The following is a 52324-nucleotide window of genomic DNA, read 5'->3' on the forward strand; positions in this document are numbered from 1 at the left end:
AATGATTGGTGCGGTTTTTTTCAACTATCGCTTTTATTCAGCGTGTCCTTAGAATGAAAAGCAATAAGACCGATATGATACTTCAGTTCTCTGAATGAGGTTTCAATACCCCAGCGCAGCTTGTAGATGTGTTTGATATCCTCAGCAGAAAATTCATCATCCCAGGGATTAGTAACAAGAGTTTCATAATTACCTTCGGAAATTTTTATTTTAACAATTCTGAATTTAAGGGGATATGTGTCTTTTGAACCCTTAGAAAGAAAGTCGAAAACAACGCTTGAGTTCAGAAATCTATAAAGATCGGAATTAGACTTAACTTCGTTAGTTTGTCTTCGCGTAAGCAAAATATCAGCAGTAAAGTCCGCTTCTTCATCAGGAGGAATATTGAATTTCTGCGCGATTCCTGCATTCGTCTTGATGCGTATCACATATTTTAAGTCGTTGTTTTCAAGTTGAGCAATAGTGTTGTATGCTTCGTAACCTCTGTCAGCAACGATAATCGAATCATATCCAACATTTTTTGCCATACTTATGAGAGCGGAATGCTCATTTTCTCCATTTTGTGAATAATCTCAATAAGCTTGTTCTTGACAGTATTACAATAATTCTGCATGATAAAGTCCTCCAATCAGATGTGTATATCTGATTGGCTGCGCCGCACATTTTTTGATTTTTGTCAATACCTTTTTCGAAAAATTATAGTATATTCATAAAAACAGTCACAAGATCATTTCTGATCCTGATGTGACTGTTTTGTTTTTTCTTAGCTTAATGACATTACGGCCTTGCCGGGGATGTTTATTTTTTCGATCTATTTACAGTGCTGTATCTCCGGTTTCATCGGTGCGGATGCGGATACATTCATCCACCGTAGAGATAAATATTTTGCCGTCACCAACATTGCCAGTGTAGACGATTTCTTTTATGAGGTGCAAAGTATGCTCTACTTCATCATCTCTCACAACAGTCATCAGGTATACCTTTGGCAGGGTGTTCATCATTACCTCATTGCCCCGGTGATAGGCGATCCAGCCATGCTGGTTGCCGCAGCCGCTTACCTGAAAAATCGTCACGCCCTGAATTCCGGCTTCCAGTAGCTTTTCTTTCAAAGGCTCTAGCTTTTCCGGACGAAAAATTACTTCAATTTTTTTCATACAATGTCACCTCGTTAGTCCAGACCGTTAAAGGCAGGATAGGCACGCTCGCCATGTTCAATGAGATCCAATCCCTGTGCTTCTTCCATATCAGATACCCGGATGCCGCCGCATTTTTTCAGAACAAGCAGAATCAGAGATGTCATGACAACTGACACTGCAATGGAGATGGCAATGGCGCCGATCTGTGCCAGAAACAACCGGTAGTCTCCGTAGAGCAAGCCCTCGTGAGGCACTGCATCGTTTACTTCCTTTGTAGCGAAGATCCCGGTGACAATGCCGCCCCAGATGCCGCCCACACCGTGGCAGCCGAATGCATCCAGTGCATCGTCATAACCGAACTTCTTCTTGACTTTCGAAATTGCCAGATAGCAGATGGGTGCGGTAGTTGCACCGATGATCAGTGCAGACCAGAGCGGCACATAGCCTGCACCGGGGGTAATGCCCACCAGACCAACAATGCCGCCGGTCACTGCACCCATGACGGTACATTTTTTCTGTACCAGAATCTCAATTCCCATCCAGACAAGCATACTTGTGGCGGAGGAAAGGGCGGTGTTACAGAATGCAAGCAGTGCGGTTTTGTTGGCAGCACCGGCACAGCCGCAGTTGAATCCGAACCAGCCAGCCCATAGAATGGCTGCTCCCAGCAGAAACAGGGGAATATTGTGTGGATGGTAGGACATTGCACCATAGCCCTTTCGTTTGCCCAGAAACAGACATGCCACCAGACCAGAAACGCCGGTGCTGATATGGATAACGTTTCCGCCTGCAAAATCAATGGAGTCGATCATTTCCAGCAGTCCGCCGCCCCACGCCATGTGCGCCAGGGGATAATAGACCAGAAACGACCAAATGATAACAAAAACCATCATTTTGGAAAATTTCATGCGCTCTGCCAATGCACCCAGGATGATGGCAGGTGAGATCACTGCAAACATCATATTGAACATAGCAAGCAAAATTTCCGGCGTTTCTCCGTTTTCACCGGCTTCAAAAGAGACATCCCGGAGGAACAGATGCTTCAGGTCACCAATGATACTAAGGTGATCTTCTCCGAAGCTGAGAGAATAGCCGACCAAAATCCAGAGTACCATGCCGATACCGAACATGGCAAAGCAAAACAGCATGGTATTCAGCGCATTTTTTCTGCGCACCATACCGCCGTAAAAAAATGCCAGTCCCGGTGTCATGAGAAACACCAGAATCGTGCATAAAAACATAAAAGCAATATTACCAGTCATTCAAATTACTCCTGTCTCATTATCTTGTTTTTGGATTTGTGATTGTCTCTGTTTTATCTGCATGTCGGTCTGTTTTGTCACCATTTCAAGCCTGCTTTGTGTATTGCAATATCACGTTAGCTTTATTATACAGAAAAAACGACAGATCTAAAAGATACAATTCTAAAATAAAAGTACAAGACAATTTTTTGTACTCGTTTTGATGGCGTTTTCAGAAATGCGGATGCTTCAGAGAATCTGTACAATTGGTTCTTGACTTTTTTGCCCGGACAGGATATAATATTATCATAGATGACAACCACCGCTGGAGTCCAGGCGCTGCGGCGGTTCTTTTTATGACAGATTTTCTTGATGAATAATGAGAACAAGTTCTGAAAAAGAAATGAGTGTAGAGAGGAAGAACGCTTTTATGATGGATCATATTCGCAATTTTTGTATTATTGCCCATATTGACCATGGAAAATCTACCCTTGCAGACCGGATTCTGGAGCAGACATATACTGTTGCCAAACGGGATATGGAGGATCAGATCCTGGATAATATGGATATCGAACGGGAACGAGGTATTACCATCAAGGCACGTGCCGTACGTCTGAACTATCGTGCCAAGGACGGCGAGACCTATGTCTTTAATCTGATCGATACGCCGGGTCATGTGGACTTCAACTATGAGGTTTCCCGGAGTCTTGCCGCTTGTGAAGGTGCTATTCTGGTGGTTGATGCTTCTCAGGGCATTGAGGCACAGACTCTGGCGAATACTTACCTTGCCATTGAGCATGATCTGGAAGTTGTGCCAGTTATCAATAAAATTGACCTGCCGGCAGCAGATCCTGAGCGTGTCTGTGAGGAAATCGAAACTGTCATCGGTATTCCTGCAATGGATGCACCCCGGATCTCTGCAAAGGCAGGTATCAACATTGAAGCTGTTATGGAACAGATCGTGACCGAGATCCCTGCGCCAAAGGGTGATTCGGATGCACCTTTGCAGGCATTGATCTTTGACAGCTATTACGATGCTTATAAGGGTGTTGTCATTTATGTGCGTGTGAAACAGGGAACTGTCAGAGTGGGTGATACCATCCGGCTTATGGCAACAGGTGCAGAGTTTACAGTTGTAGAAGCCGGCTATATGACTACGAATACTCTGGTCAATGACGGGCAGCTCTGTGCAGGTGAAGTTGGTTATCTGTCTGCATCCATCAAGAGCATTGGGGACACCCAAGTGGGTGATACTGTGACGCATGCTGACCGACCTTGTGCAGAACCTCTGCCGGGATACCGGAAAGTCAATCCTATGGTATTCTCCGGTATTTATCCGGCGGATGGTGCACGCTATGGGGATCTCCGGGAGGCATTGGAGAAATTACAGCTCAACGATGCGTCTCTGTCTTTTGAACCGGAAACTTCCATTGCTCTGGGCTTCGGATTTCGGTGCGGTTTCTTGGGATTGCTGCACATGGAGATCATCCAGGAACGCCTGGAACGAGAATACAACTTGGATCTCATTACCACAGCGCCGTCGGTTATTTATCGTGTCACTTTGACAAACGGCGAGGTGCAGTATATCGACAACCCGACCAATTATCCGGATCCGGCTGTGATCCAGATGGCGGAAGAACCTATGGTAAAGGCAGAGATCCTGACGCCGTCGGATTTTGTGGGCAATGTCATGGAATTGTGTCAGAACCGACGCGGTGTCTTTGAGAATATGCAGTATCTGGATGATACCCGTGTATCTTTGCACTACACACTGCCCCTGAATGAAATTGTCTATGATTTCTTTGACGTACTGAAATCTCGTACAAGAGGGTATGCGTCCTTTGACTATGAGCTGAGCGATTATATGGCATCGAAGCTGGTGAAGCTGGATGTGCTGCTGAACGGTGAGATCGTGGATGCCCTGTCCTTTATCATTCATGCAGACAAGGCATATGAGCGCGGCAGAAAGATCGTAGAGAAGCTGAAAGAGAACATACCCCGCCAACTCTTTGAAGTCCCGGTACAGGCTGCCATTGGCGGTAAGATCATCGCCAGAGAGACCATCAAGGCAATGCGCAAGGATGTACTTGCAAAGTGCTACGGCGGCGATATTACCCGAAAGAAAAAGTTGCTGGAAAAGCAGAAGGAAGGCAAAAAGCGCATGCGTCAGCTTGGTTCTGTAGAAGTGCCCCAGGAGGCATTCATGAGCGTGTTGAAGTTGGACAGCGATACGTGAGCACATTTCTAATAGCATGAAAAACCCGGTGGAAATACAATTTTGTATCTCCACCGGGTTTTTGGCTTCTGGGAATTATGCTCTACGCATATTTTTTGTGAAATTCTTGACAACTTGACTGTACCATGTTATACTAAACTAAGTATAACTTTTTCTCTGAAACCTGATCCCTTCAGGATGATCTTTGAAAAAAGATATATGAAAAGTGGATATAAAATTGCGGCTTGGCAGAGCAGCTCAAGCCGGAAAGGGATTGAGACTATGAAAATTCGAGAGATTCAAGAGGAAATTCTTCGCTTGAAAAAAGAACGTGATTTCTGTATTCTGGCGCACAGTTATCAGACCAGCGACATTCTGGAAATTGCGGACTTTACAGGAGATTCCTATGCGCTTAGCGTCAAGGCGAAGAATACGCCGCAGAAAAATATTCTCATGTGCGGTGTACGCTTTATGGCAGAGACAGTGAAGATTCTGTCGCCGGAAAAGAATGTCTATCTGTCTAGCCCAGTTGCCGGTTGTCCTATGGCGGAGCAGATGGACAAGGAACTGATCCATGCAGTAAAAATGAAGCACCCGGATTATACAGTAGTTGCTTATATCAACACAACAGCGGAACTGAAAACCATTTGCGATGTCTGCGTGACCTCTTCTTCAGCAGTGAAAATTGTGTCTCAGTTGAATAATGATAAGATTTTATTTATTCCTGATTGCAATCTTGGAGCTTATGTCCAGGCACAGTTGCCGGAAAAAAACATCAAATTGCTCCAGGGTGGATGTCCTATTCATGCAGCTGTCACTGCAAAGGATGTCCAAGCGGCAAAGAAGGCACACCCGGATGCGCTGTTGCTGGTACATCCCGAGTGCCGTCCGGCTGTCTGTGAACAGGCGGACTATATCGGCTCTACCTCCGGTATTGTTCAGTATGCAATGGAATCTTCTGCAAAGGAGTTCATCATTGGTACAGAAATCAGCATAGCGGAGACATTGCAGAATGCCTGTCCGGAAAAGCGATTCTATCCATTGGCGAAGAAGCTGATCTGTGAGAATATGAAGGCAACGACGCTCATGGACGTGTATCATATTCTGAAAGACGGTGAGGGAACGGAGATCGATCTAGACGGTCGTACGATTGCAAAAGCACGTCTTTGTATTGATCGAATGATCGCACTGGGAGGCTGAGGTATGGGCTTTGTACCAAACACCTGCACTCATATTCTGTTTGATCTGGACGGAACTCTGACGGATTCCCGAGAAGGTATCCTGCGTTGTGTACAATATGCTCTGGAACAATGCGGTATGCCGGAACCGGATGAGACGAAGCTGTATCCCTTTGTGGGACCGCCGCTGCTGACTTCCTTTCAGGAATTCTGTGGTATGTCACCAGAACAGGCGGCATTTGCGGTGGAACAGTATCGTGTGCGGTTTTCCAGGATCGGCATGTTTGAAAATGCCGTGTATAGCGGCATCCCGGAATTACTGGGCAAATTAAAGCAAGATGGTTATATCTTGGCTGTGGCAACTTCTAAGCCTGAGGTGTATACGCTGCAAATTCTGGAGCATTTTCACTTGACGGAATATTTCCAGGTCATTGCCGGAAGCGATATTCATCAGGAAGGCGAGACAAAGGAAGATATCATTCGTTTGGCACTGCGCCGCCTGGGACTCCCGGAACAAGAACCGCTTCATGTGGTTATGGTAGGCGACCGGAAACATGATCTCATCGGTGCACATGCATGCGGCATTCCCTGCATTGGCGTGGAATATGGTTATGCACCAGCGGGAGAAATGGAAGCGTATCATGCGGATGCAGTGGCGGAGAATGTACCTGCTCTGGGAAAACTTTTTGCAAAGTATTAAAAATGATAATTGTTGATAAAATATACTGTAATAGATATAAGGTAAGGTTGCAAGATATTCTTTGTGCGGTGTTGCCATAATAAAGAGGCAGAGATGGTGCGCAATGCCCATCAGGACACAATGTGATCTGCATATCAGGATAGGAGAGAATTATCAGGTGGAGACATTTTCAAGGACGGAATTGCTTTTCGGCGCAGATGCTATGAAAACCCTTGCTGCATCTCGTGTGGCGGTGTTCGGTATCGGCGGCGTGGGCGGTTATGTGGTGGAGGCATTGGCACGCAGTGGCATTGGCGCTTTGGATCTCATTGACAATGACCAGGTGTGCCTGTCCAATTTGAACCGCCAGATCATTGCCACCCATGAGACTATCGGACAATATAAAGTAGATGCGGCCAAGGAAAGGATTCGTCAGATCCATCCGGATTGTCAGGTGAAGACTTATCGCTTGTTCTATATGCCGGAAACGGCGGAACAGTTTGATTTTTACCAGTATGATTATGTGGTAGATGCCATTGACACGGTAACAGGAAAGCTGGAGTTGGCAGACCAGGCGTATCGCTGCGGTACACCTATCATCAGTTCTATGGGTGCTGGGAATAAGGTCGACCCGACCGCATTTGAGGTGACGGATATTTTTAAGACATCAGTTTGCCCTTTGGCAAAGGTCATGCGTCATGAACTGAAAAAACGTGGAATCCCAAAGTTAAAAGTGGTCTATTCTAAGGAAAAACCAATTACGCCCCAGGGATGCAATGCCCAAGATCCTCATCGCCGTCAGGTGCCCGGCAGCAATGCCTTTGTGCCATCTGTGGCAGGGCTGATCCTTGCAGGAGAGGTTATTAAGGATCTCACTGGCATCCGGGCGGAATTTTAAAGGAGAGATCAGATGTTGCTACCTGAGGAATTGCAGCGGTATTCCCGGCAGATACAAATGCCGGAGATCGGCATAAGCGGTCAGGAAAAATTGGCACAGAGCCGGGTACTGGTCATTGGGGCAGGCGGTCTCGGCAGTCCGGTTGCCTTGTATCTGGCTGCGGCAGGCGTGGGAACTATCGGCATTGCAGACGGAGACCGGGTGGAACTGTCAAATTTGCAGCGGCAGATTCTCCATAATCAAAGCCGCATCGGCAGGAAAAAGGCGGAATCTGCAGCGGAAACCTTGTCAGGACTCAATCCGCATATTCGGGTTGAGGTATATCCGTATTTTGCCGATGAAACAAATATTCTGCAATTGATAGAGCACTATGATTTTGTGGTGGATGCATCCGATCAGTTGAAAAATAAGTTTCTCATCAATGATGCTTGTGTGCTGGGGAAGAAGCCTTTTGTACACGGCGGCATTACCGGGTTCGGCGGACAGGTCATGACATACGTTCCCTTTGAAGGTCCTTGTTATCGCTGTATTTTTGACGATTTGCCGGAAGATCCGCCGCCGTCGCCTATACCGGTGATTGGTATGACTGCTGGCGTCATTGGCTCTATTCAGGCAATGGAAACGGTGAAATATCTCCTGGGAATGGATTCTTTACTTGTGAGAAAGCTGCTGGTATTCGATGGAATTTCTATGCAATTCCGTATAGTATCATTCCCCAAACGCTCGGCACATTGCCGTGTTTGTGGTATGTCTGCGAATATTCATGATCTTTCCTGGTATGCAAAAGTATAGGTGCTTTTTGAAAATGCGGTAATGTACCGCATTTTTTTATTTTACCATGATAGAATTCACATTTTTTTGTTTATTTTCAGAGAAATTTATGTTATACTAAAGCAAACTACGTTTTTTACGTGGATTATTTTGGAAAGGAGGCATATGATCCGATATTTCCAATGGGTCATATCAAAAAATTGTATGGAATCGAATCTGGTTTGTATCCTGATCACCATTGTGGCATACCTCATCATGATGGTTGCGATTGGCGTGTTCTGCTCCAAGAAGAACAATAACGTCGGTGATTTTTACCTGGGCGGCAGAAAGCTAGGGCCACTTGTCACTGCAATGAGTGCGGAGGCCTCGGACATGAGCAGTTGGCTGCTTATGGGATTGCCGGGCGTGGCATATCTGAGTGGTATTGCCGATGCCGGTTGGACTGCCATTGGTCTGGCAATCGGTACATATCTCAACTGGCTTATTGTTGCAAAGCGGCTTCGCATTTACTCTCACACTTGCCGCAATTCTATCACCATTCCGGACTTTTTCTCCAATCGCTATCGGGATGACAGGCATATCCTTATGGGAATTGCTGCTGTTATTATTTTGGTTTTCTTTGTGCCTTATACTGCATCAGGCTTTGCTGCCTGCGGAAAACTGTTTCAATCCCTTTTCGGCATTGATTATCACATTGCCATGGTTTTGAGTGCGGTAATCATTATCATTTACACTAGCATCGGAGGTTTTCTGGCGGCAAGTACTACAGATCTGATCCAGAGCATTGTCATGACGATTGCGTTGCTGCTCCTTGTTGTATTTGGTGTCAGCACTGCCGGAGGTCTGGATGCTGTTGTAGAAAACGCTAAGTCTCTTTCTGGGTATTTGTCTTTGACGAAACTGCACGATGCAGCTACCGGTTCATCTAGTAATTATGGATTCCTGTCGATCGTTTCCACGCTGGCATGGGGTCTCGGTTACTTCGGTATGCCGCACATTTTGCTGCGGTTTATGGCAATTGAGGATACTCGAAAGATCAAAACTTCCCGTCGGATCGCTTCCATCTGGGTGGTGATCTCCATGGGTGTTGCCATCCTCATTGGTCTGATCGGCAACACACTGAGTGCACACGGTGATATTGCACAGCTGGAGGGTAGTTCTCAGGCAGAGACAGTTGTCATCAAAATTGCCACTCTCATGAGCGAAAATGGCATTGTTATTGCACTTTTTGCTGGATTGATCTTTGCAGGCATTCTGGCATGTACCATGTCCACTTCTGATTCCCAGTTGCTGGCGGCTTCATCCAGTATGTCTGAGAATTTGTTGCGAGGTGTATTTCGTGTGAATCTCTCCGCAAAGGCTTCCATGCTGGCGGCACGTGTGGTATTGCTGGTCATTGCAGCTTTGTCGGTGGTTATCGCATGGAATCCGGACAGCTCCGTATTCCAGATCGTTTCCTTTGCATGGGCTGGCTTCGGCGCTACCTTTGGTCCGGTTATGCTGACAGCATTGTTCTGGAAACGTTCCAACAAATGGGGTGCACTGACTGGTCTGGTTGCCGGCGGAGTGATGGTATTTGTATGGAAGTTCCTGGTTCGTCCTTTGGGCGGTGTGTGGAATATCTATGAGCTGCTGCCTGCATTCTTAGTGGCTCTGGCAGCAATCGTGATTGTTTCTCTGCTGACTGCTGCGCCGGAACAGGAAGTGCAGGATGAATTTGAAGAAGTCAAGCAGCAGATGCGTGCATAATTTCATGAGAAATGGAGGCGTATTTCTATGATGAATCCCAAAATGATGATATAGATGAAGTCTCTGTTCGAGCGGTTTCGGCAGAATCACCCGAAAGTGCCTATGTTTTTCTCCGCAGCAGCAGGGGCAATTGATGAGGGAAGTGTGATTGAGATACAGCTCACTACTTCCGACGGCAAAAATCTTTGCACGAACATGCGTGTGACAGCCGATGACTTGGAAATGGTTCAGGCGTTGCAGGGAATGATTACAAAAAAATAACATGTCGTTATATGAAAACGCCGCTGTACGAAAATGCTTCGTACAGCGGCGTTTATATTTGCTTTATCTGTGGAAAAATCCTCGCTTTTTCTTTTTTGGCTCTCCAGTGGCACGTTCAGAAACGATTTCTGCCATTTCTCCCACATTCTTCATACTGGATACTTCCTGCATTCGGAACTTTATGCCGAATTCTTTTTCTACTGCTTCAATGAGATTGATGTGTTCCAGGCTGTCCCAATCATCAATGTCATTTGCAGTGGTTTGGTCGGTGATGACCAAAGAATCGTCATCAAAGACGTCCTGAAAAATCTCGTTCAGTTTTGCCATGATTTCTTCATGTGTCATGTTTCTTGATACTCCTTTTCATTGACCCGGATCACGTGATTCCGGATTTCATATGTGCTGATGTCCATCGTCCAGGTGCTGTCGCCGTTTTCGAACTGTTCTGTTTTCGTGAAGCCGAATGTGCCGAACAGTTCCCGTACCATGGCATTTTTTGTTGTTTGATAATAGTAGCCGTTGATCCTGCGGATGCCATGTTGTTTGCATTGTGCCACAAGCTCGTCCAGCATGGCAAGCTCCATGTCTCGTTTCAGTACCCGGCAGCTCATGAGCCATAATTCAATATGCAGGGTGTCTCCTGCAATCTCACCGATCACTACAGAAACAATGCCGTTGTCCCCGAATTTATCCCGAAGCCGTCCGTAGAGACGGATGCGGTTGGGGTCGGCGGCAACTTGTTCCATTTCACTCTGGGTATACCGTCGTGTGGTCAGATTAAATTGATTGCTTTTGTTGGTCAGCTGCACAATGCGGGGCAGAGTCACCGGCGTAAAATCCCGAATCTCTGCGTGCATTTCCAGTCCCAGCAGATAATCCGTATAGTTGGCATATGTCTGCTGCATCTGGGCACGCTGGGCATTGGCACGATACATTTCACTCCGGTTGGCATCTGTCGCTGAAAATGTGGTGGTTTCGAAATAGCCGGAACGGTCGAGAACACGGATGCACTCTGCCGGTGAATCAAATTCCGGGACAGCAATGCCCGGGATTTGTGCGGATACAATGTCCCGTTCTGCTGGGTTGTCATCCACAAAGACGAAGCTTTCCGGCAGCAGATTCAGTTCCTGTGCAGTCTGTATCAGGTTGTGGTCTTTTGGTTTCCAGTTCGCCTGAATTGCCACAAAATCCTCCTCGTGCAGAACGGAGTCAGGATGGGTGAGTCCCAGCCGGGCATTTTCTGGCTCGTTTTTGGAGCAGACGGTCAGCAATACACCTAATTGTTTTTGCGCCTTGCAGTATTCCTGTACTTCGGCATATGCCTCTGCTTCGGCAGTTTCCTGACCAATGGCAATACCCTCCTGCCCATCATCGCCGATCACGCCGCCCCATAAGGTATTATCCAGATCCAGTGCCAATACCTTTTTGTTTTTTCCGTAGATAGAACGAATAATCCGTGCCAGGCTGTAGGCAAACTCCGGGATCGCCTGTAGGGTCATGGCGTATTTGTACAGATACCAATAGGTGGCATCATGCCATGCATCCAGTCCGTAACATGCAGAAAGATAGTGGATGTCATGTATATAAAAATCGTTGTGTTCGGCTGCATATTGGGCAAAGCTGCGGTTCAGTTCATTGACAAACCACACCATGCCATGACAGTCCCAAACATCTCGATGTCCTATAAGTCGTGTGGCTGGCATCTCAAAATTGTTCTGGATAATGGGACAGTGATAGGTCTCGGTGAGATGTTTCCACATCTGAGTGAAATGACTGGTCTGCCGTTCCAGGGCATCCTTGACTTCTTGAGCAGAAGCAGACAGAGGCAGAGGTGCTTCAGTGATGTTGCGTGAAGTGGTATGAATGAAGATCAGATCTGGCTGAAATGCTTTCAGTTCCGGTGCATCAAACATGGCATCCTGCCAGTATTGGGCATATTCCGACTGGTAAAACACCGGCGCAATGCCGTTATCCAGAAGAAACAGCTCCAGCATAGCCACAATGTCATTGGTTGTAGAACCTCCCAGGACGGCGATGCGCTTTTCTATGCGCTGGGTACCGTCTTCCAGCAAGACTCTTTTGATTTTGCGCCGTTTTTTCAGCAAAAAGCTGCTGTCAAAGGGATATTGTAATTCTTTCATGAAAAAGCCTTTCGTTACTGCGTTCGGATGGTTTCCAGGCATTCGCTGTTGCCGCCGGTAGCGCTGAAAGTGTTCATCGCAAAAAGCACATCGGTTGCGCCTACCTGCTGCATAAAGGAAACAGCATTCAGATCGAAATACCGCATGTCAATGACATAGATATCAGTGAAAGATTGGGTCAGATAGGGGACAAGGGCATTGCCATAGCTGTCTTTCACAATGACAAGGGTACGGTTATTGGTGGCATCTGTCTTGACATGGGTGATCTTTTCGTCACCGCCCATGAATACCAGATACCAGCTGACCGGTTCCACATTATCCAGATTGATCATGAGATTGCCATCCCGTTCGTTGGTGAAATTTGTGTCATAGTATGTTGTAGTGTAGCGGTTCGTAGGAGTGTAATAGGTGAAATTCTCTGGATTTTCCTGTAAAACAGCACTCTTGGTAAAGGTGTACATGCTGCCAAGATAACCGGGAAGTGTTGTTTCCGTGTAGTCAGACAGGTCAGCAAAAGGCACTTTTGCCGTTTTTGCAAAGGCACTTGCCGCATAATACGCACCCAATGGCAGCCAATGATGATCTGTCCGTGCATAAATGTCTTCACTAGTGTGTTGCGCCAGTACGGAATAAGCATCGACTGGTGTGACATCCTGGAGATGCTCGTTGATGTGTTCGATATTATCCGGTTCGCTTCCGGTGTAGCCGGAATAGGAATCCGGCAGGTAAAAGGAAACTGCTGTAGGTGCAACCAGGGAATAGACATTGACATTTTCGCCCAATGCATTTTTGTATGTGTTGAGGCAGGCTGCGTAGGATTCTCCACGGGAAAAACTACCGCCATAAACACTCAGTGCCCGTTTGTCCACCAAAACAATTCCATCACCGATCTCAACAGGGTCTGCTTCGGGGAGTTTTGTGGTAACAGCTGTGGTGGTAGTCAGTTCTGTTGCATCGCTTGCCACGGGGATAGTTGTTTCTGCCGGAGTATCTATTTCCTGCGTGTCCTCTTTTGCAGAAGCATTGATTTGCTTGACATTCCCATAGAATGTTACCTGATCTTCTCCTTGCAAGCCCTTATAGCTTTCTAGCTGGCTAATGAGGTGCTTGAAGAAGCTTCTTCCCGGAACAGTATCCTCATAGTAGGTCATGATATCTGCTGTATAGGAACCGTCTTTCAAGGATTCCCAGGAAAATTCCGGAAATTCCGCAAGTTTGCGATTTTCCTCGGCAGATTCCGTGGGACGTGCACCTACCATCAGGAAAATGGAGCCGCCGAAAAGAATCGAGCCCAGAGCGAAAATTCGTACAACTGCGCCGATCCGGTTGGTAATGAGGATCTGCCGCCGCAGCTTGTGGCGTGCTTTTCGTTCCTTTGCAGATTCTTTTGTTTCCGTATCAGAAACAGATTCTGTTTCTGTTTGCTGTTCCATTTCTTCTGCGATGTCAAACTGGGGATAGGAATCGTCATCGGGTTCATCCGGTGGGACAGGCTCGGTAGATATGGGTTTCGGTTCTGTTTCCAGGACAAGCTGCGGTTCCGGTTGGATTGCAGGTTGAAGCGGTTTTTCGTTCATAGCACGAAAGCGATTCAGATCTTGCTGCACTTCCTGGAATTTTTCTTCCAGAGCGGCATCCAGATCAAAATTGTCCCCTTGAGAATCGTTCTGGGGCTTCTGTGTATTTGCCATTTCGGTGCACTCCTTTCATCAGAATTTGGTATACAGGAACGGCATATTGGTGGCGTCTACCATCAATATGCTGCTGACGATCAGCAGTCCTGCCGCCAGAATGGTTCCTGTCACAGAGAATGCTAAGTTGACACCTGGATTCTGTTTCATCCATTTTTTCGGCAGTTCCAGCAGTGGGAAACAGCAGAGCAGTGCAGCGATCAGTAGGAAGAGATTACTGCGGACAGACGTGATGAGTACAGCGTCTGTCATACCTGTTCCATTTTGTCCTGCCATTGCCAGGAACAGATCCCCCAGTCGGGTCAGGCTGCCAGTGCAGTAGAAAATACCGAATCCTACGACGATGATCAGCTTATTGCAGATGTGACGAATTACAGCAGGAATCTTTTTCATACCCTTTTTGCCAATGCCCATTTCCATCATGATAAACAGTCCGTAATAAATACCCCAGACGATGTAGTTCCAGCTTGCACCATGCCACAAGCCGGTGCAGAACCATACCAGAAGCAGACCGCCGATCTTGCGCCGTTTGCCGAAAATGGGGACATAGAGCAGATAGTCACGGAAAAACGTGCCCAGAGAGATATGCCATCTCTGCCAGAATTCGGTGATATCTTTGCACAGGAAAGGATGGCGGAAGTTTTCCTCCAGATGGAATCCAAAGATCCGGGCGATACCAATGGCAATGTCAGAATAGCCGGAGAAGTCGAAGTACATTTGCAGCGCAAAGAGAATCACACCGTACCAGACACCAAGTGTGGTCTGGGTTGTGATATTATCCCCCAGAAATTGTTCTACGATGCCAGAGAGATTGTCCGCCAGAATGACTTTTTTGCCGAGTCCAATGGCAATTCTGCCGAAACCGTTACTGAGATCATCCGCAGAAATGGTGCGGTGATGCAGGTCATTCTGCATGGTCTCATAACGGGCAATAGGTCCGGAGACAGTAATGGGGAAAAAGGATGTATAGAGCAGAAATGTAAAGAAATTGCGTTCTGCTTTTACTTTGCCCCAGGCGCAGTCAATGAGATAGGAGACGATGCGGAAGGTAAAGAAGCTGATGCCCAAAGGCAGCGGCAGATTTGGTACGGGAATGGACAAAGAGAACCATTGGTTCAAGTTTTCGATCACAAAGCCAGTGTATTTGAATCCCACCAATACGCCCAGATTGAGCACCAGTCCCAGCGCCAGAAACAGTTTTCCTTGGGTGCGGTCCTGGAAATGATCAATGGCACGTCCCAGGATGAAATTGACCAGCGCACTGAGTAATATCAGCCATAAAAAGGATGGCTCACCCCAAGCGTAAAACAGCAGGGAAAAGACAATGAGAACTGCATTGCGATAGGCTGTTTTTTTGGTGGCAAAATAGCAGAGGAAACAGATGGTGAAAAACAGATAAAGAAAGAATAATCTGGAAAATATCATGATGACACTACCTCTTCAATGACATGTTTAGACTCTGATTATCATTATACAACAAATTATGACCGAATTGCAAGAGAATCGGAATGAAGAATGATGATTCTGCAAAAATCGTTTCTTTCCACAAAAAAAGACGGCACAAAGCCGCCTTTTTTAGACAAATTGAAATTGGGTTTTTGAGATGATCATTGCTTGGGCGCAGCAGGTGTATCGCCCTCAATATCCTTTGTGGAGATGACCTCCTTCAGACCGGTTGCCAATCCTGCCAGCCCCTGGATCTCGCTGGGGATAATGATCTTCGTTGCCTTTCCGTCTGCTGCCTTTTCGAAAGCTTCCAGAGATTTCAACTTCAGTACAGCCTCGTTAGGATTTGCTTCGTTCAGCTTCACAAGGCTGTCTGCCAGTGCTTTTTGTACCAATTCGATTGCCTGGGCTTCACCCACGGCAATACGCATTTTCTGTTCCTTGATTGCCTCGCCTCGCAGGATCACGGCTTCTTTGTCAGCTTCTGCCTTGAGGATCGCAGTCTGCTTGTCAGCTTCTGCACGGAGGATCTTGGCTTCCTTTTCACCCTGAGCAACTGTAACCTGATATTCCCGTTCACCCTGTGCACGGAGGATCTTTTCACGCTTTTCACGTTCAGCCTTCATCTGTTTTTCCATGGCGTCACGGATCTCATTGGGGGGCAGGATATTTTTCAGTTCCACACGAATGACCTTGATACCCCAGCGATCTGTTGCCAGATCCAAAGTCTCCGTGATTCTGGTGTTGATCAGATCACGGGAAGTTAGTGTGGCATCCAGTTCCAGTTCACCAATGATGTTACGAAGCGTTGTAGCAGTCAAATTTTCAATGGCAGCAATGGGATGCTCCACACCGTATGCAAATTGTACAGCGTTTGTGATCTGAAAGAACACAACAGTGTCGATCTGCATGGTAACATTATCTTTTGTGATAACTGCCTGGGGTTTGAAGTCCACCACCTGTTCCTTGATAGAAACACGTTTTGCCACCCGGTCAAGAAACGGGACCAGGAAATGGATACCAGTTCCCCATGCCTTGTAGAACGCACCGAGACGTTCTACAACGTAGACGTTTGCCTGGGGCACAATACGGATTCTGGTGATAAGTACCAGAAGAATAAAGATAACCAAAATTAAGATAATGATGTAGGGCATAATATTTCTCCTTTTTCATACAATTCTGTCAAATCATGTGTGATTGGTTACGACTGCGGCAGATTCGGGCAGTTGGCTGACAAACAACTTTGTGCCTTCCACCGCTTCAATGCGGACGCTGGTCTGTTCCGGGATTACTGCACCATTTTGAGAAACTGCGATCCAGTCTACGCCGTCCAGACGGACACGCCCGGTGCCTTTGATGGGATCAATGGGCTGGATCACCACAGCAATGCGTCCGATTTCCTGAGTGTTTGTGTCCTTGATGCCAAAAGTGAAGACCTTTTTCACAATTGGGCGTGTACATACCAGAAGCAATACAGAGACGGCAACAAAGAGTACACACTGTACCACAGGGGATGCGCCAAAGCAGGCTGCCACAAATGCAGCAAGTGCGCCTGCGGCAAACCAGATGCTGATGAGCTGCTGGCTGATGATCTCTGCCACCACTGTCAAGACAAGCAATCCGCCCCAAATCAGAAACGGCATATAAGCTTCCATTTGAGAAACTCCTTTCGTATGTCCAGATGAATCAATCTATGACAATCCAATACAAAAATGTACGAGATCGTCAAAGACATTATACCATACTTCTGTCGCTTTGTAAATAGTTTTTTGCAAAATATGCAAGTATATGACGAACAAAGTCATCAGGTGTTCTTTGTGCGGTGTTGTCTTTAAATATCATCCAGGTGTATCCCCAGAGTTTCGCAGATCACACGTACCACGCCATTTTCTGTGTTGGGTGGTGCAAGGTGTTTTGCATGTGCACGCACCCGTTCTGGTGCATTTTCCATGGCATAACTGAATTCTGCGCATTTCAGCATAGAAATATCGTTGTCATAATCCCCGAAGGTCATGGTTTCCGCTGCTGTAATGCCAAACCGCTCCTGCAATGCTGTGACAGCTGCGCCTTTGGTAATGCCTTTACGCATAATGTCCATCCAGCAATCGCCGGAAATGAGTAATTCATAGTCATCTCCGAATGCGTTCTGCATGGCTGGATATGTCTCTTGCTCCGGTCCGTTCATATTGCAAAGGGCAATTTTCAGGATCGGTTCATCCACAGTATAAAGCGTTTCATAGGCAACTTTTTTGAACTGGAGATAAAACCGCTTGATCTCTTCCTGCATAGCATCATTTGCATCGGCAGGATAATAGATGTTGTGAAAGCCGCAGAGCACCGGAACTGTGCCGGGCAATGTCTGACATAAATCCAGTACACGATGTACGGTTGCGCTGGGCAAGCTGTGGAGCAGCGGTGCTTCGTGGGGATACATGACGCATGCACCATTGTCACAGATGAAAATGATTTCCTCTGCCAGTTCTCCGAACAGTGAAGTCAGTGCCATATGCGACCGTCCGCTTGCAACAGCGAAGGTGATATCCCGGTGATATAATTCTTCCAGTAACGCTGGCAGTTGTTGCGGCAGTTTCTTTTCCGGATTTAAAAGCGTGCCGTCCATGTCGGTAGCAATGAGCTGTATCATACAATTCCTCCTTATCATCTTATGCAATTATAGCATATGCACAAGAAAAGTCAAGGAATGCTCTGTGAACTTTCCGCTCACCCTTTATTGAAAGGCATGCTTAGCTGTTCTGCGTATTTCATCATTTTTTTCGTGTGACTGCCCAACCCTTTCTTTTCCAGAAACTCCAGAGCATGTGCCATATTGACAGGGCGAAGTGTGCAGTTGTGGGCGTCTGTTCCCAGGAGGTGTACTTGTTCGTTTGCGATCCATCGGAGCATACGGCGACGTTGGAACAGGTTGTCGGAAAGAAGCGCACCGCAGCTGATTTGTTTATACACTGGCAGTGCCATAACTTTTTCCCAGCATTTTGCGCCCCAGAGTTGCCGGTAGCGTTCCACGTGTGCTAGTACGATCTGCACTTCATTTTTTTGGAGAACGGCAAGGAGATCCTGCATACAGTTATAATTCATAGCTGTATAAGGTAATTCCAGAAGCAGGGTATTGGTATTTTCAATGCACAAAGGGAGCAGTGATTCGTAGCGCAGGTCTTTTGTCATAGCAACTTCAGCTCCCAGAATCAGTTCCGGCAGTTTTATGTCCGTTTTGGCATAGAGCAGCTGTCTTACCGCATTTTTACGGCGTTGCAAAAAGTTGTCGATGGTTTCATGGCTTCGGTAAAAGTGCGGTGTCAAGATCACACGTTCGACATTTTGTTCCTGTTCAGCACGCAGCATTGCCAGAGACATTTCCAGAGATTCTGAACCATCGTCCATGTGAGGTAGAATATGGCTGTGAAAATCAATGTTCAATGAACTTCCTCCATAACTTTCGCCGCTGTTTCTTTTGATTCCTTTGCATTATCATAGGAATTATAGCAGCTGTATTTTTTGTATTTCCCGGATCCATAACCGGATGACGGACATTTCACATGATTCATTACAATTCCCAATACCGATGTATCGGTCATAGAAATATTCCGCAGTGCATCACGGACATCATCTCTTGTGGTAAAGCCGTATTTCGCTATCAGGATGATGCCGCCGATCTCTGAAGAGAGTCCCAGTATGTCGCTGACCACGTTCACTGGGGGTGCATCCAGCATGACATAATCATAATCCTGTTCTGCCTGTGACAGCAGCTGCCCCATAATAGAAGAGGAAAGCAATTCCGACGGGTTCGGAGGACAGGTTCCGGCAGTGAGTACATCCAGATTTGGAGCGACATTTCGATGGATTGCTTCGTCAAAAGAACATGTCCGTGCCAGCACTTCCGATAGACCAAGGGTATTTGTTAGTTTCAAATACTGATGCTGAACAGGTCTGCGCAGATCGGCATCTATCAGCAGCACCTTTTTTTCTGTCATTGCCTGGATATATGCTAGATTTGCCAGAACGGTGCTTTTCCCCTCTGAAGCATTGGCACTTGTGACCGCAAGAATGCGATGAGATTTTGTTGCTAAGGAAAAAGTCAGATTGTTGCGAATGGCACGATAGGCTTCAACAATATGAAAGGGAAGTGTGTTATGCAGTGCGATTCGATCTGTGTCGCCTGTGATTGCTGCACGATACCGTTGCTTTTTTCTTGGGGTATCCAGGATGTTTGGAATCTCGCCCAGATAGGGAACATCAAGTTGTTGAAAGTCTGTCTCTGATCGGACATGCGTATCCAGAAAATGGAATAAAAAAATCACGATACATGTGAGGGCAAAGCCGCAGAATGCAGCGATCAGTGTGATTTTTGGAATATCCGGTGCAGACGGTGCAGCGGATATTTCAGCAGCACCAATGATTTCAACAGAGCCAGCACCAACAATGCGTATCAAAAACGATGGTGCTACTTCTGCATAGATATCGCAGATGGCAGCGGAAATTTCTGGGTCTTTTGTGGTTGCAGAAATTTTCAATACCTCTGTATTTCCGTCTGATTGCATGGTGACACAGTTTTTCAGTTCATCTGGAGAAATAGCACCATCTGTGACAGAAAAGCAGGAACTGACCTGTGTTTCGCCGTACTGTTCCATGAGATGGTTCCCAACCTCACGTACTACCACGTGATTTTGCAGAATAACAATATAGGTGTCGATCAAGGATTTGGATGCAGCCAGATCCTGCTGGTCAATGGCCTCCTTTTCCTGGTTATTATTCTTGACATACATATATGTGCTGGAAGTATATTCCTTCGGTAGAAAAAACGAAGCATATCCGAACCCTATGCTGCCGCACAATATTGCTGCTGCGAGGATCAGCGGAATGCGGTGCAGAAACACCCGGAGCAGTTCCATGATATCAATTGTAATTTCTTCATTTTCTTGCGGTTTCAAGTAATAGTTCCTCCATTCTATTTTGCATTGCAGTACAGAAAACAATGCATTCTGATGTAGTTGTAAATTTTACCGTGTTTATTATAGCATACTTGCTCCAAAATGTCAACATATGTATTCGTCAAAATGTGCATCAGAGTATATGATAACATAGGGGTGATAATTTGTACCATGGAACTTTAGATCCAGTGATTGTCGGAGAAGTCGTTGCAGAATTTCGGAAGCGCAAGGGTGTTTCCCAGGAGGTGCTTAGCGGCCTGGCAGATATTGGCCGAACGCATCTCAGTGCCATTGAGCGTGGGGAGAGAAAGCCGACGTTGGAAACACTATACCGGATTGCCACAGCATTAAATGTAAAAATGAGTGACATTATTCTGGAGGTGGAGAAAAAACTGGACGTGTAGAATAAAAAAGCGAACACATGCTGAATTTGTGGTTGGCATGTGTTCGCTTTTTTAGATAGATTTACGTTTTCTATGAAACAGGAAAAATGTGGTCAGCCCAAGCGTAACCGCCTCACAGCACGGAAACGCCAACCAGACGCCGGTCATGCCGAAGTACCAGGAAAGCAGTAGTACCAGGGGCAGAATGGCAAGGCAGCCTCTGGTCATGGAGATCCAGAAGCCGTCTGTGGGACGTTCTGAGGCGCTGAGATATGCGGCAAAAATGATATTGATACCGCCGAAAAAGAAGCCTGGAAAATATAGGCGCAGTCCATCCCGTGCGTATGGTATCAGGGCAGCATTGCCCTCTGTGTTGAAAAGGGCAATCAGGGGATCAGACCATGCAAATACTGCTGCATACAACAAAGCGGCAACAATGCACGCCAGAATCAATGCGTCCCGGCGGTATTGCTTTAATGTATGCTGTTCATCAGCACCGTGGGCACGGCTGACCAGAGGCTGTAAACCCTGGGCGATGCCATTATATATAGCGGTTTCTACCAATGCAATATTGGCGACAATTCCGTATGCGGCAACACCAGTATTGCCGGAAATACGCAGAATGACCAGGTTAAACACGGTCAGGACAATGCCAGAGGAAATTTCCGTGAGCCATGCGGAAATGCCAAGCTGGATGGAACGAAATATCTCTTTCGGACGGATGGAACAGCGAATAAAGCGCAGAGTACGGTTTTTACGGAAAAAGTGCAGGGAAAGGACACAAAGTCCTACGACAGGGGAGAAGCCTGTGGCAACTGCCGCACCCACCATGCCCATTTGCAGAGGGAACATGAATACATAGTCCAAGATAATATTGGTAAAACTGCCGGCAAGCATGGATATCATGGCGAGCTGGGGATTGCTGTCGTTCCGCACAAATGCCAGCAGGATCTGATTTGTCAGAAATGCCGGGGCGTACAGCATGAGGATTCGTAGGTAGGGGATCGTCAGGGGCAGTGTTTCTCCATTTGCACCCAGCAGTTGGGAAACGGCTGGTGCACCGAAGATACCCACTGCGGCAAACGCCAGGCTCAGGACAAGTCCAGTGCCGAGAATATTGGGGAAAACAGCGCTGGCATCTGTATCGCACTTTCGGGAGCGCAGGATGGTTGCACGTGTTGCACCGCCTACGCCCAGCAGCAGGCCGGCAGCGGTCAGTGCTGTATATGCGGGAATGGCGAAATTCAGCGCCGCAAGACCATTGCTGCCCATTGCCTTGGCGACAAAATAGGTATCCGCCAGAATATAGCAGGACAATCCGATCATCCCCAGGACATTACAGGAAATATAGCGACAGAAGGTGCGGAAGGCCTGGTTTCGTTTCATGATATCTTCTCCTTTCGTAAAAAAGCCCGGATGTATCTCTTCTCAGACCTAATGAGATACATTCGGGCAGCCATATCCTTACCCGGTGGCAAGGATATGTGAAATTATGTTGTTGTAATTGTTATTTTTCATCATCCAGCAGCTGAATCCGCACAGTTTCAAAAATCTGTGCAGGGTAAGTTTCTCCAATATTGCCAGTATGTGTGATGGAAACGGTATCGCCCACTTCCAGTTCCTCCAGAGAAATCGGCTCAGACCGCCATTCCAGAATGGTATTCGCATCAATCGTCACAGAGAATTCGCCCCTGCTGTTAATATTATTGACATCCAGTCCTTTTACCAGCAGAGATTGTCCGTTGTTTTCCTCAATTTCGGCGTAAAAAGTCTGGTAAAGTGCAGCGTCGTTGGTACTAGCGGAAGAATTATCCTCCTGATTTACGGTATTTCTGCCGATAAAAAATCCGCCGACACCGAAAGCAACAGCAATGATCAATGCTGTCAAACCATAAAAGAGCTTTTTCATTGTGCTGCCTCCTGCATCATGGCAATTTCTGCTGCATATCCTTCGTCCTCGTTCGGCGTTTCCAAAATGAAAGGCAGGTCTTTCAGCGCCGGGTGATTGACTACACGGGTGAGGGCTTCCAGCCCGATACAGCCCTGTCCCAGCTTCTGGTGGCGATCTTTATGGGACCCACAGGGGTTCATGCTGTCATTGAGATGCACAGCATACAGCCGATCCAGACCGATGACCCGGTCAAATTCCGTCAGTACGCCGTCCAGATCGTCCACAATATTGTAACCGCCGTCCCAGATATGGCAGGTGTCCAGGCAGACGCCCATTTTTTCCTGTAATGTCACTCGATCGAGGATCGCCCGGAGTTCCTCAAATTTACCGCCGATCTCGCTGCCTTTTCCAGCCATAGTCTCCAGTAGAACTATGGTATGCTGTTCTGGAGTGAGAGTCTCGTTGAGTGCAGCGGCGATCTGTTCGATGCCGGTCTCTACGCCTTGTCCTGTGTGACTGCCGGGGTGGAAGTTGTAATACTGATTGGGCGTGTACTCCATGCGTACCATATCATCTTTGAGCATATTCAGCCCGAACTGCCGGATATCCGGCTTTGCAGAGCAGAGGTTCATGGTGTACGGTGCATGTGCCACAAGGTGGTCAATGTCATGCTCCTGGGTATAAGCAAGAAATGCCTGGATATCCGATTCGTCAATGGGCTTTGCCGATCCACCCCGTGGATTCCGGGTGAAGAAAGCAAAGGTATTGGCGTTTAATTTCGTGGCATGTTTTGCCATAGCAAGATAGCCCTTGGATGAGGGCAGATGGTTTCCGATTCGCAGCATTATGATTCCTCCGTTTCTGTGGCAACAGTTGCTGTGGCTTCCGAGGTTTCCTCTGGAACAATATCTTCCGGCTCGGTGGTATTGTCCAGATCCTCCATGATCCGTTCCAGCACCTTTGCAGCGATGTCATAGGTTTCCTGCATTTCTTCTTTGCTGTCAGATGTTTTGACAGGGGTACGCAGACCAATGGAGAGGTCACGGTCTACATTGCCAGGATACCCGATTTTTGTGGCAAAATCCGTGTGGCGCAGATAATAGCCGTTTTCACGGATATTTTCATGATCCGGATAGATTTCCTCCAAATTTTCCAGAGTCTCCTCAGCCATGATGTACTCGTTTGCCTTGGCATCGGTCAGTACCATGACAGCTTCTCCCATCTGGAATTCTGCGGAGAGCTTTGTAGCATTTCCCGTGTAATAGTCCATGTCATTGATATTGTCACTGACGGGAATGGGGTAGATATCCACATGGACTTTGCCGTCGCCGTTTTCATCATCTGTGAATTGCTCGAAATATTCTTCCAGTTCATTGGTGCGGTTCTGGATCTCAGAATCGTCGGTAAGAACCATAACGATCATATCCGGGCGTTCCTTTGTGATATAGTCCACAATGAGGAAAACGAAGATGCCCACAATAAAAACGGTAATGCCCAGCCACCATTTGCTGTGATAGAAGAAGTTAGAGATCTTTTTCCAGAAAGAGAGTTTCGGCTTTTCTTCCTTTTCTTCCCGTATGGTCTCGCTTTCTTCAATAACTCCCTGTTTCAGGCGCATGAGTTCGATGCGATCCTGTTGGATTTTCTTAGCGTATTCCTCTTTCTCTTTCTTTTCCCGCTCGGCAATGATCGCCTGACGGCGTTCTTCTGCTTCTGCTTCTTTCTGGGCTTCTTTTTCATCGATCTCACGCATGGTTTCGATGAGGGTTTTGCCTTTTTTCTTCTTTTTCTTTCCGGATTCCTCCGATTGTGGTTCTGCCGGAGACTGTTCCGGCTGCATGGTGTGCTTTTCTTCCTGCATAGGGTGACCTCGCTTTTTGGGTTATATCTTCATATGTTCCACTTATTCTGGGCGATTGCCCAGATCTTTCATTTTTCCGCCGTTTGACCGGATCGCCTGCCGCCATCCCATCTGCGCTGCCATTTTGTAAAGGAATCTGGGAAAGCCCACAGAGACATAGCAATTTTTTGCTTTTTTCCGGTTCTGGATCGTATCTGCAAGAACTTGGAGCGTCTTGTCAATTGGTGCTTTCGGACCTGTTCCGGGTTTGACTTCGGACAGCATGGAAAGTGCACCGCCGCCGCCCACGCCCACGCCGCCTGCCCAGGTATAGCCGGCTTTGATGCACCAGTTCTGTAATATCTGCAATGCAAATTCTGCTTGAATGCCCTCATAGAATCCGCAGTTCGTTATGCCATAGACGAAAATTTCCGGATGATCGGAAAAATGTTTCTCCAGTTCACAGAGGACGGAAAGGAGATGAGACGGTATCCCATCAACATAGAGGGGAAACGAAAATACCCATGCGTCTGCCTGGAAGAGCAGTTCAAACTCTTTCTCCGGCAGATTTCTGGAATGCAGTGCAATTTCCACACATTCCGTTTCTTCGGGAAAGAACGTTTTCAGGTCACTCAGAAGTGTTCTGCTGGCACTTTCCTTCATTTTCGGACTGCCGTTCAGAAGTGCGATCGTCATAACACAACCTTCTCCAGTTCCTGTATGGTTTTGTAGAAGCAGATGGTTTTTACAGTTCCGTCAAAGTTATCTGCATTTGCCTGCAAAATATTTCTTGCAGTTTCCTTTTCCACATCGGAAATATTTTCTCCGTAAAAATATGCGGAAAGGGAGATCTGGTTCTTATACCTGCGCTTATGGTGCATTTCGCCGTCTCGCATGACAAAATCCGGGTGCACATAGGAGATTGCCCTGTCCTGAACTGCCTTTACTGAGGGACTGAATCCGCCATAGCAACAGTTGGAAACATAGATCAACTCAGTACATTTTCCCATGGCAATGCCGGTTTTTTCATAGCCGTCATGGATGACGCAGATGCCCGGAGTTTTTGTCCAGCATCCGAAACAGCCGATACAATGCCGGATGTTGTCATCCGGTGCAATGATATGATGTTCTCCGCTTACCGGATTGCGGAAATGCTCTAAATCTGTAATAATGAGCTTCATAGAAGTTCCTTTCTGGTTGCTCAGTTTCATATATTTTACAAAACAAAAATCCGATCTTATATCTTGGTTAAGCTTGCGCAAGTTCTATCCAATATTCCAGAATTGCTCCAAATTCATTGAAAATGATTCTTTCCGGCTCCTTTTCTTTGTAATCCAGCATAACAAAATTTTTATGTTCCTTATGAACACCGATGCAAGCAAAACCCATTCCCTCACCAATAATCAGATAAGGGGAGTGCTTTTGATAAGATGCATATAGCGCTGTATCTTGATCCTGGGTAACGATTTTTCCATCCTCCTTGACGAAAAAGGTGGGATAGCCCACATTGTTTTTCTTCGGATTATGGATTCCGAATAATTCGATTTCATCAAGAATTCGTGCGCCGTTTGACAGCTTCAAAAAATCCCGATATGATGGAGGAATCTCTATATGGTTTTCTTTTTCGAATTTGCTGATTTGTAGTTCCGTAGTTGGCTGAAAAAATTTGGAATATTGAAATGGTTTCTTATAACTCTGAAGCCATGTGCAGCATTCCTGTATTGTCATGACAATTTATCCTTTCTACAGAAAAAGGGAAACCGGCAGGCGGAACATTCCGTCTGCACCGATTCCCCCTGTCAATGCTTACGCTTCTGTATCTTCTTCGGTTTCTTCCTGTTCTTGTCCCAGCTTCGGCAGCGGCCGCATGGTGGGAAACAGCAGAACGTCACGGATGGATGCGCTGTCTGTCAGCAGCATGACCAGACGATCGACACCGAAGCCCAATCCTCCTGTAGGCGGCATACCATATTCCAGTGCGGTGACGAAATCCTCGTCCACCTCGCCAGTGGGATCACCCAGAGCACGACGTGCTTCAACTTGCTTGATAAAGCGTTCCTTCTGGTCTACCGGGTCGTTCAGCTCCGAAAAAGCGTTGCCCATTTCTCTTGCATAAATGAAATATTCAAAACGTTCTGTAAATGCTGGATCAGAGGGCTTACGCTTAGCCAGAGGAGAGTTCTCTACTGGATAATCATAGATAATGGTGGGCTGAATTAGTTGCTCCTCCACAAAGGCATCAAAAAATGCAATGAGTACGTGTCCCTTTGTAGCGTGCTCGCCTTCTTCTACTTCTACGCCCTTTTCTTTTGCGCAGGCTCTGGCATCTGCATCGGTTTCCCAATCGTTGTAATCTACCCCAGCATATTTTTTAACTGCCTCCGCCATGGTTAGACGTTCCCACGGCTCACCCATGCGGATCTCTGTACCCTGATAGGTGATAACATCCTTGCCGCAGATCTTCCGGGTCAGGGTGCGGTACAGATCTTCAATAATATCCATCATGCCGAAATAATCGGTGTAGGCCTGGTACATTTCAATGGTGGTAAATTCTGGGTTGTGGGAAGGATCCATTCCCTCGTTGCGGAAAATTCTTCCCACTTCGTAAACCCGGTCAAAGCCGCCAACAATGAGCTTTTTCAGATTCAGTTCTGTCTCAATGCGCAGGAACATATCCATATCCAAGGTGTTGTGATGGGTAGTAAAGGGCCTTGCCGCTGCTGCGATCTGAATGGGCAGCAGTACAGGTGTCTCCACTTCCAGATAGCCGATGCCGTCCAGATATGTCCGGATTTCCCGGAGGATCTGACTGCGTGTGACAAAGGTTTTCTTCACATCCGGATTCACGATCAGATCCAGATAGCGCTGACGATACCGGGTGTCCTGATCTTTCAGTCCATGCCATTTTTCCGGCAGAGGCAGGAGAGACTTGGACAGCAGTGTGATCTCCTGTGCGTGAATGGAGATCTCGCCCTTTTTTGTGCGGAATACAAAGCCTTTCACGCCGACAATATCGCCGATATCCCACTTTTTGAAGTCCTGCTTGAAGAATTCCTTGCCCACGTCGTTGGAACGGACATAGACCTGAATGCGGTCGGTGTCGTCACGGACGTCGATGAAGTTAGCACGTCCCATATCACGCCAGCTCATAATACGACCAGCAATGGAAACTGGCTGTTCCTTGAGGGTATCCAGCTTTGCCTGGAGTGCTTCTTCGTCTCCAGCAGCTTCTTCGATGAACCTTGCTTCTGTTTCTTCGTAGGAAGATTTGATAGAAGCCGCTTTTTCTGTCACATCATATTTCGTGATGGTAAACGGATCGTTGCCGTCTGCCTGTCTCTGCCGCAGCTTCTCCAGACGGATCTGCCGCAGTACGTTACGATCCTGTTCCTGCTCCTGTTCCGGAACAGCCGGGTTTGTCTGATTCGCCATTGGTTTCACATCCTCTGTATAATTACTTGCTGATTTCTAGAATTTCAAATTTCAGTTCGCCTGCCGGCGCTTCGATCATAAAAGTATCGCCGACTTTTTTCTTGAGAGCACCCTTTCCGATAGGAGATTCGTCAGAGATCTTGCCCTCGGAGAAGTTCGCCTCATTACTGCTGACGATCTGGAAAGTTTCGATTTTGCCGGTACGGAAATTTTTCAGCTTGACCGTAGAGCCCAGACCAACTTCGTCAATAGAGATGCTGTCATCATCCACTTCCTCGGAATTGTCAAGGGTGTACTGGATCTCTGCGATCTGCGCCTCCAGAATTGCCTGTTCGTTTTTGGCTTCATCGTACTCAGCATTCTCGGAGAGGTCACCCTGTGCACGTGCTTCTTTCAGCTTCTGTGCCATTTCTGCACGGCGGACGGTTACCAAAAAATCGAGTTCTTCCCGCAGCTTTGCTGCACCGGATTTAGAGATCTGTTTCTTCGCCATAATATTGATACTCCTTTGATTTTGATCATAGACAATATTCTTATTATAGTATATTTTTCCGCAGTTGTCAACTAGGAAATTGCGGAGAAAACGGGAATGGCATTACCGCATAAGGATTTATTTCTGATAATAACTCATTAGATTACACTGGATCATGCCATTATACAGCTTTCGTTTTTTATCTGCTTGTTTGCCGAAATGCAGCTCAAAGTCTGCGTCTGGTGTAATGATATAGCAGGGGTGTGCCTTGTCCGCCGGGAAAACCTCTCCCATGATCCGGTAGATGGACTGTGCGTGCTGGATGTCCAGCATTCGCTCACCATAAGGCGGATTGCAGATGGTGATAGCACCTTCCGGCGGGACAAAATCTGCGATATTACACTGAACGATCTCGATCCGGGGCTTCACACCGGCACGGCGGCAGTTCTCCTCTGTCAGAGCGATTGCCTCAGGGTCAATGTCTGAACCAAATGCAGTAAAGGCTGCGTCGTGCTTGATATGACCAACCGCTTCCCCACGTGCTTCCCGCCAGATGCTCTGTGGGATCTGATCCCATTTTTCTGCCAGGAAACGGCGGTTCAGTCCCGGTGCCATACGCATTGCCTTGAATGCAGCTTCGATTAAAATAGTGCCGCTTCCGCAGAAGGGATCGCAAACCACGCTGTCGGAATGTACCCGTGCCAGATCCACAATGCCGGCGGCAAGGGTCTCCTTGATGGGAGCAGCGTTGGCATTTTTCCGGTATCCGCGCTTGTGCAGACCGATTCCGGAGGTGTCCAGATAGATCGTAGCAATGTCCTTGCGAATGGAAAATTGGATGGGATGCGCTGTGCCGGATTCTGTAAACCAACTGATGTGGTAGACAGATTTTAGCCGCTCCACAGCGGCTTTTTTAATGATAGACTGGCAGTCTGGCACGCTGTGCAGTTTGGAATTCAGTGCATGTCCTTTTACTGGGAATGCGTCGTTCTTGCCGATCCACTGTTCCAGCGGCAGTGACTTCACACCTTGGAACAGTTCTTCGAAGGTATATGCTTTAAACTGTCCAAGCTGGATCAGGACACGTTCCGCTGTGGAAAGACAGAGATTCGCTTTGGCAATAACGGAAGCATCTCCCCGGAACAGAACTCTTCCGTCCTGTGCTGTAATATCTGTACCGCCGATTTTTGAAATTTCAAACCGCAATGTACGCTCCAACCCGAAGTGACACGGGCAGCAGAGTAAATAAGTTTCCTGCATGATTTACACATCCTTATCATTTAGTACAAAACCGCCGAAAGAATCAGCGGTCTTGTTTTTCATCGTTTGTCCATAAAATACTTATTGCGCCGGGGCTGTTTCCTGCGCAGCTGGTGCAGTTGTGGCTGCATTGTTTTCTTGAGCATGCGCAGCGGTGGTTTCTGTGGCGGAACCGCTGTTTTCATTTTTTGACTTGGTGGTATAGGACTTCTTGCATTCATCACAAACCGGTGCATTGCTGGATTTCCAGTAGCCGGTAGTGGTGGAACTGCAATTAGGTCCTGCAATCTTACCGGATTTTGTGCAGACTTTTCCTTCAATTACATTGCTGTTTGTGGGATATTCTGCGTCAGTGTCCAGACTGTTTGCATACTCGCCGATGATATTGTACCAGATCTCTGCGGACTTGATCTTGTGGTCCTCGATTTCAGAACGTTCTGTATAGCCGAGCCATACACCGCTGACAAAATCCTCTGTGAGTCCCACAAAGGTCATGTCGTTCCAGTCCTGGGTAGTACCGGTTTTACCTGCTACATGTTTGTTTTCCAGTTTTGCTTTCTGACCAGTACCGTTATTGACAACGTCTTGGAGTAGTTTGTTCATGACATACGCCGTCTCGCTGCTAACCGCCTCGTGGGGAGTACCGTCGTTTTCATAGATCACATCGCCTGCCCCCTGGACAACCTTGCTGACCAGATGTGCTTCATACTGGGTACCACCGTTGCCATAGGGGATATAGCCGTTTACGAGATTTTTCAGTGTCAGACCATAGGTCAATGCACCAACGGTCAGCGGAGAATATGCAATATCGGTATGTCCGTCGCCGGAGTCCTCACAGAGATCAAGGCCTATACGTGTTGTTGCAAATTCAAATACTTTCTGAGGAGTTAATGCATCGCATAGCTGTGCCGGAACGGTGTTGTAGGATTTTTCCAGTGCCTCATAGATCTTCAGATCCTTATGGCTGATGGACATGGCGGAACTGTCTTCACTGTAGTTTGTAGGCCATTTCTTGCCTTCCACTTCAATCGGTTCATCCTTATAAATAGAGCCCCAGTGGATCAGATCGTTTTCCAGTGCCAGTCCATAGGTGGTCAGAGGCTTGATTGTTGAACCCGGTTGACGTGGTTCCATAGTGGCGTAGTTCCAGCAAAGGGGTACGGTCTTTTCACCGGTAGCACCAGCCACTGAAAGGATTTCTCCCTTGTAATTCATGGCAATAAACGCAGATTCGGGGTAGACGATTTCTTCAGTAGTATATTCACCGTCACCATTTGTATCCTGCCACTTTGCGACCCGATCTTTTTCCACTAAATTGTTCAGATCCAAATATTTGTCTTCTACATATTTCTGCATATCCAGATTGACTGTCGTATAGATCTGATAGCCGCCGTGATTAATACGGGTAATTGCCTGCTCTGTAGTCAGGTTAAATTTATCACTGAGATAATCAGCCACTTCATACATGGCAGCATCAATAATCCATGATGTTGTATTATTTGTATCTTTTTCTTCTTCCTTTTCTATCTCTGGATGTGCCGACTTGTATTCTTCGGAATCTGTAAAAATCAGTTTTTCATGCAGTGCCGCCTGGTACTCGTCATAGGTCAGGGCACCATTGTCATACATCTGCCACAGAACATATTCCTGACGTTCCTTGTTCTTCGCACGCCCGGTGTTGACCCATTCGCCCGTGACATCATCGGTATACCCAGCAAAGGGGTTGAGCGTTTCCGGGCTTTTAGGAATTGCTGCCAGGCATGCTGCTTCTGCCACATCCAGATCTGCGGCGCTCTTGCCGAAATATTTCTGTGCAGCGTGCTCAATACCGTTGGAAGTGCCGCCGAAACCGATATAATTCAGATATGTCTCCAGGATCTTGTCCTTGGAATAAGCACGCTCCAGCTCCATAGCACGGAAGATCTCACGGATCTTACGGGAAGGAGACTGTTCGCTGTCGCCAGTAATATTTTTGATGAGCTGTTGTGTAATGGTCGAACCGCCCTGGTTGGTATCATAAATATGAACAAACATATTGACAAATGCAGAAAGGGTACGCTTATAATCGACACCATCGTGGGTGTAGAAACGTTCATCTTCAGCACAGACAAAAGCGTCCCGGACATGCTGGGAGATATTGTCGATGTTGATGGGGATACGCTGAGAGGCATTGCTGACTTCATAGATCTCTACCCACTCGCCGGATTCATCCTGGGCATAGATATTGGTGTTATAGGACAATTCCATTTCTTCAATGGTAACATTTGAAACATCATCCCGGAAATTCATGACATAGACCACAAGGGCGGTGGTAACAATTGTACATGTAATGATGAGGATCAAAAACAGCGCTGCCAGGGTAGAACCGAGAATGGAGAGCGTCTGCCGCAGAATGGGAAATCGCTTGATCTTTACAGTCGGCTCGTCCAGTTCCGGACTGTGATAGGGATATTCCGGGGTACCGGTGGGGCCGTAATATTGCCGTTGGGGTGCACCAGAGCGTGCCTTTGCTGTCCGCTTGGAATTTGCCTCGGAGTTGTTGGCTTTTTTCTTTTTGTTATTTTCCATAATCATGGATCCTTTCGAAGTATCTGCACAAAATGCCGTGCAGGAAAGTGATACAAATGCAGCGAAACAATGCTGCAAAAGAAGCGAAAATCAATACACAACTATTATAACACATTTTTTTGCGGATGTTAAGAGGTGCAGCAGATTTTCTTCGAAAAATATGCAGAATGTATAAACTTACGAATTCTGGCAAGAATATTTCTGGTACTTATAGAAAGAAAGGAAGGCGTTTTATGGAAAAACGAAAGATCGCATGGATGATACTCACCGCCATCACTATCTCTCTGGTGATCGTTGCCGGGTCGCTGACAGTGAGTATGCGGCAGGAGCGCAGTGCTGCTCAAGGGGTAACCACGGAGGAGACAACGACAGAACCAGGATATCTGCTGAAAATCGCTGACGGACAGATCGGGCTGTTCCGGATGGGGAACAGTGTGCCCTATCAGCGACTGGACATGCCGTTGAATCTGCTGTCAGACTATGACCGGGAACAGCTGGAGGAAGGAATCCCGGCGGCAACGGAAACAGAGCTGCGGCAGTTGGTGGAGGATCTGACATCCTGATATGGCTATGAGAAACTCGGAGAACAAAAGGGGCTGTTGCAGGGGCAGAAAAATCCTGATTCACGGGTCGATTTGGGCATCGCACCGTTTTTCTGTTGGATTTTGACTGCTTGCAACAGTCCCTTTTTCAAAAATCAGATTAATATTTCAGCAGGCGGATATAATGATTTGCCTCACGCAGCACATGGTCTGCCAGAAGAGGCAAGATAACAGAGCGGATCTTGCACTGTATGATTCTTTCTGTGCCAGCGGATTTAAAATCCTGTAAGCGAATGGCTTTTTCCAGCGAATCTGACGTTAATGTCTGATTGTGGGCATTGCGGCAGCTCTTCAGCAGTCCGGCAAATTCTTTGGCGAATCCGTCGGCTGTATCGAACAGTTCCGTTTCAGACGGATCCAGAAGTCCCCGGATAAACATGGCGTGTTCCATCATGATCTGATTCCAGAAGCATTCGATCTCTTTCATAGACTGGCAGGGCAGTTCGCCGTCCTGTTCCAGAGTCTGTACATAATTTCTGTACAGCTTTGCTTCACGGATAATATGTTCCAGTAGCAGGGGATAGTTCATGGTAAACATATGACAGCGGAGAACACGCTCCAGAATGCGTTCTTTTAGTCCGATGAGTCTATCCAGAAGTTTCAGAGCATGTCGGTTTAGCCGCTGCACCTGGCATTCTTTCTCCATGCCGCACTGTCTTCGGCAATTGTCGCAGGTCAGAGCCAGTTCCTGCTGGGTAATGTCTTGGCGGATGGGAATTCCGGTAAAACGCTGGGTCTGCTGTTCTGCCAGGGTTGTGTATTCGGTGACAAGCTCGCCGGAATCCAGCACATCGCAACTGATAAGACCGCTGGTGAGCTGGAGCGCCTGCCGGAGTAGGTTTTCAAATTCTCGCTGGTACATCTCTGCCTGTTTGGAAAATGCCGCACCGGCCGGGGTAAACCCTGCCCGGAGAAACAGGGAGTGTTCTTTCATGATACGTCCGAAAAATAAGTGCAGTTCCAGAGACTGCATGACATAATTCTCTGTGTGCATATGTCCCTCCAAAATGATTTCAGTATGACATAGTATATGCACGTGAGGAGGATTTGGTTCAATCCGAACTACTTCTTTATATGTGCCAGAAAGGCAGCCTGCTGATCCAATTTAGGGCAAATAATATTTACCGATAAAGTTTTGCAGATTACATTTTACAGAAAAATCGTAAAGTTTTCATTTTCTATTGTATTTTTCCGGAGATTATGCTAAAATAAAGAAAAACAGCCCCGGATATTCAAAAAATATTTACAATAAAAACCGCAATTTTTTCCTTTTCATCCGTCTAACACTATGAAGGGAGGTAATCGGGGAATCCATGGATCTAAAAGAACAATACAAAAAAATATTTCAATACTGCTATTTTCGCATTCCGAATAGTGAAACTGCCGAGGATCTGACCCAGGAGACCTTCCTTCGATTCCTGGAGCACCCGGAATATCAGGAAAATGGCTGCGAATTGCAGTATTTATACACCATTGCACGGAATCTGTGCATTGACGAATACCGTAAGACATTCCCGGAGGAACTGTCGGAGGAGCTTCCGGACGAGTCGGATCTGGAGACAGAATTGACCGATAGCCTCACGCTTCGCAGCATTATGGAGGCTCTGCCGGAGGAAGAACGGGAAATTATTATGCTGCGGTACATCAATAAGATATCTGTTGCGGATATCAGTAAAATATATCACATATCTTGGTTCGCAATGAACCGTAGGATCAAGAAGATCCTTGTAAAAATGCGGCATGAATTTGAAAAGGAGGGGTTGGAATGCGCCGAAAATTCAGACGAGCACTGAAAAATCTGAACAAAGCCTATGATTTTCCGAATCCGACCCGTGAAGATGCTTTTTTTCGGAATCTGGAAGAAAAAACGAAAAAAAAATCGCTGTTTTTTCTGATCCTGGAACATAGGGCAATAGTTTGTCAGGCAGCAGCTTTGTGCACAGTCGTAATCGTTATGGCTGGAGGATATGGTATTTATCAGAATTATAGAAATGGCAGCGGCAGCATTCCCATAGCGGATATTGAGGATTCTGTCGGTGAGACTGATATGTCTAGTGAGGTGGAAGAACAGACTTCCTCTGCGGATACGCAGGAAACTTTCTCTGCTGTGGATGAAACAACAACAGAAGCTGTCGTTTCCGCAACAACAGATCTGCCCGTTGTTCCGCAAAGCGAAACAATAGTACATACTACCGAAATACGTCAGAACAGTCAACAGCAGGCGACAACGATTGTTATCCGAAAGACACAGAACCAGAAAACCACGAAAGCTACTGCTATGACAAGAAAAGAAACCAAAGAAACTACCCGGACATCCCAGGCAACGACTACGACAAAGCGGACAACCAAAACAACTGCGGCTGCAACAACGACAGCAAAGCCTGCATCGACGCAGACGACAGCATCCAGTACAGTTACTACAATGGTTTCGTCCGGCGGTCAGGCACCGCCCTCAAATGAGGTAAACAATGGTGCAACAACTGTTCCCCCTACCGGCGATGAAGAAACAGAAGTGACTGCAGATTATCGTGTGACACCGGCATATCGCTATGAGAAAACAGATACCATTATAAATATAAAAAGTGAGCCGGTAGGGCCGTCGGATGATGTGAAACCAATTTCCCCATGGATGATTCAAGCAGATTGTTCGGATCAGATCGTCTCTGGAACAGTAATCGGACTGACTTATACTCGGATCGGGAACGAACTCTGGACGCAGGTGGATCTTGTGATCACGGATGTTTATGATGGGACACTGCGGCAGGGAGATAAGATATCTGTCTATGAAAAGGGCGGCTATATTCCACTATCAGAATATCTGGCACTGTATCCAGAATTGTCTTCTATGTTTCCGATAACTGATGAGGAGATTCAGAATATGACCTGTTTTGATCCGTATATGCAGGAAACTTCCTCAGCACTGGGCGAAACTTGTCTGTATTTTTTGCAGGAGGGTTTCAGCGCTGTTCCGGCAGGCGCATATCAGTATGTAAGCAATGCGGATGTATCCCGGTATCAATGGAACGGCAGTAGCTTTGTCAATGTGCTGTATCGCTCTAATACGTTTCAAGAAGAGGAACTTGTGGAATATTTGCGGCGCTGAGAGCCTGTTTCGTATCTTTGCACCACATCCTATTCGTGAATAACAAATAACTTAAAAAATCGTTATGATTCAGAAAGGACGATAAATTTGAGTAAACATAAAAAGGTCAAAAAATATTGTCGGGGATTACTCAGCGTTGCAATGGGAAATCTTGTTCTAATATCTTCCTTTCCCATTTTTGCTTCGGCGAATTCCAGTGATTATGAATATGAATTAAACTTAACCTGCAGTTCAACACATTACCTTGATGATGAGGATACAACAACATACTTCTACGCAGAAACTGACTACGAGGGTGAGAGTGTTACCCTTGTCAACGCTGACGATTTGACAGAGTATACAATGCTTGACGATGGAAAATTTTCCGTAAGCGGTGACGACCTCCCACATGACGGAGTATACTCCGCCAAAATTGAACTAGATACAAGCGGTGCAACTTATGAAGATCCGAAAGTCTTATCGTTTTATGCGATTACGGAAGACGGTGTTAAATCTAAAACAATCACTATAAAGATTGTAAAAAGGATTACAACACTTCAAATTTCAGAAATGGCTGCTGTTAATGAAATGATCGATGCTTTGATTGCGTCAGAAAGCTACACATCATCAAGCTTTGAAGAAAAAAATTCTATGATTTATGAACTTTTGATTAGTCTTGCCGAGCATGGAACGGAAGAATATCCGTATAGCCTGATTTTCCCTGATTCTATCAACTTCACAGGAAAGATGTATGCATTCAAACATTCATGTGGTGCATTGGGGTGCGTTTCTATTACTGACCCATTTACTGACCCACTCCAGCCTGAAACAACAACGACCGCTGCTGTCACCACAGAAAAAACAGAGACAACTACTACCGCAACCAACACAACAACTTCAACGAATACTGTCACATCGACTGATACAGAAGTCACAACAACCACTACTACTACAGCTGCAACCGAAGCAACAACTATCTCTACTAGTTTTTTGCCTGGAGATTGCAATGATGATGGTGTTTTTAACATATCTGATGTGATACTTTTTCAAAAATGGTTGTTAGCTGTACCAGATACGACGCTTACCAATTGGAAGACGGTGGATTTATACGAAGACGACAAATTAAATGCGTTTGACCTTTGTGTGATGCGGAATTTGCTGTTGGATAGCACGACAGATTAAACAATATGGATAAATAAACTTCATCACCAATGGCAATGCAGAAAGGAGAACCCCATATGAAAAAAACAATTGCAGTACTGACAATCTTTGCACTATTGACAAGTGCAGTACAATTTCCCGTTCTTGCGGCAGAGTCGGAAAGTGAAGCAATTCCTTTTGACGTGCCGGATACTTATGAGGAAACAGTGGATTTTCTGAACAATTACGGCAATATCTACGTGCAGGGAGAATATATCTGCTTCTGCGGAGATTTTACAGAATTTCCTGGCGTAGAGAACAGCTTTTTGTCTGAAAATTCTACTGCGGCGTTTGAGATCATGTCGGAGGAATCCTATAAAGTCTATGGTATGGCAGACGGCTGGCACCATAGTGTGATGATATTCCAGGTGAAATCTGCCGGTACGCTGGACTTCACCTGGACAGAGGATACTTCAATCATGCAGAATGAACCTGTTGGCACCTATGCCAAGGAGGTTTACCATTTTACCTTTTCCGTAGATGACCAGCTTCAGATCACGGAGACAGATTTGTTTGCTTTCGTTCCTGACAGCATTGAAGAAGCGGTATCGTTTGAAGCAAAAACCGGCGGTATTTCCGTGGAGAATGGCTATGTGATCTACTGCAAAAGCTGTTGTATGGACGGCGGCTATCAGGTATTTCTGGATACGGCACTTTGTTCTGTAGGCTATGAAATGGTGTACGAGAATACGATTTCCCAGAGATATGATGAGTCGATGATGTATGATATTGATGAAGGGTATGTGCCGCCTGCCGGAGGAACTGTCTATGTTGTTCAGGTGCTGAAACCGACAGCCACCGGCTATCTGAAAGTTGCTTGGCGGCAGCAACGGGATTGGGAAGAAGAACCGATTGAAAACATTGAAAAAACATTTTTGGTGTATCCGACGGTTTCGGACATTACGGATATTACAGAAACCGGGCTGACCACACGTGTCAGAGCGGTGGACTATTACACCGGAGAAAATATGCCGGATGTGACACTGGGTCTATTCAGCGGTTCTGCGGGTGGTCTTACTACTGATGATGAGTGTATTCCACCGCTTCTGACTTGGAATAGCAGTGATGAACCGGAATATATGGTTGATTATTTCAATTCGGAGCTTATTCCCGAGAAGTACTACATTGAAATTGTCTCCATGCCAGATAACTACAATATTATGGTGAATCAGACGAGATGGTCTTTAAACGGGCAGGAACAGATTCTGATCGAGCTTGCTACAGATGAGGAAATCGAAGTTGGTTTCACTTTGGGCGATGTAAACGACGACGGTGAGCTTACCACTGCCGATGTGGTAACGCTGCAAAAATGGCTGCTTGGGACTGGCAAACTGCCAAAGTGGAGAGCCGCAGATATGAATGATGATAAAACCATCAATGGCTTTGACCTTGCTCTGTTGAAAGCGGCATTGCTGGAAAAGACCGTGCCAGCTGAAATTGATGTGAACAGTCTGACAGAAGAGGATATCCTCAGTCTTACGGATGGTGAGGTGACGGCGCTTTACGATATGCTGGAGGCAGGGAAACTGCAAAATACAACATACAGCTATCCATTCCCGGAGGGATTTGACCCCAATGGTTCGGACTTTGTGGCATATCGCTATCGTACTGATGATGGAAACTTTTTGTATGCTTCTGCGGAAACAGACGAGGAAGCGGAGGCTTTTGCGCAGGAATTCTTCGTTCCAGAAAATGATAGCTATTCCTTTCAAGGCTGCGAAAAGGTTTATTCCGATGAAAATTTCTGGATCTATCGTTCCTATTACAGCAATCCGAAGGTGCTGAATAAGCCCTATTATGTCATCATCTATAACAAGAACTACTATGATATGACTACTGGACAGCTGCACTTTGCGCTGAATGAAGAAAATCTTCTGGAGTTTCTGTCCATACGGGGGATTAGCTATAATCTGAAATCATTCTGTACAGAAACAGAGGAACAGATCACATTGAGTTTCTATAGTGTTGGCTACGTAATTGCAGGTGACTGGGGCATCAATGATGGTATTGTGATCCAGAAAACCAGCATTACAGTGGATAAAGCCACCGGAACTTTCAAAAAGTCCACGAATGAAACAGTAAAAGCTGTGGAACTTCCTGGTACGGCTAAGGATATAGATAACTGGGGAATTGCAGAAGAAACAACCTGAGCATTCCATAAATTGTTCATAAGGCGTCAGTAATGTTCCAACTGTGCGCTTTAGATATGTGACAAATTATTGTGTAATGTAAGTATGTCGAAATCTCGTTCCAATGATGATATGTCACAAAAAACCACCTGAGGGATCAAAATTATCTCTCAGGTGGTTCTTCTTTGAAAAATATCTGTTAATAAGCTCCTCGCCGTTCAAAATTGTTGTGCTATCTGTTATGAAATACCAATAAAATCGACTTTAAATGAAAAAACCGCATAATGATGCGGTTTTGAAGTGGAACATCTTTTTTGATCCACGAATATGGTACGCCTGATGCGATTCGAACGCACGACCTTCAGAGTCGGAGTCTGACACTCTATCCAGCTGAGCTACAGGCGCATATTTGATATCAGATGAAAACTGCACAAAAAACTTGATACATTCATGTGAGACGCTGATTTTTTGGAAAATCACCTGATGACTATATTATTATAGCATATCCTCTTGAAAAATGCAAGGGGTTGTGCTATAATAAATCAGGAAATTCGAAAAAAATTTTCAGAGGTGAAAAAAATGCAAGAATATTTGTTCGTAATTCTAAGCCAGACCGGTACAAATGTTGCTCGATTTATTAAAAATTTCACAAAAAAGCCATACAACCATGCTTCGGTTGCCGTGGATCTGACATTAGAAGAGATCTACAGTTTCTGCCGTACCTATCGTCGATTTCCTTTGCCAGCGACATTCAATCGAGAAATTATTGGAGAGGGGACATTCGGAAGGTTTTTGATGATTCCCTGCGAGATCTATGCCATTCCGGTCTCCTCTGATTCAAAACAAGAGTTTTTGCAATATTTAGAGCACTTCAAGTTTTATCGTTCCAGGTACTCCTATAATCTGTTGGGTTTGTGTACCACATTTCTGCATATTCGCTGGACAAGACATAATAAGCTGCATTGTGCTGAATTTGTAGCCAGACTGCTTCAGCATACCGGTGTGGAACTAGAAAAACAACCTTCGCTTTATACGCCAGACGATCTGCGATATATTCCCAACGCCATGCTGGTTTATCGTGGTGAGTTGAATTGCTTTTATGCCATGCGTGAGCAGAACCTGTTTCTGCGTCGTCTGGATACAGTGGTTTAGCTTGAAAACAATAGCTGCCACAAACTGATGGCGCAGTTTCCGGCAATGCCCGGCAGTGTGCTGACCCAGAGATACAGGTCTTCGTTCCATTCCGGAAGTTCCCATTCGAGCGATGTATCTGCCAGGGAGAGCGAAACGGTATTGTCTGGCTGCATGGACAACTGTGCCATGACTACCTGTTCATGGGAAAGTCGGTTGTAAGAGCGTGTGCTTACCAGCAAAAAACCCCAGAGAAATCCACACAGCAATAAATACAATAAAACCGAAATGCAGAGATATTTCCAGTTTTTTTTCGTTTGGGCCTTCATGAAATGTGTCCTTTCTTTTGATAGGGATTGCTGCAATCAGTCAAAATGAAACAGAAAAACGGTGTGATGCGGACATCGCTCCGTTAATTGGATTTTTGCTGTTCTTGCAACAGCTTTTTTGTCTATTTTTGCAGCTTTAACAGCGCCTGCGCTAGAGCTTTTCCTACAAGTTCTCCAGCGTATTGGGCTTGTTCCAGTGTATTTCCGTGAGTGCCAATTTCCAGCAGGAGGCTTCCAGTGGTCAGATCCTGGTTGTACTTGCGATAGTCAAAGAGAATCGGACGTGTCAGTCCTGGATACATGCCCTCCATACTACTCTGAAGCTGACAGGCGAAGTGAAAATTCTCCAGATATTTGGGCATATCCATTGTCCCGTCGTCACAACCGGAGATGATCATGACCTGTGCAGATTCCTTTCCGTCGATTTCCACTACAGGCTGTGCCAGTGTATTACCGTCCTGGATGGCATCCCGGTGGATATCCAGCACCACGCAGATCGTGGGATGCTCTTCCAGGATCTTCTTGACTGTTTCTGCGCTTCGTTCGTAGGAACCGTTATAAGATGGGTAATCATGGATAGTCGTGTCGTGAATGGCGGTGATACCAACTGCCTCCAGCTGTTCTGTAATAGCATCTCCCACAGATACCATATTATACGCTGGGTCAGTGGTGCGGTAGTTGAAATTTGGATCATAGTTGGAGCGAACATATGGCTCAAAGGATTCTGTAGTATGGGTGTGCATGATCAGTACCTGGGGTTCACCATTTGTTTCAATGGTAAAGGACGGCGCTTTTGTGCTTTCAGAAATCAATTCATTGTTGGAGATGCTGGTTTTATTCTGTACCTGTCCGGCTGTAAAAAGACTGAAAAAGCGTGTGCCGGAATAGATACCGTAGGAGGTGCGTTTGACTGTGGTGTCTGCGCTGAGATTCCAACTGGTGGGATAGGGCTTATCGCCAGGCTCGGCAGAGGGCGATATAGATACATTGGCAGTTTCTATGTCGGAAGGTGCAGTTTCTTCCTCCCAGCCAAACCCGTCAGATGCTACATTCCATGTGACTGTATCCTCTTGGTCATACCAGGGGTCTGTGTTGGCGTGGATGGATTCCGATTGAAAGGCAGCGGAAGAATGTACCTCGCTGCTGCTGCGCTGTAACACAGCTGTCACCGGGAGGATTGCCATGGCTGCGAAAAAGCAGACCAATGTCCATTTTCGACGTCTGTGACGTCTGCGCATATGTATCATCTCCTGTTATGGAATTCATATTATCTGTTGCTTTCGGATATAGCACGTGACATATACTGTTCTGTGCTGCAATTTCCTGGACGGTTGTAGCGGCTGAGCCCGTACAGACAGGATGGATCTCGTGTGATGAAATTCGGCTTTTCCAGACAGGTTAACGTAATGCGAAATCCGCACTCTTTCAGTACCGGCTTGCTTTCTTTACTGATAAACCCATACGGATAGGCGAAGATCATGGGCTGCATCTGTAGTTCCTCCTGAAAGCGGGACTGTAACAGGGAAACATCCCCATATAAAATGGAATGGTATGTTTCCTCGGACTCCCATTCCAGCTTTGCGCAGCCCTTTCGCTGGTCATTGGAATGCATATCATATGTATGGCTGCCTAGTTCAATGTGTTCGGATTCTTGTAATTGACGCAGATCATCCCAGGTTAGGTAGGAGTATACATCGTTGTGGGGTGCATCCGGTGCATACACATCGGTGAACACTCCCACAATGGAAATCACAGCACACATATCGTATTCTTCTAGTATGGGCAGAGCGATACTCATATTGTTGTAAAAGCCATCATCAAAAGTTAGCATGATGGGCTTTGATGGCATAGAACCATTTCCTTCAGTATAAGCGATGAGTTCTGCTGCGGAAACGGTTTTATAGCCATGTTCGTGAAGATATTGCAGGTCTTGGCGGAATGTTTCTGGCGAGATACAATAATCTGTCTCTGGCATATCTGTGACGCTGTGATACATCAGTATGGGAAGTGTCACGCCGCCGGTGCTGTCTACGGCTGCAAAATGCTGCTTGCCGGCATGTGTCAACAGGAGCGCTGCCAAGATCAATGCCAGATCAAATGCGGTATAGCGGAGAAATCGGCGGATATTCCAGCTGTGATACATAGCTCTGCCTCCCTCATGATATTACAGGCTTTTTCTTGTTCTTTTCTATCCTATGCAGGTTTGCACAGAAACAGAACGTTACTTTACAATATGCTGTTGACATCCATTTTTATAGTTTTCAATCGTTTTTTGTCAAAGTGCACAGAAAATTTTAAAAGGCATAGGAAAATTTTAAGATATATTCAATGCTCGTGTGTTATACTATATTTATAGTATAAAAGATTTAGGTCTCCGCAGTATCTGTTTGAAATGCGGATAAAAATACATTGACTTTTCCGTTGTTTTCCATTATAATATTAGCTGGAGCAATGTGAATCAATTTATGACAAGTGGAAAGGTGTATGTGTATGGAAAAGAAACAGGGAAGAACACCCGTCAGGGTGTCCGTTTCGCCCTGGAAGCTGACGCTTCCTGGAAAAATTTTGATATTCTGCGTCTGCTTATTGCCGTTTCTGACAAGACGCATAGAGGTTTCCGTTTCGGATGCGGTGCGTAGTGCGTATTACCTCAGTGCAGGCACAACCAGTGACTTTGAACAGCTTTTTCGAGAGATCGGTTTACTGATCATTGCGGCAGCGGCAGTTATCTGGTTCTGCTATGAACAACTGACTATGCGTCCAAAACGAGCTTTGCCTGTGACAAGGATCACAGCGGTAATGTTTCTCTTTCTGGGAATTTATCTGCTGCTGGGTCTGCTGTCGTCGCTTCTGTCAGAGTATCGCTCTGAAACATGGCTCGGCATCTATATGTTGTATGAGGGCTATTTTGCCTTGGTGGGTTATGCGGTGATCTTTGCGGCGGCATGGTACTGGATCGATCGGGAAGAAGTGGTGCAGTTTGTAAAAAACTGTCTGACCGGTCTTGCCATAGTCATCGGTATTCTGGCACTGCTGGAACAGAGCGGTATCTGCTATTATAACAATTATCTGGTGCAGCTCCTGGGTAACCTGGGGGGGACTGTGGGTATAGCGGAAACTGTTGTACTGACCTTCGGTAATGCGGACTATATGGGCATGTATTGCGCCATGCTGTTGCCGTTGACGGTTTCTATGATTTCCCGTGAGGCATCTATGAAGCGGATGGTGGTGCAGATTATGGCGGCGGTACTTCTGGGGGCAGCGCTGCTGCTGACAAAGGTCATAAATGCCATTTTGCTGGGATTCGGCATGACGCTGGTACTGCTTGTTGTCTGGGCATTTCATAGCAGTTGGAAACGCATGGCAAAACTCAGCTTCTGTGGTGTGATCATTGCCACAGTGATCGCCGGTGGATGTGGATTTGTTGGTACAAGAAGCGGCGATACGCTGACGGAAAAGCTGCGGCATACCATGATCGGTATGGAACAGGAAGATACCTTTCAGCTGCTTTCTCTTGATCTGGATGGGAATACGATTATCCTTGAGAATGCAGATACCGTATTTACTGTGGAGGCCTCCGGGGAACTGCTTTCGACAGAAACCCTGACGTTTACCTGTAATGGAATCACTGTAGCACCTCAGATGAGCATAGATGGCATGTGCAGTTTTGCAGAACCGGAGTTGGAACACTGTCAGGTGCAGATCCTGACGGATCGGCTGCAATTTCAGCTGGGCTATGCAACGCCGGTGGAGACTGTACGTGAACCAGATGGCTGGCATGTGATCAGTATCGGCGGCGGTATTCTGGCAGATGTGCCAAAGGTCAGCGAGTCGAAAACGCTTCAGAAATGTTATCCTTACCTTAACGGACGTGTCTTTGTGTGGGCGAATACGATTTCTGCTCTGAAAGATTGCTGGTTCGTGGGACATGGTGCAGCGACTACGATCTTCTATCTGAATCAGGAAGATCTTCCGGCACTTCTGAATATTTTCGGTACTTATGTTTTGTACAACAAGCCTCACAGCTGGTATCTGCAAATTGCTCAGGATACAGGAATCTTGTCCCTAGTCATGATACTGGGAATGCTTGTTTTGTACACAGTCTGCGGATTCCGTAAGACATTTTCGAGAGGGTCAAAATGGAATGCGTTTCGTGCTGGTCTATTTTTTTCCGTTCTGACATATTGCCTGACAGCAGTATTAAGTGATAGCCTGATCTATCATGCTCCCATGTTCTGGTTCCTTTTTGGTATGAGTTGGCGTGAAATGATGGTGGGTGCGGAACAGACAGAGAAAGAAGATCTCTGAACTGGGAAAAGAGGTTGTTTTTATGAAAAAACAAATGACAAAATTTACGGGCGTTGTGCTGGCTGTCGTTATAACAGCGGTATCTCTTCCGATGAATGCGGCATATGCAGATAATCCGGCATCGGACAACTATGAAATGTCGATCCTGACTGCGGATACCAAAAAGGAAGTTGTGTCGATCTCTTCGCTGGATACAGCAGAACGAGATGTGACGATCACAGTGGGCGTATATATTTCATCGGAACAGTGGAGTGAGGAGGATTATATTGAGATCGCCTCGGCAAATTGGGCGGCGAGTGATCCGTCATATATTTCATTCAGCAACATTCTGGATCTTACGGCGACCCAGGAACAGCGCAGCATTCCCTATAGCGGCGGAACATATCTTTCCCGCTATGAGTCATATTGTCTGCTCAATGTGGTAGAGAGTAAAAAGTACGGTCTTAGGGAACTGAGCCGCCCCATCAGTGTTACTACGACGGAACGTGCCTATGACCCTGTCTTTGGTGCTGAGATTTATCAAGCAGGCAAGAATCAGGTGAAGTTTTCCTTCTCTTATTACGAAACTTATGCGGATATGGAAGCCGATGTTGCGGACAATTCCAAAGGCCGCATGAAGCAGCAGGAATGCCTGTGCGATGTCAAGTATAACAATGATGGTTCTGCCTATTACGAGTACAGCTATGTGCGGCAGGACACCTATGAAACAGATACTGCTATCGGCTATCTGCCAGCATATGATCCGACTCTTCCAGAGGGAGAAGTTGTTCCCGGTATGTCGGATTATTTCCTCTGGATGTACAGCGGTTCTTCGGCCACCAGCTTTTTCGGCGAATCTTCTGATGAATTCCCTTTGGTGACATTTGATATTACTTTAAAGCAGGGAACACCGGACGGCATGTATACAGTGGATTTCCCCACGGATACATACAAGACATTTCTATCTGGTAAGGAATCTAAAACGCATTTTCCGGCTTCTGCCAATGGCCTTACCATTATTGTAGATGAAAATGCACCTCGTATGACGGAACCGCCGGTTACTACAACACAGCCGCCGGAAACTACTACAGAAGTCAGCGAAACCACTGCTTCTATTTCAGAAGACACTGATATTTCGTCTGACACACAGACGACAATGAGCACTGCACAGACACAGACTACCACCAAGGCAAAGTTACAGCCGGTGTTCCTCAATTCTAATGAGACTATCTATGTAGATGAACTGTACGAGTTGGATCTGTTCAATACTTCTTCTGACGATCAGATCGCTTGGATTTCTGCGGATCAGTCTGTTGCGGTCGTAGAGGATACCCTGGGTGCTATTTCATGGATTCTGGGAAAGAAACCTGGTATTACAACGATATATGCTGTTGTCGGCGGTAAAGCAATTTCATGCGAAATTACTGTGCTGGAACGAGACGTGCCCTTGTTGTATGGGGATGTAAATCAGGACAGCGGCATTGCATTAGATGATCTGGTTTACTTGTTCAAATACGTGACAGGGAGCGTCAAGCTGGATTATTATGGCAGGCGCAACGCAGATTGTAATGTGGATGCTATAGTTGACGGGAGTGATGCAATGGTATTGCAAAAGTTTCTAGTACGGATGCTGATCGAGCTTCCGTATAGTCAGGAATAAACCAAAGCCGCTGGTTCTGTAAGTGTAATCCCGAATGTAAAATGTAATTTTTGCTCACTTAGTCCGACTTTCGGTGAATGTGCAAAAGTACCGAAAACGTTTGATATTTTGAGAAAATCAGCGTGAAAATAATAACGAATCAAAATGTCGTTTTGTACGTGAATAACAAACCTTCCAAATTATATAAAAAGAGCCTGTAAACCTCGTAAAGTCGATGTTTATAGGCTCTTTTTCCTTTTTTCAAATAATACGCTGATAACGAACCCTCAAAACTTGTAAGGTAAGTTGAATTTAGACAGGTATACATTTAGCATTTCATCAATCGAGGAAATGGCATCTTTTTTAGAGTGTACAATTCTGTGATATAATTGAACAGATGTTCATGATTAACATTCTTCCTGCTCCCGTCAACTTTTGGATAAAAGCATGACTGAAATTGAAGTCGCTCCAGCTTGTCTGTTAATGAATGAGAACTTGGCTTACAAACGCATTTACATAAAGTCGGCAATAGTCTGAGGATGTTCCTGAATCTGAATTGTCGAAGAAAAAACCACTGGGGATGATGAAACATTTCCTACAGCAATTTTTTGAGCCCCGGAATCTTCTTCAGAGCCCAAATACAGCCAAATGAAAGAATCGTCACCGCCAGAGCCAACAAGAACACCATCATTGTTCCACCATGTGCATATGGATTCCATTGCAAATAAACCAAGACAGCTTTGAGAAAAGCCATGTGTATAAGGTAAATTCCAAAAGAACAGGAATCAATTTGTTCTAAAATCCATTCTAACCAGTGAGGCGTTTTTGCTTTTTTTGCACGCATCAATCCAAAAATGCCAATTGATTGAAGAACAATGAGTGGGAAAGCGTAATTTGTCAGTAAATCAGAAAGTGATTTCAGCTGTAGTTTCTCGCTGAGGAATGTCAGAACAACAACTGAAATTGTTCCAATCACTGCAAAGACTATCTGAACCCAGCGAGGAATTTGCAGTAAACCGCAATATAATGCGTATCCCAGAAATAAATATAGCGGATAAACGCTGTAGACACAAATATAGAATGCTGTTTTTGTCTCAGTCAGTGTTTCCAGCATAGGCGAAATGGAGAGGAAAACCAAATATACACCGATGAGATAACAGGCATCCTTCCGATTTAGTGCCGCTGCAATTTTCCGATAAAATGGAAGAAGAAGGTACAGACCGATCATCAGATACAGATACCACAGATGCCTCCAACTTTTTCCGGTTGCTGCATTTTTTAAGCCAATGAAAATCGTTGATATCCGAAATGGTTCCTTTGCTGCAATGGTGTCCAGAATCTCAAACAGAACAGAAAACAGCAATAATGCGACAATCATGCGCAAAATATATTTTTGAAATAGCTTGCGGTAGGTAATGACCCGTGATTCATTCAATAGCAGCGTTCCAGTAATCATCACAAAACACGGCACCGCCCACATCATGAGGTTTCGCACAGTTAAAGCTATAATTTGTTCTGAAAAATTAGTTGTAAATGCACTTGCAGCATAAAAAGTATGTAAAAATACAATTGCAATACAAGCAAGTGCACGCAGTTCTGTTAAAAAAGTCAGTTTCTCTTGTTGCTTTTCCATCAATAAAATAGTCCCTCATCGCCCAGGCAGCCTGCATTTGGATCCTCTTGTGGAACGTCTTCTACAGATGGTACATCATTTTCAGGAACCTGTTCCGGCACATCTTCATAAACAGGCGCTTCATAGTTGCTTGCCTGATCTTGCTGTGCGGCAGCTTCTTCAACTGCACGCTGTTGTTCTTCTGCTTCTTTTTGTGCAGCAATTTCTTCTATCAAATCCAGTTCTTCTTCTTTGGTGCTGATCTCTATGCCGGACTCCAAGGATGTATATACCAGAAATGCAACGGAATCCTCTGATTTTATCTGACCGGATTCCATATCATCGAATGGGAACTGGTGCAGTTCTGCTGTTGTTCCCTCTTCAAATGTCAGAAGAACGGTGTATGTTGCATCCGCTGCGTCATCAGTTCCCTCCGAAGAATCTGCCGTATTATAGTACAGAACTCGTTCCTCTTTTTCCAAAAAAACATCATTTTCGCCTAGCAGATTGTCTGAAAAGTTTTCCTGGGAATCTTTTTTGATGGAAACCCCTGTAATGGATTGCCCGGTTGCATTTATCAGATGCACTGCAAAAACAGTATCGCCTTCTGCCGGATCACCAATTGATTTCAAAACCTCCTCTGGTTCTGTTGTTGTGGCAATTGCAGTGGTTTCTGTTGCTGCTTCAGTGGTTTCTGCTGTTGTTTCTGCTGCCGTTTCTGTGGAACTTTCGCTTGTGTTCGTTTCGTCGGCGCATCCGGTCAGTAAAAAAACGGATGCAATGCCCAAAATCGTCAATGTTAAAACCAATTTTCTTTGTTTCACTTTAATATTCCCCTTTGCATAATTTTGTTTTTTGAGCGAAAACAACTATATCAATAGCTGTTGTACCCTCAATTACCTGTTTTCATATCAATTCTTTTGCAATGTCAGCCTGTCAGCTTAGAAGTTCTGTCCAGGAAACATCATTTCCCACAGAATGCTTTGTGTAGTACAGGAGAATGTAGTAGGCATCCATTGGTGGTAATTGCGCTTGTTGGAACACCCATGATACCGATCACTCCAGCGGTTATGACCGCCAACCTCTGTTTCCACTTTCCCATGTTACATACTCCCTTCAATCAACCATAACAGAACCCTTGACATATCGCCACGTGCCGGACTGACCATATGTGATCTGGTATCCATTCCGACCAGTTTCATTTGTAAAATCCGGATCAAAAACATATGTAACACCGTTCATGACGATTTCGACCCAAGAATGTGGTCCTAATCCGCCGCTTCTCAGTGGAACACGTCCGGAAATCTGCTTTGCATCATAGCCTAAATTTCGTGCCATTTCACAGAATGTTGCAGCCATGACATAACAGTTTCCTTTTAAGTTCGTAAATCCATAGTCAGCATACCATTTTGTACCCGGAGAAGCCGTATCAGGCATGTAAGCATTATGTCCATAGTATTTCAAGCTTGCCGCCCAATCGAAAGCACGCTTCAGGTCATGTCCGATCCGATTTAAAACCGCAGTTGCCAGCGGATAAGGATCTTTTACTGCAACACCATCAGCACCGATATGATATCCATCTTTTGTTGTATTGACCAGCATTACACCATTTGATTGGAAGAAATACATTTTTTTATCAATGGTCTTCCACCCAGTCTGCATGATGCCATTGCTGTCCATATAATAGGTTCCTGTTCCAAGGGTTAAAAATCCCGTCTGCATGACGCCATTGCTATCGAAATAATAATTGTTTCCGCCAATGGTTTGCCAACTTTTTACCATTTGTCCCTGGGAATTCAGATAATAAGTAGATGTACCTTGCTTCAGAAAACCGGTCTGCATCATTCCATTCGAATCGAAGTAATAACTGTGATCCGATATTTTCTGCCACCCTGTCAGCATTATGCCAGATGCGGAAAAATAATACTTTTTCCCGGAAATCGTCTGCCAGCCTGTCATCCGGATGCCGGAATCATTGAAGTAATATGTGCTGTTTTCAATGTTCTGAAGGCCAGTTTGCATTTGACTGGACTCATCAAAATAATAGGTCTTTCCGTTTTCAGTAAGCCATCCGCAGACCGGTGTTCCGTCCGTATCATAATAAGAAACGGTTTGATCGGAAAAAGTACAGAATCCAAGCTGCTGATACCCGTAGGTATCATCCATAAGGTAGCGATCTCCATCCAGGATCAATTCTCCAACCTGTTTTCCGTTTGTTTCATCTGCATAATAACGCTTATCGCAGTAATCGATCCAGCCACTTAAAACTTCGCCGGTTTCCGGAGAATAATATCGTCTCACACCATCTATAGTCCGCCAGCCTGTTTTCTGCATACCAGTATAATCAAAAAGATAAGGCATTCCATCGATTTCTTGTACATCGATGGCTGCTTCTCCTGTTGTTGGATCATAATAATGACGATTTCCGTCTACAATTTGCCATCCGGTTTGCTGAAAGCCGTCTGCATCCATCACGTATACAATGTGATTTACAGAAATAACACCAGTGAGGTATCCATCATTTGTCTGAAAATATTTTCTTCCTCCGTCAACTTCTTTCCATCCGGGTTCAGAAGTTTCTGTTGCAGGTGTAAGTGTTGTGACGGATGTTGCAGTCAATGGTGTTTCTTCCGAAGCAGAAGCAGTCGTGGAAAGCAGGAACATACCCATGAAAACAGCTGCAAACGGAAGTAACAGACAAATTTTACGAATGCACTTCATAATCAGACTCCTTTTCTATCAAATTTTGTCACTTTTTATATTATACCGCAAATTATATGAAAAGTCAATCCAAATTTTGTGAATCATACGAATCAACAAGGGTGAACATGCCCTAATCATTGTAGTGTTTCCCAAGAAGGCGTACTGCCCACAGACGTCATGGCGTAGTATAAAAGAATGCGATAAGCATCATCTGCATTTATCAGAAGATTCTTTGTGGTATCCGCCGCAGAAAATGCTGCACTTTCTGCCAAGGGCGAAGTTCTATCTGTGAATTTTGCATCCAGTCCCACAGAAGCCTGTGCATAATACACCAATGCCAGATATGCGTCATCAGCATCGATCTGCGTATCTTCGTTAATATCACCCAGGGTATAAGGGATATACTCCAGGCTGATGTCAACTGCACCATACCATATCCCGTCAACTGCCGAGGCAGGTGTGGCAACCGCAATTGCCGTCTGCACAGCAGTTGCCACGGAAGTGACATTCCAGTCATACTGCGTTCTGGAAATCTCCAAGGAAAATCCAGGATCGGGAACCAGCTGTTCTGACTGGGTATAAGCACAGCCGGTGTCCTTTTCGTCCAGCACCGTAATCGTAAAAGAAGAATCGTATGTCGATGTATCCAGATCATACTCACAGCTGTCAAGGGTAAAAGCATATGTGCCTTCCTCTTCCAGAAGTGTGTTGTAATATAAAATGTTGCCGTCAAGAGTATCCTTTTCAATTTTCACACGAATCGCACGGCCTCCCTGTACGGTGACGTTCAGGATACCGGCAGTATCGGTCAGGTATTTACTGGGCTTAATTGTGATCACAGTTTCCATATCTTCCGCCCATACAGCTGATGACAATATCGAGCTTGTGAGCATGGCAGTGGCAGTTGCTAGTGCCAGATGATGAGTTATCCTTTTCATGATGTTTTCCTCCCAATAATATAGATTTCGTATTGTTTTTCCATTAACCAAAAGAGGGAAGATGTGATAAAATAGGAGTTATAGTAGTTGAGGTAAAGAAATATGCTGCAAACTTATTTTGAAACATTAACAGACAAACGTCAAACGGGGAAAGTAAACCACAATTTGCTGGAAATTGCGGTAATGATCATTTTTGCAGTTCGGACGTCCGATTAATATAACCATTTGAAACAGCATTTTGTGACATCTACACTTTTTATCCGACGCAGTAAATCAATATTAATGTTTAATTGATTAATATGTTATGCTGAAAGAGCATTCGAAAACCAGCTAAAGTTCGGTAGAATAAAAGCAATAAAACCCAGAAAGGGAAATGATAGCGGCAAATTCTTTAACAGGTTGATATGGGATTAGTATCATTAATGGGCATCTCTAAAAACCCCCTATACAAACAGAGAAAAACCTAGTATAATA

Annotated in this window: 46 protein-coding genes, 1 tRNA gene and 1 pseudogene; 16 read left to right on the forward strand and 32 right to left on the reverse strand. The window is 45.7% G+C overall.

Going from position 1 to position 52324, the window contains the following annotated elements:
- Nucleotides 1-20: 20 nt before the first annotated feature.
- The 3 genes and pseudogenes from QZ375_RS06135 to QZ375_RS06145 all read right to left on the reverse strand — a co-directional run.
- Nucleotides 21-539: pseudogene (locus tag QZ375_RS06135) on the reverse strand (transposase); the annotation flags it as partial.
- A gap of 276 nt (nucleotides 540-815) precedes the next feature.
- Entirely contained in the window at nucleotides 816-1154 is a 339-nt protein-coding gene (locus QZ375_RS06140) for a P-II family nitrogen regulator (RefSeq protein WP_295216843.1), read from the reverse strand.
- 14 nt (nucleotides 1155-1168) lie between these two features.
- On the reverse strand, nucleotides 1169-2398 hold the full coding sequence (locus QZ375_RS06145) for an ammonium transporter (protein WP_295216845.1): 1230 nt from the start codon (nucleotides 2396-2398) through the stop codon (nucleotides 1169-1171).
- A 412-nt stretch (nucleotides 2399-2810) separates the two neighbouring features.
- On the opposite strand from QZ375_RS06145, the gene lepA reads away from it, so the two are divergent.
- The 7 genes from lepA to QZ375_RS06180 all read left to right on the forward strand — a co-directional run bounded on the left by lepA (nucleotide 2811) and on the right by QZ375_RS06180 (nucleotide 10128).
- Complete coding sequence (gene lepA / locus QZ375_RS06150; protein WP_295216976.1) at nucleotides 2811-4613, forward strand: translation elongation factor 4; 1803 nt, start codon at nucleotides 2811-2813, stop codon at nucleotides 4611-4613.
- A gap of 261 nt (nucleotides 4614-4874) precedes the next feature.
- Nucleotides 4875-5792 (forward strand): quinolinate synthase NadA, encoded by a 918-nt coding sequence (gene nadA / locus QZ375_RS06155; protein WP_295216850.1) that lies wholly within the window; start codon nucleotides 4875-4877, stop codon nucleotides 5790-5792.
- 3 nt (nucleotides 5793-5795) lie between these two features.
- Nucleotides 5796-6470 carry an HAD hydrolase-like protein gene (locus QZ375_RS06160; protein ID WP_295216853.1) on the forward strand — a complete coding sequence of 225 codons (675 nt, stop codon included), beginning with the start codon at nucleotides 5796-5798 and terminating at the stop codon, nucleotides 6468-6470.
- 157 nt (nucleotides 6471-6627) lie between these two features.
- The gene (locus QZ375_RS06165; protein WP_295216856.1) at nucleotides 6628-7347 is read left to right on the forward strand and encodes a tRNA threonylcarbamoyladenosine dehydratase; all 720 of its coding nucleotides are present in this window, start codon (nucleotides 6628-6630) and stop codon (nucleotides 7345-7347) included.
- Between the two features lie 12 nt (nucleotides 7348-7359).
- On the forward strand, nucleotides 7360-8139 hold the full coding sequence (locus tag QZ375_RS06170) for a HesA/MoeB/ThiF family protein (RefSeq protein ID WP_295216859.1): 780 nt from the start codon (nucleotides 7360-7362) through the stop codon (nucleotides 8137-8139).
- A gap of 183 nt (nucleotides 8140-8322) precedes the next feature.
- Nucleotides 8323-9867, forward strand: a complete 1545-nt coding sequence (gene putP, locus QZ375_RS06175) for a sodium/proline symporter PutP (protein ID WP_365728495.1) — start codon at nucleotides 8323-8325, stop codon at nucleotides 9865-9867.
- A 54-nt stretch (nucleotides 9868-9921) separates the two neighbouring features.
- On the forward strand, nucleotides 9922-10128 hold the full coding sequence (locus QZ375_RS06180) for a hypothetical protein (protein WP_295216866.1): 207 nt from the start codon (nucleotides 9922-9924) through the stop codon (nucleotides 10126-10128).
- 63 nt (nucleotides 10129-10191) lie between these two features.
- Here the strand turns inward: QZ375_RS06180 and QZ375_RS06185 are convergent, their stop codons facing one another.
- From QZ375_RS06185 to QZ375_RS06225, 9 genes are all read right to left on the reverse strand, one after another.
- The gene (locus QZ375_RS06185; RefSeq protein ID WP_295216869.1) at nucleotides 10192-10473 is read right to left on the reverse strand and encodes an acyl carrier protein; all 282 of its coding nucleotides are present in this window, start codon (nucleotides 10471-10473) and stop codon (nucleotides 10192-10194) included.
- Nucleotides 10470-12269: an HAD-IIIC family phosphatase gene (locus QZ375_RS06190; RefSeq protein ID WP_295216872.1), complete on the reverse strand. Its 1800-nt coding sequence runs from the start codon at nucleotides 12267-12269 to the stop codon at nucleotides 10470-10472. The genes QZ375_RS06185 and QZ375_RS06190 overlap by 4 nt, the downstream gene beginning before the upstream one ends.
- 14 nt (nucleotides 12270-12283) lie before the next feature.
- Complete coding sequence (locus QZ375_RS06195; protein WP_295216875.1) at nucleotides 12284-13960, reverse strand: DHHW family protein; 1677 nt, start codon at nucleotides 13958-13960, stop codon at nucleotides 12284-12286.
- 18 nt (nucleotides 13961-13978) lie between these two features.
- Nucleotides 13979-15385, reverse strand: a complete 1407-nt coding sequence (locus QZ375_RS06200) for an MBOAT family O-acyltransferase (RefSeq protein ID WP_295216878.1) — start codon at nucleotides 15383-15385, stop codon at nucleotides 13979-13981.
- Between the two features lie 182 nt (nucleotides 15386-15567).
- Nucleotides 15568-16560, reverse strand: coding sequence for an SPFH domain-containing protein (locus QZ375_RS06205; RefSeq protein ID WP_295216881.1), 993 nt, complete (start codon nucleotides 16558-16560; stop codon nucleotides 15568-15570).
- Between the two features lie 33 nt (nucleotides 16561-16593).
- Nucleotides 16594-17061: an NfeD family protein gene (locus QZ375_RS06210; protein WP_295216884.1), complete on the reverse strand. Its 468-nt coding sequence runs from the start codon at nucleotides 17059-17061 to the stop codon at nucleotides 16594-16596.
- A gap of 176 nt (nucleotides 17062-17237) precedes the next feature.
- On the reverse strand, nucleotides 17238-18050 hold the full coding sequence (locus QZ375_RS06215) for an HAD family hydrolase (protein ID WP_295216887.1): 813 nt from the start codon (nucleotides 18048-18050) through the stop codon (nucleotides 17238-17240).
- 77 nt (nucleotides 18051-18127) lie between these two features.
- A complete protein-coding gene (locus QZ375_RS06220; RefSeq protein ID WP_295216890.1) occupies nucleotides 18128-18841 on the reverse strand; it encodes a CpsB/CapC family capsule biosynthesis tyrosine phosphatase in 714 nt (237 codons plus the stop codon).
- Nucleotides 18838-20352: a polysaccharide biosynthesis tyrosine autokinase gene (locus tag QZ375_RS06225; RefSeq protein ID WP_295216893.1), complete on the reverse strand. Its 1515-nt coding sequence runs from the start codon at nucleotides 20350-20352 to the stop codon at nucleotides 18838-18840. Before QZ375_RS06225 ends, QZ375_RS06220 begins: the two co-directional genes overlap by 4 nt.
- 164 nt (nucleotides 20353-20516) lie before the next feature.
- Here QZ375_RS06225 and QZ375_RS06230 point away from each other — a divergent pair, with 164 nt between their 5' ends.
- Nucleotides 20517-20756, forward strand: a complete 240-nt coding sequence (locus QZ375_RS06230) for a helix-turn-helix transcriptional regulator (RefSeq protein ID WP_295216895.1) — start codon at nucleotides 20517-20519, stop codon at nucleotides 20754-20756.
- 51 nt (nucleotides 20757-20807) lie between these two features.
- On the opposite strand, the gene QZ375_RS06235 is transcribed toward QZ375_RS06230, so the two are convergent.
- The 11 genes from QZ375_RS06235 to QZ375_RS06285 all read right to left on the reverse strand — a co-directional run bounded on the left by QZ375_RS06235 (nucleotide 20808) and on the right by QZ375_RS06285 (nucleotide 32198).
- On the reverse strand, nucleotides 20808-22121 hold the full coding sequence (locus QZ375_RS06235) for an MATE family efflux transporter (RefSeq protein WP_295216898.1): 1314 nt from the start codon (nucleotides 22119-22121) through the stop codon (nucleotides 20808-20810).
- Nucleotides 22122-22242: 121 nt separating this feature from the next.
- Complete coding sequence (locus tag QZ375_RS06240; protein WP_295216901.1) at nucleotides 22243-22644, reverse strand: hypothetical protein; 402 nt, start codon at nucleotides 22642-22644, stop codon at nucleotides 22243-22245.
- Nucleotides 22641-23471 (reverse strand): deoxyribonuclease IV, encoded by an 831-nt coding sequence (locus QZ375_RS06245; RefSeq protein ID WP_295216904.1) that lies wholly within the window; start codon nucleotides 23469-23471, stop codon nucleotides 22641-22643. The genes QZ375_RS06240 and QZ375_RS06245 overlap by 4 nt, the downstream gene beginning before the upstream one ends.
- Nucleotides 23471-24487, reverse strand: coding sequence for a hypothetical protein (locus QZ375_RS06250; protein WP_295216907.1), 1017 nt, complete (start codon nucleotides 24485-24487; stop codon nucleotides 23471-23473). The genes QZ375_RS06245 and QZ375_RS06250 overlap by 1 nt, the downstream gene beginning before the upstream one ends.
- Before the next feature lie 42 nt (nucleotides 24488-24529).
- Nucleotides 24530-25162, reverse strand: a complete 633-nt coding sequence (locus QZ375_RS06255; RefSeq protein WP_295216910.1) for a hypothetical protein — start codon at nucleotides 25160-25162, stop codon at nucleotides 24530-24532.
- Nucleotides 25159-25647, reverse strand: a complete 489-nt coding sequence (locus tag QZ375_RS06260; protein ID WP_295216913.1) for a flavodoxin family protein — start codon at nucleotides 25645-25647, stop codon at nucleotides 25159-25161. The genes QZ375_RS06255 and QZ375_RS06260 overlap by 4 nt, the downstream gene beginning before the upstream one ends.
- A gap of 67 nt (nucleotides 25648-25714) precedes the next feature.
- The gene (locus QZ375_RS06265; protein WP_295216915.1) at nucleotides 25715-26194 is read right to left on the reverse strand and encodes an SMI1/KNR4 family protein; all 480 of its coding nucleotides are present in this window, start codon (nucleotides 26192-26194) and stop codon (nucleotides 25715-25717) included.
- Nucleotides 26195-26272: 78 nt separating this feature from the next.
- Nucleotides 26273-27898: a lysine--tRNA ligase gene (gene lysS, locus QZ375_RS06270; protein ID WP_295216917.1), complete on the reverse strand. Its 1626-nt coding sequence runs from the start codon at nucleotides 27896-27898 to the stop codon at nucleotides 26273-26275.
- 22 nt (nucleotides 27899-27920) lie between these two features.
- Nucleotides 27921-28391: a transcription elongation factor GreA gene (greA, locus tag QZ375_RS06275; protein WP_295216919.1), complete on the reverse strand. Its 471-nt coding sequence runs from the start codon at nucleotides 28389-28391 to the stop codon at nucleotides 27921-27923.
- 117 nt (nucleotides 28392-28508) lie between these two features.
- On the reverse strand, nucleotides 28509-29630 hold the full coding sequence (locus tag QZ375_RS06280) for a class I SAM-dependent RNA methyltransferase (protein ID WP_295216921.1): 1122 nt from the start codon (nucleotides 29628-29630) through the stop codon (nucleotides 28509-28511).
- 81 nt (nucleotides 29631-29711) lie between these two features.
- Nucleotides 29712-32198 carry a transglycosylase domain-containing protein gene (locus QZ375_RS06285; protein ID WP_295216924.1) on the reverse strand — a complete coding sequence of 829 codons (2487 nt, stop codon included), beginning with the start codon at nucleotides 32196-32198 and terminating at the stop codon, nucleotides 29712-29714.
- A 233-nt stretch (nucleotides 32199-32431) separates the two neighbouring features.
- Between QZ375_RS06285 and QZ375_RS06290 the strand changes: the two genes are divergently transcribed.
- Nucleotides 32432-32761, forward strand: coding sequence for a hypothetical protein (locus tag QZ375_RS06290; protein ID WP_295216927.1), 330 nt, complete (start codon nucleotides 32432-32434; stop codon nucleotides 32759-32761).
- Nucleotides 32762-32900: 139 nt separating this feature from the next.
- Here QZ375_RS06290 and QZ375_RS06295 read toward each other — a convergent pair whose 3' ends face one another.
- Complete coding sequence (locus QZ375_RS06295; RefSeq protein ID WP_295216929.1) at nucleotides 32901-33794, reverse strand: DUF2935 domain-containing protein; 894 nt, start codon at nucleotides 33792-33794, stop codon at nucleotides 32901-32903.
- A gap of 319 nt (nucleotides 33795-34113) precedes the next feature.
- Here QZ375_RS06295 and QZ375_RS06300 point away from each other — a divergent pair, with 319 nt between their 5' ends.
- From QZ375_RS06300 to QZ375_RS06315, 4 genes are all read left to right on the forward strand, one after another.
- A complete protein-coding gene (locus QZ375_RS06300) occupies nucleotides 34114-34593 on the forward strand; it encodes a sigma-70 family RNA polymerase sigma factor (RefSeq protein ID WP_295216931.1) in 480 nt (159 codons plus the stop codon).
- Nucleotides 34566-35903 carry a hypothetical protein gene (locus QZ375_RS06305; protein WP_295216932.1) on the forward strand — a complete coding sequence of 446 codons (1338 nt, stop codon included), beginning with the start codon at nucleotides 34566-34568 and terminating at the stop codon, nucleotides 35901-35903. Before QZ375_RS06300 ends, QZ375_RS06305 begins: the two co-directional genes overlap by 28 nt.
- Before the next feature lie 87 nt (nucleotides 35904-35990).
- The gene (locus tag QZ375_RS06310; protein WP_295216934.1) at nucleotides 35991-37064 is read left to right on the forward strand and encodes a dockerin type I repeat-containing protein; all 1074 of its coding nucleotides are present in this window, start codon (nucleotides 35991-35993) and stop codon (nucleotides 37062-37064) included.
- 56 nt (nucleotides 37065-37120) lie between these two features.
- Nucleotides 37121-39232: a dockerin type I repeat-containing protein gene (locus QZ375_RS06315; protein ID WP_295216938.1), complete on the forward strand. Its 2112-nt coding sequence runs from the start codon at nucleotides 37121-37123 to the stop codon at nucleotides 39230-39232.
- A gap of 307 nt (nucleotides 39233-39539) precedes the next feature.
- Here QZ375_RS06315 and QZ375_RS06320 read toward each other — a convergent pair.
- A tRNA-Arg gene (locus QZ375_RS06320) sits at nucleotides 39540-39616 on the reverse strand.
- 174 nt (nucleotides 39617-39790) lie between these two features.
- Here QZ375_RS06320 and QZ375_RS06325 point away from each other — a divergent pair.
- A complete protein-coding gene (locus tag QZ375_RS06325; RefSeq protein WP_295216942.1) occupies nucleotides 39791-40363 on the forward strand; it encodes a hypothetical protein in 573 nt (190 codons plus the stop codon).
- Here the strand turns inward: QZ375_RS06325 and QZ375_RS06330 are convergent.
- The 3 genes from QZ375_RS06330 to QZ375_RS06340 form a co-directional block, all read right to left on the reverse strand.
- Nucleotides 40360-40671: a hypothetical protein gene (locus QZ375_RS06330; RefSeq protein WP_295216946.1), complete on the reverse strand. Its 312-nt coding sequence runs from the start codon at nucleotides 40669-40671 to the stop codon at nucleotides 40360-40362. The genes QZ375_RS06325 and QZ375_RS06330 overlap by 4 nt on opposite strands.
- A gap of 122 nt (nucleotides 40672-40793) precedes the next feature.
- The gene (locus QZ375_RS06335; RefSeq protein ID WP_295216951.1) at nucleotides 40794-41909 is read right to left on the reverse strand and encodes a stage II sporulation protein P; all 1116 of its coding nucleotides are present in this window, start codon (nucleotides 41907-41909) and stop codon (nucleotides 40794-40796) included.
- A gap of 29 nt (nucleotides 41910-41938) precedes the next feature.
- Entirely contained in the window at nucleotides 41939-42814 is an 876-nt protein-coding gene (locus QZ375_RS06340) for a polysaccharide deacetylase family protein (RefSeq protein WP_295216955.1), read from the reverse strand.
- Nucleotides 42815-43161: 347 nt separating this feature from the next.
- Here QZ375_RS06340 and QZ375_RS06345 point away from each other — a divergent pair, with 347 nt between their 5' ends.
- Both QZ375_RS06345 and QZ375_RS06350 read left to right on the forward strand, forming a co-directional pair.
- Nucleotides 43162-44979, forward strand: a complete 1818-nt coding sequence (locus QZ375_RS06345; protein ID WP_295216958.1) for an O-antigen ligase family protein — start codon at nucleotides 43162-43164, stop codon at nucleotides 44977-44979.
- A 22-nt stretch (nucleotides 44980-45001) separates the two neighbouring features.
- A complete protein-coding gene (locus tag QZ375_RS06350) occupies nucleotides 45002-46618 on the forward strand; it encodes a dockerin type I repeat-containing protein (RefSeq protein WP_295216960.1) in 1617 nt (538 codons plus the stop codon).
- Nucleotides 46619-47192: 574 nt separating this feature from the next.
- Here the strand turns inward: QZ375_RS06350 and QZ375_RS06355 are convergent.
- The 4 genes from QZ375_RS06355 to QZ375_RS06370 all read right to left on the reverse strand — a co-directional run bounded on the left by QZ375_RS06355 (nucleotide 47193) and on the right by QZ375_RS06370 (nucleotide 51850).
- The gene (locus QZ375_RS06355) at nucleotides 47193-48230 is read right to left on the reverse strand and encodes an acyltransferase (protein WP_295216964.1); all 1038 of its coding nucleotides are present in this window, start codon (nucleotides 48228-48230) and stop codon (nucleotides 47193-47195) included.
- Nucleotides 48230-49033, reverse strand: a complete 804-nt coding sequence (locus tag QZ375_RS06360; protein ID WP_295216966.1) for a hypothetical protein — start codon at nucleotides 49031-49033, stop codon at nucleotides 48230-48232. The genes QZ375_RS06355 and QZ375_RS06360 overlap by 1 nt, the downstream gene beginning before the upstream one ends.
- A gap of 292 nt (nucleotides 49034-49325) precedes the next feature.
- The gene (locus QZ375_RS06365) at nucleotides 49326-50930 is read right to left on the reverse strand and encodes a transglutaminase domain-containing protein (RefSeq protein WP_295216969.1); all 1605 of its coding nucleotides are present in this window, start codon (nucleotides 50928-50930) and stop codon (nucleotides 49326-49328) included.
- Nucleotides 50931-51046: 116 nt separating this feature from the next.
- Entirely contained in the window at nucleotides 51047-51850 is an 804-nt protein-coding gene (locus QZ375_RS06370) for a hypothetical protein (protein WP_295216972.1), read from the reverse strand.
- Nucleotides 51851-52324: the final 474 nt, after the last annotated feature.

Origin of the sequence: Ruminococcus sp., assembly GCF_019417665.1 — a bacterium.
Classification (GTDB): Bacteria; Bacillota; Clostridia; order Oscillospirales; family Ruminococcaceae; genus Ruminococcus_C.

Coding starts and splice junctions, on each gene's coding strand:
- QZ375_RS06140 (WP_295216843.1), bottom strand. CDS start 1,154: ATGAAAAAAATTGAAGTAATTTTTCGTCCGGAAAAGCTAGAGCCTTTG.
- QZ375_RS06145 (WP_295216845.1), bottom strand. CDS start 2,398: ATGACTGGTAATATTGCTTTTATGTTTTTATGCACGATTCTGGTGTTT.
- lepA (WP_295216976.1), top strand. CDS start 2,811: ATGGATCATATTCGCAATTTTTGTATTATTGCCCATATTGACCATGGA.
- nadA (WP_295216850.1), top strand. CDS start 4,875: ATGAAAATTCGAGAGATTCAAGAGGAAATTCTTCGCTTGAAAAAAGAA.
- QZ375_RS06160 (WP_295216853.1), top strand. CDS start 5,796: ATGGGCTTTGTACCAAACACCTGCACTCATATTCTGTTTGATCTGGAC.
- QZ375_RS06170 (WP_295216859.1), top strand. CDS start 7,360: ATGTTGCTACCTGAGGAATTGCAGCGGTATTCCCGGCAGATACAAATG.
- putP (WP_365728495.1), top strand. CDS start 8,323: ATGGAATCGAATCTGGTTTGTATCCTGATCACCATTGTGGCATACCTC.
- QZ375_RS06180 (WP_295216866.1), top strand. CDS start 9,922: ATGAAGTCTCTGTTCGAGCGGTTTCGGCAGAATCACCCGAAAGTGCCT.
- QZ375_RS06185 (WP_295216869.1), bottom strand. CDS start 10,473: ATGACACATGAAGAAATCATGGCAAAACTGAACGAGATTTTTCAGGAC.
- QZ375_RS06190 (WP_295216872.1), bottom strand. CDS start 12,269: ATGAAAGAATTACAATATCCCTTTGACAGCAGCTTTTTGCTGAAAAAA.
- QZ375_RS06195 (WP_295216875.1), bottom strand. CDS start 13,960: ATGGCAAATACACAGAAGCCCCAGAACGATTCTCAAGGGGACAATTTT.
- QZ375_RS06200 (WP_295216878.1), bottom strand. CDS start 15,385: ATGATATTTTCCAGATTATTCTTTCTTTATCTGTTTTTCACCATCTGT.
- QZ375_RS06205 (WP_295216881.1), bottom strand. CDS start 16,560: ATGCCCTACATCATTATCTTAATTTTGGTTATCTTTATTCTTCTGGTA.
- QZ375_RS06210 (WP_295216884.1), bottom strand. CDS start 17,061: ATGGAAGCTTATATGCCGTTTCTGATTTGGGGCGGATTGCTTGTCTTG.
- QZ375_RS06215 (WP_295216887.1), bottom strand. CDS start 18,050: ATGATACAGCTCATTGCTACCGACATGGACGGCACGCTTTTAAATCCG.
- QZ375_RS06235 (WP_295216898.1), bottom strand. CDS start 22,121: ATGAAACGAAACCAGGCCTTCCGCACCTTCTGTCGCTATATTTCCTGT.
- QZ375_RS06240 (WP_295216901.1), bottom strand. CDS start 22,644: ATGAAAAAGCTCTTTTATGGTTTGACAGCATTGATCATTGCTGTTGCT.
- QZ375_RS06245 (WP_295216904.1), bottom strand. CDS start 23,471: ATGCTGCGAATCGGAAACCATCTGCCCTCATCCAAGGGCTATCTTGCT.
- QZ375_RS06250 (WP_295216907.1), bottom strand. CDS start 24,487: ATGCAGGAAGAAAAGCACACCATGCAGCCGGAACAGTCTCCGGCAGAA.
- QZ375_RS06255 (WP_295216910.1), bottom strand. CDS start 25,162: ATGACGATCGCACTTCTGAACGGCAGTCCGAAAATGAAGGAAAGTGCC.
- QZ375_RS06260 (WP_295216913.1), bottom strand. CDS start 25,647: ATGAAGCTCATTATTACAGATTTAGAGCATTTCCGCAATCCGGTAAGC.
- QZ375_RS06265 (WP_295216915.1), bottom strand. CDS start 26,194: ATGACAATACAGGAATGCTGCACATGGCTTCAGAGTTATAAGAAACCA.
- lysS (WP_295216917.1), bottom strand. CDS start 27,898: ATGGCGAATCAGACAAACCCGGCTGTTCCGGAACAGGAGCAGGAACAG.
- greA (WP_295216919.1), bottom strand. CDS start 28,391: ATGGCGAAGAAACAGATCTCTAAATCCGGTGCAGCAAAGCTGCGGGAA.
- QZ375_RS06280 (WP_295216921.1), bottom strand. CDS start 29,630: ATGCAGGAAACTTATTTACTCTGCTGCCCGTGTCACTTCGGGTTGGAG.
- QZ375_RS06285 (WP_295216924.1), bottom strand. CDS start 32,198: ATGGAAAATAACAAAAAGAAAAAAGCCAACAACTCCGAGGCAAATTCC.
- QZ375_RS06290 (WP_295216927.1), top strand. CDS start 32,432: ATGGAAAAACGAAAGATCGCATGGATGATACTCACCGCCATCACTATC.
- QZ375_RS06295 (WP_295216929.1), bottom strand. CDS start 33,794: ATGCACACAGAGAATTATGTCATGCAGTCTCTGGAACTGCACTTATTT.
- QZ375_RS06300 (WP_295216931.1), top strand. CDS start 34,114: ATGGATCTAAAAGAACAATACAAAAAAATATTTCAATACTGCTATTTT.
- QZ375_RS06305 (WP_295216932.1), top strand. CDS start 34,566: ATGCGCCGAAAATTCAGACGAGCACTGAAAAATCTGAACAAAGCCTAT.
- QZ375_RS06315 (WP_295216938.1), top strand. CDS start 37,121: ATGAAAAAAACAATTGCAGTACTGACAATCTTTGCACTATTGACAAGT.
- QZ375_RS06325 (WP_295216942.1), top strand. CDS start 39,791: ATGCAAGAATATTTGTTCGTAATTCTAAGCCAGACCGGTACAAATGTT.
- QZ375_RS06330 (WP_295216946.1), bottom strand. CDS start 40,671: ATGAAGGCCCAAACGAAAAAAAACTGGAAATATCTCTGCATTTCGGTT.
- QZ375_RS06335 (WP_295216951.1), bottom strand. CDS start 41,909: ATGCGCAGACGTCACAGACGTCGAAAATGGACATTGGTCTGCTTTTTC.
- QZ375_RS06340 (WP_295216955.1), bottom strand. CDS start 42,814: ATGTATCACAGCTGGAATATCCGCCGATTTCTCCGCTATACCGCATTT.
- QZ375_RS06345 (WP_295216958.1), top strand. CDS start 43,162: ATGGAAAAGAAACAGGGAAGAACACCCGTCAGGGTGTCCGTTTCGCCC.
- QZ375_RS06350 (WP_295216960.1), top strand. CDS start 45,002: ATGAAAAAACAAATGACAAAATTTACGGGCGTTGTGCTGGCTGTCGTT.
- QZ375_RS06355 (WP_295216964.1), bottom strand. CDS start 48,230: ATGGAAAAGCAACAAGAGAAACTGACTTTTTTAACAGAACTGCGTGCA.
- QZ375_RS06365 (WP_295216969.1), bottom strand. CDS start 50,930: ATGAAGTGCATTCGTAAAATTTGTCTGTTACTTCCGTTTGCAGCTGTT.
- QZ375_RS06370 (WP_295216972.1), bottom strand. CDS start 51,850: ATGAAAAGGATAACTCATCATCTGGCACTAGCAACTGCCACTGCCATG.